Here is a 57671-nt window from a genome sequence, read left to right as displayed (position 1 = left end):
ATCGGTATTCATGCCAGAAAAATTGCATTTGCTCAGTTTTATTTTTCAATCCAGTTTCATAAAGCCAGCGCACATCACCACCGGCACAAAATGCTTTTTCTAATTCAGACTGAATAACAATGGCTTTAATTGAATCATTTTTCTCCCACAACAGCAATTGCTGTTGCATAGCTTTAATCATAGGTAAATTAATAGCATTTAAGGCCTGTGGGCGAGTTAAAGTAATAATACCAAGCTGATGCTTACTATCAAAACGAACGTCATTCATAGCTTAAACTCCTTTAAATGACGCAGCTCGTTTATTTAAAAATGCATCAACTCCTTCAGCTTTATCCTCACTTGCACATACTTTAGCAAAATGAATTGCTTCAAGATGTAACGCATCATTTAAAGATAAATTATAACCGTGATCAATAACTTCCATAATACTTGCTGCAGCTAAAGGCGCTAAAGTAATAATACTTTTTAAAATACGATTAGCTTGCTCTAATAAAGCAGTAGGTTCAACAACTTCGCTAATCAAGCCCCAAGCTAATGCAGTTTGCGCGTCAATAAAACGGCCAGTCAAGCATAAATCAAGGGCTCGTCCCTTACCAATAAGTCGAGCTAAGCGTTGCGTACCACCATAACCTGGAATAACTCCTAACTTAATTTCAGGCTGACCAAATTGAGCATTAGTTGATGCTATCCGTAAGGTTGCAGCAATAGCAAGCTCACATCCACCACCAAAAGCAAAACCATTGATAGCAGCTAAAGAGGGTTTACCTAACGTTTCTAATTGGCGAAATACCTCTTGCCCATAGCAAGCAAATTGATAACCAGTTTGTGCATCACATTCAGCTAAACGATTGATATCAGCACCGGCACAAAAGGCCTTACCATTTCCAGTGATTAAAAGAGCTTTAACTTCAGCATTATATTTAGCATATTCAATTATCTCTTGTAGCGTATGCAATACTTCTTCATTAAGTGCATTTAACTTTTCAGGACGGTTAAAAGTAATAGTTAAAATTCCATCGCTAGCTAAACTTCGTTCAACAATACTCATGTAAAAATACTCCTTTTAATCAATAAAAAATTCTTCATCTAAGGTAGATTTAGCAATAATTTCACGCATAATTTCATTAGTCCCTTCAAGAATTTGATGGACTCTTAAATCGCGAAATAAACGCTCAATTTGATAATCATGTAAGTAACCATAACCACCATGTAGCTGCATTGCTTTATCACTAATACGAAAAGCAACATCCGTTGCTAAGCGTTTTGCCATAGCGCAATACATAGGAGCGCTTTTATCATGTTTATCTAATGCATCAGCAGCTCTATAAACCATTAAGCGTGCTGCTTCAAAATCTGTAATCATGTCTGCAAAATAAAAACGTAATGCCTGCATTTGAGTGAGTAATTTACCAAACTGTTTACGTTCTTTTAAATAAGCTTGGGTTAAACGCAGACAAGCTGCAGCACCACCAAGCGAACAAGAAGCAATATTGACTCGGCCCCCATTTAAGGCATTAAGCGCAATTTTAAACCCCATACCCTCATCACCTACACGATTGGTAATAGGAACACGACAATTTTCAAAATAAAGCATGCAAGTTGGCTGATTACGCCAGCCTAATTTTTTTTCTAATTTACCAAAACTTAAACCTGGTCTATCTTTTTCTACTAATAAACAAGAAATTCCTTGGTGTGATTCATCACCTGTGCGCACCATACAAAGATAAACATCACTAACGCTGCCACCTGAAATAAACGCTTTAGTACCATTTAATACATAATCTTGGCCATCTTTTACAGCACGAGTTTTTAAAGAGGCGGCATCTGAACCTGAATCTGGTTCAGTTAAACAATAACTAGCTAATGCCTCCATTGAAGTTAAACGTGGCCCCCAAAGCTTACGTAAGGATTCATCTGCATAGCGATCAATTAAGGAGGTTACCATATTATGAATAGATAAATAAGCACTAGTGGTAACACAGCCAGACGCTAATTGTTCAAAGATAAGCGCTGCATCTAAGCGTTTTAAATTAGACCCGCCAATATCTTCACCGGCGACCATACCTGCCATACCCAGTTGCGCTGCTTCACGCAAAATATCTATTGGAAAATAGCTTTGGTCATCCCAAAGAGCTGCATTAGGAGCAAGTTTGTTACGTGCAAACTCACCAGCCATCGCCCGAAACGCAGAATGCTCATCACTATAGTAGAAATCCATAAGCTTATCCTTAATATAAGTTAACTTCATCATATAGCATTACCCACTAGGCTTGGTACTGCATTGCAAGTTTATGGGGCTTCAATCATCTACTACTTATATCTGCCTTCACCTCACATATACCGTGCCTAAAACTTAGTGGCTTATGCTATACATTAGCTAATTAATAATGATGACCTAACTTGTTTTATTTAATTATAACCGTTAAGACCTAATACCTATTTATTTTATGTCTAAGCTACCTAATTTTTTTTGCCTATCTTATTTCATACTCGTCCGCTTAACTATTTTCTTTACAAAAATTTATACCTCTCACCTTTATAGATAAAAATGCTATTATTGCTAATTTCTGATGTACGATAAATAACAAAGAAAATTAGATGGAAATTTTGGCTAATCCTCAAACGACTTGCATTGATCCTGTCACTGTTTTAAAAAATTACTTTGGTTTTACTCAATTTAGAGGATTACAAGAGTCTATTATTAAAGACTTATTAGCTGGAAATGATTTATTAGTTTTAATGCCTACAGGCGGAGGCAAGTCATTATGCTATCAAATTCCAGCTCTAATTCGCAAAGGTTTAGCAATTATAGTATCTCCTTTAATTTCTTTGATGGAAGATCAAGTTGCAGCGTTAAAATTACAAGGGATTCGTGCTGCCTATTATAATTCCTCCCTAGATAGCGAAGAATCAAGGCAAGTTCTTGCCGAATTACATAATGGCCAGTTAGATTTACTATATGTTGCCCCAGAGCGTTTAGTGAGTGCTGCTTTTTTAGAACGTTTGGATGAATGCCAGCTTGCCTTATTTGCCATTGATGAGGCGCATTGCATTTCACAATGGGGACACGATTTTCGTCCTGAATATGCTCTTTTAGGTAAACTGAAACTGCACTTTCCAGATATTCCTATTATTGCGCTTACAGCAACCGCTGACCAACAAACTCGTTTAGATATTATTAATAAATTAAATTACAGCCCTAAAATTTATCTAGCTTCTTTTAACCGTCCTAATATTCATTACTCGGTTATGCTAAAAAATAACGCTTTTAAACAATTACAGCATTTTTTAGAAACTCAACGCTCACAAGCGGGGATTATTTACTGCGGTACACGAAGTACGGTAGACCGCTTAGTAGATAAATTAAGAGCTGCAGGTTTACAAGCACGCGGCTATCATGCTGGTCTTCCTTATGCTGAAAGACGCGAAGTACAAACTATGTTTCGCTACGATAGAATTGAGTTGGTCGTTGCAACGATTGCGTTTGGAATGGGCATTGATAAACCTAATGTACGATTCGTCATTCATTATGATTTACCTAAAACTATTGAAAGCTATTATCAAGAAACAGGTCGCGCGGGTCGAGATGGGCTAGCCGCAAGAGCGTTATTATTTTATGACCCAGCGGATAGTGCCCGCTTACGAAGTTGGGTGGCAACTATTGAAGATGATCATAAGCAACGGGTTGAAACTGCCAAATTAAATCATATGCTTGCTTTTGCCCAAGCCAATCATTGCCGTCGACAAATATTATTGCGTTATTTTGATGAGCAATATGAATCAGCCTGTAACTATTGTGACATTTGTGATAATCCACCTGTTTTACAAGATGCTACAGAAGACGCCCAAAAATTTTTATCGTGTGTTTATCGGCTTAGACAAAGTTACGGTATGGCTTATACTATCGATGTATTGCGTGGCAGTTTGGCTGACAAAATTAAACAAGCTGGGCATGATAAATTAAGCACTTATGGCATAGGAAAAAATAAACCAGCTTATTACTGGAAACAGCTAGCTTGGCAGCTAATTCATAAAGATTATTGTTATCAGGATATTAATCACTTTAATGTTTTACGCTTAAATAATAAAGCAGCAGCTGTATTAAAAGGTGAAGAAAAGATTAACCTTGCTTTAGTTAATATTGATGAGCCTCAACTGCCTAAAGTAAAAGAAAAAGCTAAAACGCTGCAACTAAAAAATAACCCACTTTTTGAAAAATTGCGCGCCCTAAGACGTCAAATTGCAGATGAAGAAAATAAACCACCTTTTATGATTTTTAGCGATAGCACGCTACACGAAATGGCCATAAAAAAACCACAAAGCTTAGAAGAATTATTAACAATTTCCGGTGTTGGTCAATACAAGCTCAACCATTATGGTAATGAATTTTTGAAAGTATTATTACAAGAAGAAATTGATATACCTATTTTATAAGCGATTACTGCATTCACCAAAATTTAAAACAACATGATGCTCTATGGGCCTTAGCATTCTAAACAAAGCCTGCAATTTTTTATAAATTGCTAGTTAAACTATAGTAGGAAGGTTTGTATTAAAAACTAAATTCGCAACAAAAATTAAAATAACTGCTACTGACTTGGCAATCCCGCAAATATTGCGGAACTGACAAAAGAACAAAAGCGAAGAAGCTAGTATTACAATCTTTTAGATACGGCCAGCAAGGCATCCTTAGATTGTGGCCATATAAAAATTATTTAATGTGTATGACAACCAATTTTTAAATGTACTTGATAATATTTATGCTTATTATCTTCAATAAAACCACGAGTCTGGATTATTTCATACCAATCTAGCTTGCCATATAAACTTGCAGCTTTAGCAATTCCATTATTAATTGCGTCTTCAATACCGTCTTCTGAAGTTCCTACAAGCTCTACAATCTGATAAACACGATCTGTCATCATTTTATTCCTTCTTATTTATTAGATAACCATTTAAGTTTAACGCAATTATATACCTATGCAACTTGATTTTTAAGTTAAGTAAACGTAAAAGCAATAATGAAAATCCCATACCTTCGGAGTAAATAAGTATATTTTTAATTTAAGCTTGCTGCGCTGCAAGTGCTTTTGCAATAGCTTTACGTAGTGCTCTAGCCTCTTCTGAATCAGGCGGTGCTAATTTCAATAATCGCTGCCAATAATCAACTGCTTTCGCATAATATTTATTATCATACGCATCGACAGCAAGCATAGCTAGAGCATCAGGTTGACTAGGATTTTGCTTAAGCAATTGATCAAACAAACTACGAATATCGTTGTTAAATTGTTGACCATTTAATCGCCACAAACTATAAGCATAATTAATTGTAATCCCTTCATCATTTAAATTTAATTGATGTGCCTTGGCAAAGGCATCTCGAGCTGGCTCCCACGCTCCTTGACTTACATAAAGTCGACCTAACAAATACCAACCACGTGCACTAGATGGCGTGTCATCTAAATGAGTTTTTAGTTTAGTAATGAGTTCTTCTGGCGATTTTATTTTTTCTAATAAGGCTTTTGCTCGCTGCTCGGCAAGCTCATTTTGCTTATATTGTTGCCAACTTAAAAATGAGCCCCATTGATAATAAGCCAATGCCATAACTAACAGTAAGCTTATTACAAACAGTGTAAAGCCCTTCTTTAACGTTTTTCCTAAGGGATAAATAATAATCAAAACCGCAAAGCAGGCAAGCGTTATTAAACAACTAATTAATCCCCAACTAATCATAATACTTTTCGCTTAATACAGGTACGCCAGAAAATAAAAAATCCTAATAGTAAAAATAAAATAGGCCCATACCACAATAAGACAGTTACGCCTTTAACTGGCGGATTAAATAAAATAAAATCACCATAGCGAGATGTTAAATAGTTAATAATTTCTGTATCACTCTTACCCTCATTTACCATGGTATAAACTTGATCTCGCAAGTCTTTAGCAAGACTTGCATTTGAATCTGCCAAGTCTTGATTTTGGCAAACCAAACAACGTAATTCTTTTAAAAGATGTTCAAATTGCGCGCTTTGTTTAGCAGTCGGTAATGGGTAGAGCGTACTTGCAAAACCCCCAGGCAACCATAAAATCAAACAACATAGAAAAATGAACTTTTTCATCCTTGACCTTTTAGTTGCAAAATTCGAGGTAGAAATTCTTCTGCCCAAACTTTTTCATCTAAAGCACCTGCATGGCGGTAACGAATAATACCCTTAGCATCAATTAAAAAAGTTTCCGGAGCCCCATATACTCCTAAATCAATAGCCACTTTTCCAGCTGTATCTGAACCCACTTTTTTATAGGGATTACCCCACTCAGCTAACCATTTTTTTGCATTATCATTATTATCTTTGTAATTTAAGCCAAAAATCGGAACACCAACATCAGCTAAACGCAATAAAAATACCTGCTCTTCGCTGCAAGCAGTACACCAACTAGCCCAAACATTTAAAATTGATACATCACCCTGTAAATCATTATTCGTTAATACTTTATTTTCAGCAGTAAGCAGCGGTAGTTTAAATTGGGGCAAGCTTTGACCTAATTGTGCCGAAGGTAATTTTTGCGGCTCTAAAAATAAGCCTCGCCCTAAAAAAATAGCCAATAGTGCAAATAGCACAAGAGGAGTTAAACGCAAAAGATACTTTTTCATATCAGACTTTCCCCTACTTTATTAGCAGCTATTTTTTTCTGCTTTACATAATAACGTCTATCTGTCATGGCTAGGATGCCACCTGCTAAAATCATAAAGCCTCCACCCCAGATAAAGCGAATAAGAGGTTTATAATATAAGCGAACTGTCCATGATTTATCATCAAGCGGTTCGCCAAGTGCAATATAAATATCGCGTATTGGACTGACATCAATTGCTGATTCCGTCATAGGCATTTTGCCAACGTCATAAATGCGTTTTTCTGGAAAAATAACGTTAAAGTTATGCCCGCGGCGAACCTCAAAACGAGCTTGATAACCATGGTAATTTGGACCTTTAATTTGGGTTTCTTTAAGAAAGGTAATAGTATAACCATTTAACTGAGCGCTGCTTCCAGGTGCCATTTTCACATCATCTTGGATACCGTAACCGGTAGAAACACTAACTCCAATAACACTAACTGCCAATCCACAATGAGCAATTACCATGCCCCAAAAAGATTGTCTTAAAGTATACCAAGCTTGTTGTTTGGCTCTTATGTAAACAAATTTCCCGGTACTAAGTAAAATCCATGTTGCAAACACTAATCCCAGCAAAGAATAATAATTGATAACTCCAGTTAATAATATTAGCGCAGCCCAGGGTAGAAGCAAGCTCACTAAACCAATATTACCTAACTTTTTTACAATTTTTGATAATTTATCTTGCTGCCAATTTAGATGAATTCCTAACCCCATAAGAATTAAAAGAGGAATCATTAAAGGCACAAATACAGCATTAAAGTAAGGTGCGCCTACGGATAATTTTCCAAGCCCTAAGCTATCTATTAATAAAGGATAAACAGTACCCATTAACACGGTAAGCATAATAACAACTAAAAAGACATTATTTAGTAATAACGCACTTTCTTTAGAAAAAACGCTGGGGCTAATTCGACTTTGCAAGGTTTGGGCACGAAAAGTAAAAAGACTTAAAGAGCCACCTATAACAACCAGTAGAAAACCTAAAATATAAATTCCTCGCTGTGGGTCAACAGCAAATGCATGCACAGAAGTTAACACGCCTGAGCGGACTAAAAATGTACCCACTAAACTAAGTGAAAAAGCACTAATTGCTAACAATAAAGTCCAAGCTAAAAATTGTTGGCGCTGTTCACTGACAGCTAGAGAATGCAATAGTGCGGTACCTACCAACCAAGGCATAAAAGAAGCATTTTCCACGGGATCCCAAAACCACCAGCCGCCCCAACCTAGCTCGCGATAGGCCCACCAACTACCTAAAGTGATCCCAGCAGTCAAACAACACCAGGCAGCCAGGGTCCAAGGTCTAGTCCATTTTGCCCACGCTGTTTCAAGCCTCCCTAACCAAAGTGCCGCAATTGCAAAGGCAAAAGCAACTGAAAAGCCTACATAGCCCATATATAACATAGGTGGATGAAATAAAAACCCTGGATCTTGCAACAGTGGATTTAAATCGCGACCTTCAGTATGCAAAAGTTGAAATTGTCTCGCAAAAGGGTTAGATGTCGTTAAAAGAAAGAGAATAAAACCTACACTAAGCCACCCTAAAATAATCAACACACGTACTTTAAATTCATTGGTAAGTGACTGGCTAAAAAGAGTAACCATCATCATCCACAAACTTAAGATACTAACCCAAAGGAGCATAGAACCTTCATGTCCGCCCCATACAGCACAAAATTTATAAAACCATGGCAGCAGCGTACTAGAATTAGCCAAAACATAAACAACGCTAAAATCATTAGTCAAAAAACAATAAGTTAAACAACAATACGCTAATGCAATAAAGAAACACTGACCACCTACATAGAAAGGAGCAGCTGCAACCCATTCTGGCTTATTTTTTCGCAAGCCAATTAACGGAATAATAGCAAGTGAAATAGCGCAAATTAAAGCCAATATTAATGAAAATAAACCAATTTCAGCAATCATCCTTTTACTCCATTTTGCTTTGGAGTCGATTTAGCTAATGCATTTTTTACTTCAGGTGGCATATAATTAGCATCATGCTTTGCCAGTACCTCAGTAGCTTTAAAGCTATTTTTATCAACTACAGTACCTAATGCCACAACACCTTGCCCCTCACGAAATAAATCAGGTAATATCCCATAATAATTTACAGAAACTATTTGTTTAAAATCTGTCAACTTAAATTGTACGGACAAGCCATCTGCTCCACGCACAATACTTTTTTCTACTACCATGCCACCAATACGGACCAATTTATTTTGTGGGACCTCACCTTGCGATACTTGGCTTGGCGTGTAAAAAAGACTAATATTTTGCCGTAAAGCATACATAATTAACGCTAACGAAACTGCAGTTACAATTAAAATAAATAATATTATGCGTAGCTTACGACGTCTTACAACATTCATTATGGCCTCTTAAACCAGCGCTGTAGCTTCTTTTTAGTTTGTAGACGCTGTACTTTAATCCCTAAAAGATTCATCACAAGCACAACACAAACTAAACCATAAGCAGGCCAAATATAGATTGAATAACCACTCATTGCTAACCAAGCTATTAGTTTATTCATATACTTTCCTTTTCAACTAAGTCCTTTACCCAATTTTGTCGACGTTCACGAAGTAATACCTCGTTTCTAGCTTTCTGTAAAACCACCCATAAACAATACAAAGAAAAACCTAAAATACTTAGTAATAAGGGGTAAAGCATAGGTAGAGCAATTTTAGGTTTAGCAAAAACAGATAAGGTTGTTCCTTGGTGTAGGGTATTCCACCAATAGACAGAATAATGGATAATAGGTAGATCAATTGCCCCCACCAAAGCCAGTATTGCAACAATTTTATCACTTTGTTCACGAGTACTAAACGCTTTACCAATAGCCAAGATTGCTACATAGAGCAATAATAAAATTAGTTCTGAGGTTAAACGTGCATCCCACACCCACCAAGCGCCCCACATAGGCTTACCCCAAATACTACCTGTGGCCAGTGCAAGAAAAGCCATGATAGCACCTGTTTGTGCCAATATAGTTAACATAAGGCCAGCTAATTTAATTTGCCATACTAATAATAACAAAGCACAGAAAGCCATAGCGGCATATAGTGTCATAGACATAAATGCCGTTGGAACATGAATATAAATAATACGAAAAGCATCGCCTTGTTGATAGTCTGGCGGAGCAAATATTAATCCCCAAAGTAGACCTATAAGCAAAGACAATAAAGCTAAAAAACCTATTTTAGGCAGCCAACGTCCCGTCAAATAATAAAAAGATTTAGGTGATGCTAATTGATATAAAAATTTCCACATCGAAAGTTTAGCTTTCAAAAAGGCCAATTTTATCATGTATTAGCTGCTATATACTATAGCCTTGCCCTATAAAATAAGGCTGGCAGTTAAGTGATTAAGCTGATTCTTACAATAGCTGCTATGGCAAAAGGCAGGAAGCAAATACAAAGAAGTGAAATCGCCAATAAAATAGCTATATTTCCGGTGACTTGTGAAAAGGTAATGGCTTCTAAACTACTACTTCCAAATATCATAATGGGCAAGGTTAATGGCAATAGAATTAACGCCATAAAAATACCCTTCTGTTGTAAGCCTACACTAAAGGCAGCTGCTAAGGAACATAGTGCTAAAATTGCCGGCGTACCTACAATTAAACTAACTATTAACGTCAGTAATTCTAACTTAGAAAACTGGAAAAATACGGCTAGAAATGGGCAAAAGAATAACAAAGGAAGCAAGGTTAATAACCAGTGGACTGACAGCTTAGCACTAATAATTATAGTTAAGGAGTATCCTGAAGTTAGCCATTGCTCAATGAGGCCTTCTTCATAGTCTTGTAAAAATAAGCGATCAGCGGCAAGTAACATCGCCAGTAAAACAGCAATCCAAATAATACCTGGTATTACCTGTTTTAATATATTTATATCAGGTGGAATCGTTAAGGGAAAAAACACCACAATCATGATAAAAAATAAAGCAGCATTTATTAACAAACGAGGTTCGCGCATATTTAATAATAAATCACGCTTAAACTGCCTGTTAAAACATTGCCAAGTTGTTAACATAATTGATATTCCTGACAATCTTTAAAATACGCAGGCAATGCTTGATGTGAGGTCATAATAATCAGTCCGCCCCAAGCGAGATGTTCATTAAAACAGGTTGATAATAATTCAATTGATTTATCATCTAGGGCATTTAAAGGTTCATCTAGTAACCAAAGTGAAACTTTTCGCATTAAAAGCCGCGCTAAAGCTACACGTCGTAGCTGTCCTGCAGATAGCTGCGAGCAAGGTTTATCTGCTAAGTCCTCTAGCGAAAGTCGGTGAAGTAATCTTGGCAGATAAACGCTAGGTCCCTGCCAATGAAAATCTAATAAACAATTTTCCGCAACTGTCAACTGACTGTTGATACCCAATTTATGACCAACATAGCATATCAATTGTTGGAAGGAGGCTAAATTATGATAAATTGAAGAGCCTTGCCAACAAATATCACCTTTTACAGGCCGCAACAAGCCTGCTAATAATTTTAATAAAGTTGTTTTTCCGACACCATTACCACCTTTTAAATGCAATAAGGTTCCAGCTTTAACTGAAAATTGTATATTTTTTAATAATGGCTTTTCTTCATAGTCGAAAGAAAGCGAATGAATCTCAAGCATAATGTGTAATGAGAAATAAGACTGAAAGACTATATAATGGCTTTTATTAAGCTTGCAATCATTAATTTATGTTTGTTCTTAAAAGATAATAACAAATAGGCTGTAAGATTTGCAAAATTCAAGGTTAAGGTCAAAGAGTTTTATATAAAGCTTAACTTTACTAAGTAAACTATTAATTAGCTAACTAAACATTTTTAGTAAAATGAACTTAACTTTTGCAAGCTTTTGTAATTTCAATAAGCGAAATACTTGCACCAAAGCGCTGTCACTGTGATAATCATTTTCTTCTTTTTTCATCAAGGGAAATCATGGATTTTCTTGCACAATATGGGTTATTTGCTTTAAAAGCTTTAACAATAGTTATAGCAATCCTATTACTTTTTGCTGGATTGTTAGCAATAGGCAAAAAAACTAAACCCAAACTGCAGATTACACCTCTTAATAAGCAATATGATGACCTTAAACATCATATGCATCATGAGATAAAGGGTAAAAAATTAGATAAAAATAAAAAAAGTAAGAAGGATAAAAAACACTTAAAAGATAAGCCTTCCCTATATGTTATAGATTTTATGGGTGATATCCGAGCATCGCAAGTAGAACCATTACGGGAGGTTATTACGGCTATTCTTTCGATTGCGCAAAAAAATGATGAAGTAGTTCTACGTCTAGAAAGCCCTGGTGGCTCTGTAAATGGTTATGGGCTTGCTGCCTCTCAATTACAACGTATTCGTGACCGGCAAATACCGCTTACTGTCTGTATTGACAAAGTGGCAGCCAGCGGAGGCTATTTAATGTCTTGCGTAGCTAATCGTATTGTAGCAGCACCCTTTGCAATAATAGGCTCCATTGGCGTTGTTGCGCAATTACCTAATTTTCATCGCTGGCTTAAAAAAAATAATATTGATATAGAATTAATTACCGCAGGCGAGTATAAACGTACCTTGACTATGTTAGGCGAAAATACAGAGAAAGGACGTAAAAAATTCCAAGAAGAGATTGAAAAAATTCATCAAACTTTTCGTGATTATGTTTTTGTTCATCGTCAACAACTCGATATTGACAAAGTATCAACAGGAGAACATTGGTTAGCTACAGACGCTTATAATTTAAAATTAGTTGATTACCTAAAAACGAGTGATGATTATATTATTGATAAGATGAATGATTTTAATATTTTTAAAGTTTCTAAACCGACTAAACCTTCCTTTATGGAGAAATTACTTAAACCTGCTTTAAATTTACTACAACCTTGGTAGAGCTTAAGGCGCCAAGGGCGCCTTATTAAACAATTACCATTGTTTATCTTTGTTAGAATCTTTATTCCAGCCTTGAGCTTGTTTGTTTTGACCTTGGCCTTGTTGACCTGGTTTTTGTCCTTGCTGACCTTGTTTTTGTCCTGATTGTCCTGATTGGCCAGATTGACCTGATTGATGACCTGATTGGCCAGGTTTTTGTCCTTGACCCATATTATTTTGACCCATATTATTATTTTTTCTATCCATTGTTATATCTCCTTTTTTAAGTGGTGTTTTAACCATAGTTTAAGATTATAAAAATCGCAAATTGCAAGTTAACTAATTTTTTAAAATATAGTTAAATAACTAAAGCTTAGTAGGTAAATAAATTTAGTATTAAAATTTTTTTAAATACATACTGGTGATAAATACTACATAAGCTATCTTAAATTTTGTAAAAATCTGCAATTAAGTGCAATTTGGCTAAAAAGCGCACTAAGCGGACAGGTAGTAATGTATTTAAAGCCTTTTTATCTAAGAAAGGCCTGCGTTAGCGGTTTCTAGAGAGGAATATTGAAATATTTTTCTGATAGTTATATATACTTTAAGAATAAGAAATTATCACGGAGTGAATATTATGAGCGATTTTAAATCTAAGCTACCTAGCTTACAGGAGCTTACTCACATAGCAAGCAAACTATTTAAAGATGTTAAAAATAGTGTTTCTGAAATTATTGATGAGTATAAGCAAAAACGCGCTGCAGAGGAAGCAGCCAAACCTAATGATAACGAGTCAACGGTAACTTCTTCTGATGATGTGACTACAAATAATACTACAACTACCGGTTCAGCTAGTAACCTACATACTAGTAGCTCAACTGTTAATCCCTCTACTGCAACTGTCCGCGGCTCAGGCTCAACTGCACCAATCACTCCCGCAACTGAGGCGCAAACCGTGCAGCCACTTGATGAGGTTACTCCTACTGATGTGGGGGGTAAAGAGAAACCTTCTAGTACTAAAAAATCAACAAAATCAACTAAACAGAAACAAAAAACACTATCCGGAGATGATGATTCTAACAAGCACACTAGCGCTGAAATTAAAACAACTGAGGTTAATATAGAACATCATGTTGATGAACAAAAACCCTTAAAAGATGATGTTTTATAACTACACACTCGCCTAAGTTAAAGCAATTAAGCTTTTTCTGGGCGAGTTAAACCATATTTACGCATTTTCTCTACTAAAGTTGTACGACGCATGTGCAAATAATTAGCAGCATGCGCTACAACCCAATCTGATTCTTCTAAAGCTTGACTAATTAACGCTACTTCAGTTTTAACTAAATGCTCTTTTAAATTAATTCTATCCATAGATAATTCTTGAGTAGTTTTGTGAAGTAATGTTTCTCGCTCACTACTCAGTACTCCTGTATCAATTAAGCTTAAGTCACCCACTTTAAAACGTCGTGGTAGATCATCTACATCAACAATTCCATTAGGATATAAAATGGCTAACCGCTCGACTAAATTAGCTAACTCACGAACATTACCGGGCCAATTATATTGAGCTAAGGCATTTAGTGCGGCTGGTAATAATCTAACTCCTGAACGATGTTCACCCTCAATTTTTGCCACTAAATCATTAAAAAGTAAGTGTAAATCCTCTTTACGAGCACGTAATGGCGGTACTTCAATAGGAAAAACATTTAAACGGTAAAAAAGATCTTCGCGAAATTTACCTTCTTTAATCGCTTGCTCAAGATTACGATGCGTTGCAGCTATAATACGTACATCAACTGCAATACTTTTATTACTTCCCACCCGTTCAAAACATCTTTCTTGTAATACCCGCAATAATTTAACTTGCATAGCTAACGGCATATCACCAATTTCATCAAGAAATAAAGTACCACCATGAGCTAGTTCGAAACGACCTTGTCTAGAGGTGATTGCCCCGGTAAAGGCGCCTTTTTCATGACCAAATAACTCACTTTCTAATAACTCAGCGGGAATTGCCCCACAATTAATTGGGATAAAAGGCTTAGTAGCTCTTGATGATAAAGCATGAATATTTCTGGCAATAACTTCTTTACCAGTACCAGATTCTCCTAAAACTAAAACACTAGCTTCAGTATTAGCGACCTGACCGATTAATTTTCGTACTTGCCGAATGGCCTCGCTACTGCCGACTAAACTACGAAAGAGTGGCGTACGAACTTCATAAGCTATTAAGTAGTTATTGTTTTCTAAGGCAATTTGACACTTATGCAGTGCTTCTATAATTTGAGCATAGGTAAAAGGGAAATCAAGTAGTGCAATAACATTAGAAAATTCAGTTGGTACGCTAGATACAGGATCAACAAGAATAATAGGTAATTTTGGCATAAAATTTTTTAATTCTTGCAAAATGTTAACTGTGCCTGTTGACGAAATGGGGGCACCAACTAGTAAGATTTTTGTATTTTTAGTGCAAAACTCAAAAGAATTACTGCTATCTGTCCATGAATTAGGTTTTCCTAAGAAATCCATAATTGTAATAAGTTTATCGCGACGCTCTTTATTTTCATCAATGATCAAAATTTCCTCATTGATACGCATAGACTTATCCTTGAGCAAATGCAGTGATATTACTCTTGAGTATTAGTTAATGAACAGTACCTGTCAAATAAATGACACAAACGTAGTAATACTGTCTTAAACCAGGTCCTTACCGAAAACAGGTAATTTGTTCGAATGCATGACAGCATTCCTTACCAAAGCAAAGCTTCTGATTTCCTATTGCTTTTGTAGCAGCAACATGCTTTTGAATAGAATAGCTACTGACTCGTAAATAACCCATACGGCGACAAAAGGAATAAGCAGCTCGACGTCCACAACCTGATTGACCATTGTAACACCAAGCAACTCGATACCTATTATAATGGGGATAAACAAAACGACGATAGCGATAATGATAGGCCTTAGGTGGTTGATGTAACATATAACCTACGCAGCGTATTGTTTTAAACCCATTACATTGCCATCCTTTACATTGTTTAGGGCAAGAAATGTAATTAGTTAAACCAACATTATGGGCAATAATTTGCTGATCAGCACGCGCATACCCCATCATTTGACAATAACGATTTGCAACCGGTAGGCCACAATTTCCTCCATTTACCATGCAATAATCTAGACGTTGCCCATGATAATACGGCTGCCAGAAACTGCGATGAAATAATTGCGAACGCTGTACTGCCTGCGCATTTTGCATTAACAATACTAATATTATAAATAATAGATTTTTGTAATAATTATTTTCTTTCACAATTTAAACATCCTTATATATCTAGCAGCCCATCACTAGTAAAGAAAAAATCTTTCATTAAATTAATTTTGCAAGATTTAATTTAACTACCATCCTAGCCGATGACAACAAACAAAAAAAGAATTATCAAATAAAAATTGTATTTAAACTACGACTTACTCCGTCACAACCCATCAATAATGCAAAACAATGTTTTGCGCCCCTAAAATATCTTTTAATGCGTTAATTAATTCGTCACTTGGCATTACCCACCATTGTTGTGGCAAACTAAGTAAGCCTTGTGCTTTTTCATTACTATATTTTATCTGTACTGCACATTTGCCCTGATTGGCAGATAAAATAGTCTTTATTTTGCTAACTTTTATGTCATCGTTATCTGCTAAGGAAAGCATTAATGATTTTGCAAAACGAGTACGGGCTTCAGTAATTGTAAGGAGTTGGCTTGCTGCCATTCTCGCATTGCCACTAAATTCATCATGGGCAATTTCTCCTTCTGCAATAAGCATCTGGCCTAAATGTAGTGGGATTTCTAAGGCTTCATAAATTTCTGAGAAAATAACTACATCCATTTTACCGGTTGCATCTTCTAATGTAGCAATAATTAATTTTTTACCCCGCTTGGTTATAATTCTTTTTAAACCAACAATTAAGCCACATAAACAGGCTTTTTTAACTAAAGATGTGTTTAACCGAACAACCGGTGTAGTGTAGGCTTTAAATTCTTCCATATAATGTGTGGCAGGATGGCCTGTTAAATAAAACCCTAATGTTTCTTTTTCGCCCTCGAGCCTTTGTATAGCAGGCCAAGGTTTACATGTACAATAATCCTCTTCGCTCACTGATTCTTCATTAAATAATGAAAATAAATCCCCCTGCCCTGTTGTTTGATTTTGTTGTACTTTATCAGCCAGTTTTAAGGCTTTTTCTAATGATTCGAAAAGCACTGATCGCTCTACTTTCCAATCATCCATTGCCCCACTTTTAATTAATGCTTCTAGAACACGTCGATTAACCTTGCGTAAATCAAGCCTGCGGCAAAAATCAAATAAATTTTCGTACGGTCCCTGTTGCTCGCGTTCATTGACAATACAATTAATAGCAGACTCACCAACTCCCTTAATTGCCCCTAAACCATATAAAATAGTCTGTTCTTTGCTTACTGTAAAAGTAAGAGTCGATAAGTTAACTGAAGGTGGTAAAACTTTTAAATTCATCTGCTTACTTTCATTAATAAAATTAACCACTTTATCAGTATTATCCATATCTGAAGATAAGACTGCCGCCATAAAAGCAGCGGGATAATGCGCTTTTAACCAAGCTGTTTGGTAAGCGACTAGTGCATAAGCTGCTGAATGAGATTTGTTAAAGCCGTAACCGGCGAATTTTTCCATTAAATCAAAAATATAAGTTGCTGTTTCCTCTGCAACTCCTCTAGCAACAGCACCCTCTGTAAAAATAGTTCGCTGCTTGGCCATTTCTTCTGGCTTTTTCTTACCCATAGCTCTTCTAAGCAAATCTGCAGCGCCTAAAGTATAATTTGCTAAAACTTGGGCGATTTGCATGACCTGCTCTTGATATAAAATTACGCCATAAGTAGGTTTTAAAATTGATTCAAGATCAGGATGTGGGTATTCTACTTTGGCCCTTCCATGTTTGCGGTCGATAAAATCATCAACCATACCAGATTGTAAGGGGCCTGGGCGAAATAGCGCTACTAACGCGATAATATCTTCAAAACAGTCAGGCTGGAGGCGATTAATAAGTTCTTTCATTCCTCTTGATTCTAACTGGAATACTGCGGTAGTTTGACAAGCTTTAAGGAGATTAAAGGTTGCAACATCGTCGGTAGGAATTAGAGCAATATCTATTTCTTCCTTTTGCTCATCACGCTTTTGTTGATTGATAATTTTAAGCGCCCAATCAATAATTGTGAGCGTTCGCAACCCTAGAAAATCAAATTTTACTAAACCTACTGCTTCAACGTCATCTTTATCAAACTGGCTAACAATTTGTTGTGAACCTTCTTCACAATAAATAGCAGTAAAGTCTGTAAGTTTTGACGGCGCAATTACTACACCGCCTGCATGTTTACCTGCATTACGCGTGACACCCTCTAATTTTAATGCTAGATCAATAAGTTCCTTAACTTCTTCCTCTTCTTGATAACGTAAACGTAGTTCTTCTTCATCTTGCAATGCTTTTTCAAGCGTAATCCCAATCTCAAAAGGAATTAATTTAGCAATTTTATCTACAAAGCCATACGGATGTCCTAAAACACGTCCCACATCACGCACAACAGCCTTAGCTGTCATGGTACCAAACGTTATAATTTGAGATACACTGTGTCTGCCATACTTTTCAGCAACATAATCAATAACGCGGTCACGTCCTTCCATGCAAAAATCAATATCAAAATCAGGCATTGAAACACGTTCAGGATTTAAAAATCGCTCAAAAAGTAATTCATAAATTAATGGGTCAAGATCCGTTATATTAAGCGCATAAGCAACTAATGAACCTGCACCGGAGCCCCGTCCTGGCCCAACAGGTACGCCGTTGTTTTTAGCCCATTGAATAAAATCAGCAACAATCAAAAAATACCCTGGAAAGCCCATATTATTAATAACATCAAGCTCTAATTGCAGACGCTTATCATAAGGGACGCGTTTTATTTCTACTTCTGCAAGTGGTTGATTACGAAAAATGATTGCTAGCCGCTCTTCTAAACCTTTTTTGGCTAATTGCGACAAATAACTTTCAACAGTAAACTTTTCCGGAATAGGAAAAGTAGGTAGAAAATTATTTCCTAGATCCAATTTTACTGTACAGCGTTGACTAATTTGTACAGTATTTTCAATAGCCTGCGGTAAATCATTAAATAACGCGATCATTTCCTCAGCTGAACGAAGATATTGTTGCGGGCTATATTCAGGTATTCGCCTTGGATCAGCTAAGGTACATCCTTGATGAATACATACACGTGCTTCATGAGCATCAAAATCATCTTTTTCAAGAAAAAGCACTGCATTTGTAGCAACTATAGGTAAATTTAATTCCTCAGCAATTTTGATTACTTGTTCATTATACAGAGCCTCTTCGGGTTTACCGGTGCGCTGGATTTCAAGATAGAATCGATTAGGAAATAATTGCGAAAAATAGCGGGCTAATTCATAAGCTTGTGTTAAATCATCAGCTAATAGAGCCTTACCAATAACACCTTTGCAACCACCTGATAAAACAATTAAACCTTCGGAAAAATCAGCCAACCATTCATATTGAACACGAGGTTGCCCTTGATATTGGCCTTCTAAATAGGCTTTCGAAATTAAACACGTTAAATTGCGATAACCTATATTATCTTGACATAAAACTAGTAGGGATGAACTAACATTTGGTGGTTGATCTTGAAAATAACAAGGTAGATCACTACCAATAATAGGTTTTACGCCAGTATCAACCGCGGCTTTAAATACTTTTACTGCCGCAAATAAATTACAAAAATCAGTCACAGCAATAGTATTCATACCACGCTTAATCACGGTCTTCATTAGTGGCTTAATACCTACTAATCCATCAACTAAGGAGAATTCTGTATGTAGACGTAGATGAACAAATTGCGATCGCATGAAGTAGTCCTAGCTATACTAAATATATAAATAAAGCAACGTCAACGCAGATAAACAATTCTAGTATTTAAGATATAAAGACTTAATCTAAATACACTAACCATTGATTATTACGATTGAATTTGTATAGCATCACCCATCAAGCTTTATATAACGTTACCAACTCATTTAGCTTAAGTATGTACTGCTGAGGTACACTATCTCGCCTCACGCACTTTTGTCTTGTCTAAAATTTAGGGGATGATGCTATAGAGGATTATTGTAATTAATACTTTCGGTTATGGGTACCCTTTATAAATTTAAAATTTTTAATTAAGTAAGAACCTGCAAATTTACTAATCAATAAATTCCTTTTTTATATTTTTAAGCACCTCTCTTATAAATTTATTATAATCAAAGAATTCAAAGTTATATTTTAAGAGCTTAGTATGATTATAAAAATTATTATAGCTTCGCTTATTATTATTCTTGGAGCGTTATTAATTAAAAAATTTACTTCTATAACTAAGCGTCATATCCGCTTAAGAAAAAAAGATATTGATGGTAATTATTCTGCCAATTTCGCTCCCCATTTTCCTTACCAAAACACTGCTATTTTAGATTTGCATGCTAAGGGAGAACGATACTTATTTATTGGCGGCAATAATCAAGCTGATAAACTATTTCTGCTTAAAGATGAACAACTAATTGATGTTTCCGAACAAGTAGGGCTCGGAAATTTTCATAATAATTCATATTGTGCGATAGCTGTAGATGTCAATGGAAACGGTTTACCCGATTTATTTGTAGCACGAAGGGATGGAATTTATCTTTATGAAAATCTGCAGGGAATATTTAATATCAAAAAACTTAATATTAATCTTGCTGACAACCATATACCTATTTTTATGGCTATTACCGATTTGCAAAAAACCGGTGCAGTAGATTTGTTTTTAACAACTTATTGCAAGTCTAATAAAAAGAAGCAACAAACTAATAATTGGCAAAGTTTTGTTTTCAAAAACAATGGTGATAATAGTTTTACTGAGTTACCGCAAATAACTTAAAATTTCCTTCTAAACTGTTGCCCTTATTTATTCTCCTGTTCTACTACTTAGAGAAGTAAATTAGTATATTTATATCTATTTGTTAATTAAAACCCAATTGGTACTTAAATAAAATATCTAAAATTTAATTGTGCTTTATATAAAATAAATTTATAATTTTGATCCACTTTGTTTTATTTTTTTAATAACGGGTAAGTTTTGTTGCAATTATTTAGATTACTACCACTTTATTTATGTATCTTCCTACTATGTGCTATTAATAGTAATGTGAATGCTGAATTAACGGACTTAGCTCGCCTTAAAAAAGCTTATCCAGACCAAATACATGCCGTTTCCGAAAATTATATCGTTTGGACAGACGGTACACGCATGGCTCATCAAGAAAAAAAATTTAATAAAACCGAACAAGAAAAATTAGATCACCCTTCACTAAGCAATCAAATTGTCAATATTTGTTATAAACCTGGCATACCAGCTAATCCTAAAAATTACCGTCCTAAAGATGATCCAGGCCGCATACGTTATGAGCCCTTTTTTCGTAAAATGTATGGCAATACTGAAGATGAGGTGAAAAAGCATTTAATCACTATATATTGGATGCCTAAAGTATTTGGTCATAGCTATCCTTTACGTGTTACCACGGTTAATCAAGTAGATCAAAAATTAAAAAATATTTCTAAAGAATTAGAGGTACTCGTACAAAAACACCCTAATTACATCCCCTTCCTAGATAATCCAAGTGGAACATTTACCTGGCGTTTGATTGCTAATACGCATCGACTTAGTAACCATAGTTTTGGAATGACTATAGATATTAACGCCGATAAATCTGATTATTGGCAGTGGGACCTTAAAAAGGCTAACAAACCTATTATAGAGGCTGCCCCCCTACCCTATTACAATAGTGTTCCATGGGAAATTGTTCCAATTTTTGAAAAATATGGCTTCATTTGGGGCGGTAAATGGTATCACTATGACAGCATGCACTTTGAATATAGACCTGAATTACTTCTTTCTTGCTAATCTTTATTAAATTAACTTCTACTTTTTCTTTAAGAAGTCACTTATCCATTTTAAACCAACTTTTAAGGTAATGTGCTAAAAAATATAATTAACTATAGGTTACATTAGCAATCCGAATTTATTTAAATTTTAAACGAAATGCTAAATATGTTGATAGAGCAAAAAAAATAGCGTTAGCAATATGCACCGAGATGGGCATAAGGTATTTACCAATGGAAGGCAAAATCATATAAACGATAAAAATTAAAGTTAAAAGCACTATAGGATTAAAAATTATCATCCAAATTGGATAATTAGTAGCGCCTTGCCAAACTAGATAAATAAAAAAAACAGAATAAACTTGTAAAATAAAGCGCATAATTCCTAACAAGGTTTTATCATAAAATTGATAGCCTTGCATTAATGAAGTTAGGTGCTTAGGTCCTAGTTGCGTTTTTACTATTAAACTAATTATAGTTCTTAAACTAACCCAGGCTAGCTGAATAATAAAACTATATCCTGCTAAAAAAACTATCGTTAATGGCAATATCCCAGCTCCAGGCTCTAGCATCTTATATAGATGCCAGAATCCTAATACATAGAAAGGGGCTGTTAGTACAAAAATAAAATAACCTCTCTTTAAGTATTTTGGCGAGCTTGCTAAGCTAAAAGACGGGAAAGACCTATTATCATTAGCGATACCAGGAACTAATAGAAATTCTCCTAGCCCTAGTAAAATAGCAGAAAAACAGCTAATTAAACCCGTAATAATAGTAGCGTCCATGCTTATTAAGCTTCCCATAAGTCTTTATACGGGTTTAATGCCAATCTCTTCTTTGCTGATTATTACGAAATGGTGCACGAAATAGACGAACAATAATAAATATTAATCCAGCTATAATAAACCATGAAAATAGAGCGCTACCAAAACCATGCCCAAAAAAGAGACTAGCTAATAAGCCACCAAGCACAAAACCTGCTAGACCACTTTTCCAGCGGCTACCTACATTGCGATTAACTGAAGAGGATTGTTTTGGGGCCGCTTTACTATAAGAAGTAGCACGAGGAAAACCTATAGCGCGCCCGCCTCCAAATCGCTTTGCAGCTGCTTCATTAACCACTAAACCAAAAGAAAGTAAGGTAATCATAAATAATGAAAAAATTATACGCATAAGGCACCTGATTTAAATTCGGTTGCCCTATACTATCATGAAATTAAGCTAATTAAGTGATTTATTTAATTAAATCTTTCTCTTCTGACTCTATAGGGGTCAAAGGCTTCCCTTATAGCATCTGCAAATAAATTAATGACCAGCACTAATATAAACATAAACAAAAAAGCTGCCATCATTGGCCACCATACTGTAGGTTCGCGTGCTAACTCAAGGCGTGCACTATTAATCATATTTCCCCAGCTAATAGTCATTGGCGATACCCCAACACCAACATAGGACAAAACAGCTTCTGCTAAAACTAAAAAACTAAAATCAAGCACTACGTTAATTACCACAATAGGCATCACATTAGGTAATAGATGCTTATAAAGAATCCTCCAAGAACTACTACCTAAAGCCTTTGCTGCTAAAACAAAATCAATTTCACGTAATTTTAATGCTTCAGCACGTAAAATTCGGCATAAACTAGTCCAGCTAGTAACCCCTAAAATTAAACAGAATGCTAACAAGCGTGCATCAGCACTTTCTTGTAGGGTTGAAAATTGCTCAGGGTGATTAGCAATATAAGTTTGCATAGATAAAACGGAAGCGGTAATCAGCAAAACACCTGGAATAGAGCTTAAGGTGGTATATACATACTGAATAATATCATCTATTAATCCACCAAAATAACCAGCTGCAATGCCACAGACAATAGCTAAAGGTAGCATAAATAAAGTAGTTAGAGTACCGATTATTAATCCTGTTCTAATACTTTTAACGGTGTAATAAAAGATGTCTTGACCAATTTTGCCTGTACCAAAAAGATGAAAGTAGCGTGATAACCAATAACTAAAGAATAGAAAAAATAAACACAGAAACAGCGTAATTAAGCCAGCAATAAAGCTAGCGGGCAGCGTGTTTTTTTTAATTAACTTAAAAGTCCAACAGATAAATCCAGCTAATATTATGAAGATTGTAAACGCTAATACACTCTGTATTAACGATTTCTTAAAAAGCGACATAATAAATTGGTGTTTTTGAGCAGGTGTTTTAATATCGGCAGGTGGATATTGTAACTTTGGATAAATTTGTTTAGCTTTGCCATTAACAATTTCTGTTTCAATACTATAGAGCTTTAAAGCTAACGGGGCTGAATAAGTTTTTTCATACATCTGTCCCACGGGCGCCATTAATTTATCTAAGAGAGAAACTAAATCATTCTTGCCCTCCTTTTCAGAAGTACGAAAATGAATTGAGTCTAAGACGCTAATAAGCAAAAAAAAGATTAAAATAATACCTGCGCTTAAAGCAATAGGATTATAAATTAGATAAAGACAAGATTGTCTAAACGGCTTCTTGCGCAAATTAAATGCAATGGTAATTAGACTAATTCCAATTAAGATTAAATACCATTGATCAGTCCATAATAAATCCATTAAGTTAACCTTACACGTGGATCAGCCCAAAGGTAGGAGAGATCGGTTAATACTAAGCCTACTATGTATAATACCGAGCCTAAGAAAACCATCGCTCTTACAATTGCAAAATCTTGTTGACCGATAGCATCAATAATATAACTACCTAAGCCAGGAACACCAAAAAAGGATTCTAAAATTAAACTACCCATAAACAAAGAAGGGATAATAACTACAATACCCGTTAAGATGGGTAACATGGCATTCTTTAAAACATGTTTAAGTAATACTTTCGTTTCAGATAAGCCTTTAGCACGTGCCGTTTTTACATATTCTTTATTCATTTCCTCTAAAAATAAGGTTCGATACCATCGTGACTCTGCACCAATATCACTTATTATCGCAACCAAAATTGGTAATATTACAAATTTAATACTACTTAAACCATTGTCATAACCTGAAATAGGTACCCAACGTAGTACTTTACCAAAAATATATTGGCCTCCAATAATATAAAATAAACTTGAGATAGACATTAAGATAATACAAAGCACTACACCACTTAAATCTAAATAAGTAGAGCGAAAAAAAGCCATACACATAGCCAAAAAAATATTAACGCCTATCCCTACAATTAAAATAGGAATAGCAATAGTTAAGCTTGGCCACATACGATGAGAAATATCAAAGCTAATATCACGCCCTGCATCTGACATGCCGAAATCAAAAATAAATAATTTTAATGATTTTTGAAAAAATAAGGTCTGCGTGAATTGCTCTAAGCCTTGCTTAGCTTCATTATAAAATAGTGGTAAATTATAACCATGTTGCACCTTCCACTGCACTATAGCAGCCTGTTTAATGTGTTTCTGGCCAAGTTGCATGCGTGCCATATCGTCAGGAGAATTAACCATAAAAAATAAGGCAAAAGTTATTATATTAATACCGATTAATATAGGAATTGCATAAAGTACACGCCTAATAAAATAATAGATCATAGTTTAATACGCCTAGCCTGTTGTTTTTCTGTTCGCCTATGGACAATAAAAATGGGCAATATTAATAAAATAAATAAGCCAAATAAAATAATAAAAAAAGGCCATAAAATTGGTTTATTCCATAAGAGCCTTAACTGATTACGTAATGAACTATCAACGGTTAAATATTTTAATGAATTTAAACTAATCATATTAGGCTTTGTTAATGACAACCACTGTTGCGTGAGGTCGAAGGTTTCAGTATTAACCCCCCATACCCAAGGTGCATCATGCCTTACTATTTCGACCATACGGTCGATAATTGCCTGGCGTTTAGCACCATTAGGCAGATTTTTCATTAAATCAAATAATTGGTTATATTCTTGATTATTATAATTGGATGCATTCTCACCACCGTGTAAAACTTTGCCGTTAGGTCCATAGAGCATAACCAAAAAATTTTCTGGATCAGGATAGTCAGCAAGCCAACCCCAACTAAAAAGTTGGGTATTACCACTGCTCATTTTTTCTTGGAAGCGATTGTATTGTGTTGCCTGAACATTTAAATCAATACCAATTTTATCTAATTGTTTACGCATCCATTCTAATTGTGACTTTTCATCTGGCCCAGTTGTTATAGATACATCGTAATGTAAGATCAATGCTCTTTGGGTCTTTGGATCATAACCATTAGGGTAACCTGCTTGGCGCATGAGTTCTTTTGCAACTTCAATACCATGTCTTTCTCCTTTTTTCCCATTCCAAAAATATACATAAGGATTAAGTCCTGCTTTGCCTTCTTTATAACCAAAAATACCAGGTGGAATTGGTCCTTGCGCCGCAAGGCCACGACCATTTAAAAAAATGGTAATGCTTTCTTCATAATTAATGGCAATGGAAATTGCAAGTCTAAGCTTTCGCGCTCGTTCACTATTACCGCCGACGATTGGATCTAACATATTAAAACCAATATAATAAATACTTTGATCAACGGTCGTTGTTAAATGAATTTTTTTAGCCTTCATTTCAGGGCTTAAAACGGGTTTTCCTAACGTATTAATTTGAATAGCTTGCGCATAACTGTCCGCACTAATTCCAGATAAATCATAATAACCTTGTAGAAATTTATTCCACCGCGGGATAGCCTCTTTTTCAAGTGTATAAATAGCTTGGTCAATAAGCGGCAATCGTTGCCCTAAACTGTGCGCATATCCTAAGTTTAAATCGTCTTTACTTGCGTTAGTTGGAAAATATTCTTCATGAAAATTAGGATTTCTATCCAGAGTCATTTGTCTATTAGGATTATTCTCGCTCAGCATAAATGGACCTGTTCCAATAGGATACCAATCCAGCGTTAAATTTTTATCCTTCATACCAGCTTGACTATAAAACTGATCAGCCTCCCAAGGAATAGGTGAAAAAAATGGCATTGCAAGCCAGAAAATAAATTGAGGGTACTGCCCTTTAAGCGTAATTTCATAAGTATAATTATCTATTTTCTGTACTCCGCTTAAGTTATATTTCCTCAGATCAATAAAATCCTGATTAACCGGTAACTTTGCAGCAAACTCACGAAAACCAACTATTTTCTCACTCATTAATCCATAAATTGGGGAACTTGTAGCCGGATTCGCTAATCGCTTAATTTGATAAATATAATCATCAGCTATTAATTCACGCGTACCTGTATGAGGAAAGTCAGATAATTCTGAAATATCATGCTCTTCCAAATAATCAGGAGTTAAATTTAAGTACAGGTAATGCAAATCTTTATCTTTTGCTAAAGCGGGATGAGGTTGATATAAAATGCCAGGTTTAATATGAATAGTATAAACACTATAAGCAATATCGTTGGCATCTGGCATAACCATTTTCAATTGAGTATTTAAGTACTGAATAGAAGGCATGGCAGTAGCGATTAAAGGTATCAATTGATAAGGTCTAAGAAAATAGTCATACTGCAAAATAGGCTCATAAATTTGGGCAATAAATTGATATTCATTACTCGAATAGGCACGAGCTGGATCAAGCGTTTTAGGTTGCTCTTCAAATGAAGAATAATAAATTTTTTTATTTAATTGGTCATGGGGATAAGGATTATTAAGGACCCAGTTTATGGCATAACTTTTTAGCCCATTTAACAGTAAAACTAAAATAAAGATCCTTTTTATACCTTGCCTTACCAAAATTTAATCCTACAAAATGATTAGTAATCAATTATAATCTTAAAGTTAACAGGAATGCTTTGCTACTGCTAGCTTTAAGCATCGGATAAAATAGAAATCAATCAATTCAGCTTCTTTCTTTAAGCCACCAGCTGTGGCATGTCTTAAAGCCTAATGATAGTTATTTAGACTACCCTACTACGAGCTTAATATGGAATAATTGTTATGTTTAAGTTTTCAGTTAAAGAGAGATACCAATTGCCTTCTTTTAAGTTTTTTTCGAATAATTTGCCAAGTGTTCATATTCTAATGCCCGTCTTTAATGCAGCGCCTTTTATTACAAAAGCACTTTCTTCTATTGATGCACAAACTTATCCTAATATTACACTCATCATTTTTGACGACGGGTCCACCGATGAATCTATTGAGCAGGTTAATACTTTTCTTAAACAACATGAAGACTGGAAGATAAAAATATATATTGAGCAAACAGCAAAAAATCAAGGTATTTCCGCTGCTCGACAATTTTTGTTTAATTATTCGAGAACATTAAATCCGCAAGCATACATTTTTTGGCTAGACTCAGATGATTGTTTTAAGCGTTCTGATGCCATCTCCACTGTTATGCAACAAATGCGCTCAACAAAGGCAGATATTTGTCTTTTTAATTTTTCTGTTAGCTTTGAAGATGAAACACAAAAGTCTAATGCAGCAGGACTCTTAGCTGATAAGGCGAAAACAGAACAAATGCTTCAGGCTGTTCAAGAAACTGAATCCAAGATAGTATCGGCTTTAAATTTTGATGTCATGCAATTTTCTTCTTTGGGTTGGATTAAATGTTATGCTCCAACTATTTCTCTTCCTAAACCTGAAAAATATCCTTTTGAAGATTTTGTTTATATGAGTGCTTTACTTAAAGCAAATCGTATTACCGCCTTGCCACCACAAATAGAAATTATCAACTATTTAAGACGCTCAACATCAACTTGTGGAAAAAGAACGCCTGAAAATTTTCTTATACATATACCAGCGCAACTTAAGTGTCTGATGGAGAGTATTTTTGAAGATAAAAATAATGATGAAAATACAATCAAAATAGCTAAAATGGCTACTGAGTTTATTGCAAGAAAAATAAATCAATACCGTAATACCTTAGAAAATTTAATTAAAGCTAAAACAGATCCTGCATTTGATTTCGAATTATTAAAAAAGTTTGATCTTATATCGGCAAATCTTCTTCTAGAAATACAAAATCAAATTGAAGAACATTTTCCGCAAAAAAATTATTCAGTGTAGCCTGAGTGAAATGAAGTGAAACCCGGGTTTCGGCCACAAGGCCTACACCCAGGTTAAGCTAACTTAATATAGCAATTAAAGTTTATTTATATACTTAGCTTCATTATGCTACGCTAGCTAAGTTTAACGAGAAATATTAGAAATGTAGCCTGGGTGAAACAAAGTGAAACCCAGGTTTCAGCCAGAAGGCCTTTATCCTCTACTTATTGCTAAGAAAAGTTACTTAGGGACAATAACAAAAGATAAATCCAATGATATTAAGAATAAGAAATTTCTTTAGTACAGCAGCTATAAAAGAAAAAATACTTACCGGAACTTTATCGGAAAGCCAACTCTTTATCTATTTTTATCTCATATTTATGTATGACGCGTTAGGACTAACGCAACAGTGTCTAGCTATGATTGGAAGACAAGCGACCCTTTTAGATTTAGTTAATATATGGGGATATTTACTCATTACAGGCGTTGGTCTTTTAATTTTATTTATAGCAAATGGTGCTGCAAAAGGTAGGAATTTCGTAAGTAAATTTTTTGCATTTTCTTTTACGGTTGGCTATAAGTATGGCCTAGCTTTAATTCTATTAGATACATTATCAATTGTCGGCTCTTCTACAGCCAATCAAATCTTTAAAATAACGATATACTTAGTTATTAATTTATTAATGGTTGCAAACATTGCTTTTCGCATATACCAAACTAGATAGAGCAATGCCAATAGTCATTTTTAATACTACTAACTAATAACATTATTAAATTGGACTTTTATTTTCTAAAGGGTGGCTTTCCAAATTTATCATATACAGTTTTTGCTTAATATTTTAATTTCTTTAAAAGGAAAAACTCTAATGATTCGATTGCTTTATTGCTTTGTTGTCGTTTGAGTAAAGAGACATGGATATCATTTAAAGCTGGTAAAAAATTTAAATCAAGGCGCTCTAAATAGTTCGGTATCATGGTTCGTTGAATAGCTGTAATGCCGAGTCCTGCACTGACAGCTGCCATTTTACCCGCATAACTTGGACTACTATAAACAAGACGCCAATTAATTTTAGCTTTTGTTAACGCTTCAATAACATTACCTCGATAGACACAAGGTTTAGGAGAGAGTACTAAAGGAATGACTTCTTTTTTGTCTAGAGAAGGTAAAAGTTCTTTTTTTCCTATCCATTCGACAGGCTCACTCCATACTTTAACACCTTCTGTCATTTCATGACGATGTGTCGATTTAATTAGAATTAAGTCAAATTTTCCTTGGTTAAAATTTTCAATTAAATTTAACGTTAAATCACATTCTACATTTAGAATGACGCGAGGGTGAAGACGAGAAAATTCAACTAAAACATCGGATAAAATCATGCTAGCAAAATCTTCTGGTAAGCCAAATTTTATTTCCCCTTGCAACTCAGGCTCTTTAAAACGATCTAATGACTCTCTATGTAGCTCATAAATACGCTTAGCATAACTTAGAAACACTTCACCATCTGTAGTTAAAGAAAGTTCACGACCCCGATTAATCAATGACTTTTCAACAATAGCTTCTAATTTAGCAATTTGCTGGCTAACAGCAGATTGCGTACGACCGATCCGCTCTGCGGCTTTAGTAAAACTTTTTGTATCCGCAACCGCTAAAAAACATTGTAAGGTAACTGTATCAAGTGACATAAGGATTTTAATAGAAATATAAAAATTACTTACTTTTCCTATATTAACATTGCTAATACATTTGTTCAATTGAAAAAGGATTGCTAATGTAATTAATCTTATGTAATACATTGTTAAACTAATTATATTAGTTTGCCGATATGCATATTTTTAATACAGAGTATAAACTTTAAGATAGTTAATTTTATATAGTCAAAGTAGGTTGATAAATAACAATACCCATTTGATTAGGCTACCTGTACCATAATGCTGTTAGCGCATTCCAACAAGTTAATTAGTGTTAGTAAATAATATAAGAGTAAACTAATGGCTTATCACAATAAAAAAATTTTGTTAGCATCCAAACATCAAAAGGAACAAGCTATAGCGCCGGCCTTTGCAGAACACTTGGCATGTGAACTGGCCGTGGCTAACTTAGATACAGACCAGTTTGGTACTTTTACGGGAGAAACAGAGCGACTATTAAGTCCTTATGAAACTTGTGTACTAAAAGCAAAAACAGCAATGAATCAAGAAAATTATTATCTAGCTATTGCTAGTGAAGGAAGTTTTGGTCCACATCCTGCCCTCCCTTTTGTAAACTGTGGGCATGAAATTATGGTTTTTGTTGACTTACATCACGACTGGATTATTGCTGAGCAACTATTAACGGTTAATACTAATTATCATACGCTTACAATCAAACAGCACGATAATATTGACTCTTTTTTACACAAGGTTAAATTTCCTAGTCACGCGCTTACATTACAGACTAGCGATAAAAAAGTATTAGCAAAAGGAATTACAGATTATAAGACCCTAATGTCTCTTATTAAACAAGGTTTTTGCCAAGATGACTCACTGCTGCTTGCTGCCGATATGCGGGCAATGATGAACCCAACACGCATGAATAGCTTAGGCGAGCTTGCCAATAAATTAGTTAAGCGTATTAAAGTTCATTGCCCTAGTTGCCAAGCACCAGGCTTTGGTTTTAAAACTACACAAGATTATTTGCCTTGCAGTTTATGTCATCAAAAAACATCGCTTTATCGTTTCGAGGTTTGGGGATGTATTCAGTGCCCTTACGAAGAAGCTAAGTCGCGACAGGATAAATTAATTTTTGCCGATCCAACCCACTGCGACTACTGTAACCCTTAATAAAGGTGTGTGCCTACTTTTTTTATAAATGTTTCTCCCTGTATTAAAACCCATTTTCCTGATTTAGTAAGCTGATAGGGCTGTTCGGTCATCGGATCTATCGTTAACAAGTGTACCCATTCGTTGAAAAATAAGGTTCTTAAAATCTGGTGTTTTTCAATAACCTTTGAAACTAACTCGCGAGGTGCATAAACTACAGTAAGTAGGCGCTGTGGCTCATGATAGATTTTATCATCACCACTCATAACTGATTGAAGCGGAAGCCCATGCATCAAATCACTGCCGTTGCCTTGCATAATACCTATTTTACCAACCACATTGTGTGTTATTTTACTGCCACTTCCAAAAGTAACATTATCAAGAGTAGAAAACAGGTATTGAGTATTAATCCATTCAGCAACCACCATGGGTGCTGTTAAGATAGTTTCCAGCAAGCTACCCTCTAAGTCCTCTTCAAAGCGATAAGAATGTAAAAAGCAGCGCCCGTCTAGATGAATATTTTTTGTAATTGTTCGAGGTGCGACAATGAATGCTGCATTTCTTGCCAGTCCCCACTCCGGTCTTGTTTCAGACCAATCACAGCTTCGCCGGATAATATCTTTTATTGAGTTAGTACTCTCTAACTTAGCGCCCCGCTCTTCATTAGTTTTAATCCCAGCTTTTCTTAAATCAGCTTGCAATTGCTTTAGAAGACTTAAGTAAATGGGTTTGGGCGTATCTTCTGTATAGATTTCAACTGTGTCAACCGTGGTATTATGAAGTGCACCATAAACGATGGTATCAAGTGGTATATGAATGCCGCGGTCCTCTAATCCTCGCCTAACTTGCGGTTTATTGAGAATACTTGCTAATAATTGTGCATTTATACCACCGTGATTACCGCCGCAAGCGCCACAATCAAGTGCTGATGCATAGGGATTATTTTCTGTGGTGCTCCCATGACCGCAAAGGAGAATTAATTTAGCAAACCCTGAGGTAAGTCCCATTAGGCGCAGTACTGTTTCAGCATAGTTAATTTGCTCCTGTAGCGATATACCTTGATCTAACTTAGTTTGAGTCAACTCATAATCCCACTTAGTTGAAAAATTAGGTGCAACAGTATTTTTAATTGTATTTACGAGTTTTCTACTTAAATTAGGCGCTAACGATTTTAATAACATACTTGCACCGCACCAAAGGCCTAAGGATTCTGCCAACGCAAACGGGGTTGAAAAGTTATGCTTAAGTTGCTTATAGAGGTTTTTTGCACTGGTAATGAATTTTTTTCCCTGATGATAACGCTTAAGGATATTTTTATTTGTTGCAATGAGTTTTTCTTCAATGGCAAAGCGTGGCTTTAATAAAACTGGACAACACGCTTTAGCCTTAGCTGATTTAAACTCATTCACTTGCACAGCAAGGCCAAAAAAACCTGCGAAACCAAATGTTTCATAATTTCCTAATGATTCTATTGCACGTCGAAAAGGCTCTGAGCGAACATCAATACAAAAAACCAATTGAGCCGTTTTTCTTGCAGTTTTAGTTTCTGTTTTTTTGACCTCTGGTAAAATAAGCTTCAGTAATTGTTGTCGGTAAGCATCCTCTTTAATTTTTAATTTTGCCACCATTTTTTTAACCAAAGAGCCATCTGCGAGACTTTTTTTTTCTTGCGTAGCATTAGGCCAAAGTAAGCAAGTTAGAACTAAGCGAACCGCAAGAAAATCAACAAGTGTAACCGGTTGGCTTTCTTGCTGATTTAAACGTTGCCAATCGGTCTTATATTTTACAAAGCCTGCCCAGCCCGGCAAGTAAAGCAATGTTTGTGAAAGAAATGCTTCTTCGGCTCCTGGAGAAACATTAAGCTTAAGTAGGCAAACTTTAATGGCTTTTTCAGCAGATTCAGGCAACTGGCTTAAAAATTCTTTGGCCTCTTTTTTATTATGATGCAATTGCTTATCAAAGTAAGCCAATTTTAAAAAGCCAAAATAAAATCCTTTATCTCGATGTGGCATATCAATACTGCCTTGTCCTGCATCGAAAAAACCGCCGCACCATTTAATCATTTGTAAATTGACATCTTCTAGTTGCAGATTACGTGTAGCTCTTTGTCGTCTAAATCCTCCTTTAGCAAGTGCCTCTTCAAAATTTTGAGCTTCAAAACCTTGTAAAGGATTGCAAGCAATAAACGTTTCAAGCGGCCACACTGGTGCAATACATTTAGCAGCCTTTTGTACCAAGGCCTGTATTTCAAGATCATTACCTTGCGCTTTTTGATAAACATTTGCTCGCTTATCCTCAGTTTTTATAGTGTCTTTTTCAATTATTTTGTGTGCAATAGACATAGAGATTCCTTAAGTACGTTTAGTATTTATAATCGCTTCGCACCGTGGTAATGGTCTTAGCAGAAGGCTGACTTGCATTAAATAAATTCATATAAAGCCAGCAACCAAATTTTGATTGCCAAAAGCTTTTATACTGGCGGAGGTTAAATCCTATCCAAAGGCCACCGAATAACATCATGACTGTCCAATGCAGGAACGATAATTGAAATTCAGGTACAATCGATGCCGAGGGGAGCAATAACTCAATGAGATGAATGCTCGTACCATACATGAGGCCTGTAAAGGCGGCGAGTATTAATCCAGTAATTAGACTGCCTATCGTTTTATGGCTGCAAATCCAAGTTAACAGGAGTTGGGCGCCTGCGATAAAAGCAAAAAATAAAATGAAGGTCGTAGGCGCAAGTATTGAATAGGGCTTGTGTGTGATAAAAGCAAACGTACTCATAGCCATCAATCCGCCTAGAAGAGATATTATTAAAAGAGTTGGTGTAATCTTAGAAGAATTAATCACCGCTGGATGTTGTGTTGCGGCAGATCCTGCACTTAAAAATAAGTAAGCCTTAAAGAGACCATGCCAACAAAGATGCGCAATGGCCGCGGCAAAGAGTCCAACTCCACACTGCATCATCATAAAGCCCATTTGAGCTAATGTTGAGCACGCTAACATTTTTTTAATGTCATGCTGCATGAGCTTCCATACCGTACCTAAAAAGGCTGAAAGCGCGCCCAGTAAGAATAAAACATTGAGTAAAATTGGCTGTAAGATCATGAGAGGCGCAAACTTAACAATAAGAATACCTCCGCCATTGATAAGCCCTGCATGCATAAGAGCAGAAGCTGGGGTAGGTGAATTTAAAGAGCTAATAAGCCAGCGATGAAAGGGAAATAACGCCGATTGAGTTAATGCGGCTATTAGAATAAGACTCATAGAAAGGAATAATAAGGATACATCCGTAAAATTAGGTTGGTTAATTATTGCCTCAATAGAGTTTGTGGTGCAGCAACGACTTAAAAGAATAAAGGCTACCAGTAAACAGATGCATCCTAATCCTAAGTTATAAAGGGCTAAAACACCTGAATTTTTTGCAGCTTGCCATTGGCTTTTATGAATCATTAAGCGTACTAAAAGCACGTTTGAAATGGACCAAGCGCCCCAAAATAAAAATAAATTATCGGCGAGCATTAAAAAAAGCACACTTAATGTCAACGCTGATAATAAAGTAAAAAAATGCTTGTAAAACCTATCACCAAGCATATAACGCAATGAAAATTGATGAACAATAAAGCTAATAAACAAGATTAAGCTACTTAACAATAAATTAAGTGTATTGAGCTTAATTGACCATCCTAATGCAGTTTTTTGAAATATAAAGAAATAGCAAAGTAAGCTTATTGCGGTCAAAAAACTTATACCTATAAGCTTTCCTGCTAGCTGTGCTGCTAACCGGGGTTGAGATACCAAAAAGCAGTTTAAAAAAAGTGCTATAATCGGGCATATCAACATAAACCCCAGAACAAATAGGATCATTGTATTCACCTAACCTCCCATTAGAATTTTTTTTACTTGAGTTAAAATATATTAGAAATTCTGATATAAGTGAAATTAAAAATTTTTATCTTCTGGATTAGAAAATCTAATAACATGACTATTAGAATGCTGTCATTCAAAGTTATTACTAATAATTTATTGGAGTTGAACAAAGATTGTTTATAGATTTAAGTAGGAGATTAGCCTCTTTTATTATCGCAGCAAATTAAGAGTATCTTTATTAGGGGTAAGTAATTTTTATAGGCCTTTTTGAGCGATCTACCTTTGCAAAAGCGGTTAAAGAATGCACGTGAGCAGATGTGCAATTTAAAATGTCGAAAACGGTAATACCACGAACTATTTCTGCATCTGCAATAAGTGAGCGATGACATCGCCAAGGTAGCGCCTTGGTACACATAATAGCAACTCGCCTTCTAACGCCCGTAATAATGCCTCTAATTCTTTTTCATTCTTGCTTATCGATGATTTAGACTTATGTTAAATTGTTGATACATAATTAATATTTACTAATAGGTATAGCCTATCTATGCAAATAATAACTCTTTTATACAGTAACTAATTTATTTAGCAGTACTTTTTAATTTTTTATCTTATAAAAGCTACATGCCTTTAAACATGGTAGAAATATGAATTTATTAGAAAAAATTGTCAGATTAGAAAAAGAAGCAGCTCAATTTGGCTTTCGATGGGAAACTGCCAAACAAATTATGGAGCAAATTAAAAGTGAATATCATGAAGTCGATGAGCATTTGCCTAAACTTGCTGAGCAACCATTAAATAAAGCTTTACAAGAAGAGATTGGTGATTTATTACATGTAGTCTTCTCGTTATGCATTTTTTGCCAATTTGATCCTAAAGAAACATTAAATTTGACCCTACTTAAATTTGAGCGACGTCTTAAAGTAGTTAAACAATTAGCGGTCAACCGAGGTGAAGCCAATTTAGAAAATTATTCATTTACACAATTAATGGAAATCTGGGAGCAAGCTAAAAAGCTATTAGACAAATAATGATTTAATTTTACAGTTGATTGCAAAAATTAATTATCATTACCTAATATCAAAGGGACAACTAATTAGTTCATGCTATTCTTAATTAAGATTAATTTATTAATTCGCGGAGAGAATAGTGCTTAAATATTTACATACGATGGTTAGAGTAACCAATCTAGAAGATTCACTTGATTTCTATTGCAATAAACTAGGATTAGTCGAAGTCAGACGTATAGAAAACTAACAAGGACAATTTACGATAGTATTTTTAGCAGCTCCAAGTGTTCTCCAGAAAATATTTCAATTGAATTATTACAAAAAGGAGATGCTCTACCTCAATAAGAATCCTGGAAGTCTGCTCCTAATATCGGCCATTGGTAATTAATAAAAATCCTATTCGTAGCCTTGATGCAACGACGAAGCATAATCAAGGTTTTTTCTAATTTAAAAATCATATTCAAAAATATTTGTTCTAAATTTTTATTGTTAAATTTATAAAAAAATGATCAAATTAGCCTTAGTCAATTTGACGTAAATTATAGGAAATTTAATGAAATTGTTTTTAGATATTATCAAAGAATATGAAACTAATTATTTTAGCTTTTTTCCAGAGCTAGCATTAATTGAACATAGACCAGATGCGCGCCTTGATTGCTTTTCTGACTTTTCACTTAAAGGAATTAGCCAGTGGGAACAAGAAGAAGATCGTTTCATGCAAGCTCTTAACAAAATAAATATTGCTGACTTAACTACTCAAGAAAAGATTACCTACCAATTGTTAAAAACACATTTAGAAGCAAAGGCAGCAAGCCGTATTTGCAAAACTTACCTTTGGGATGTCAATCCGCTAGACGGATGGCATGTGCTTTTGACAAATACTGCCGAACTACAACCTGTTGAAAGTCATGAGCAACAAACTTACGCATTAACACGCTGGAATAACTTTCCCGAAGTAGTAGAGACACAAATAAACAATTTAAGAGAAGGTTATAAACAAGGATTTACAGCACCTAAACCAGTTGTTGAAAGAGTAATAGAACAATTTAAACTTATGATGACTGAAAACATCGAAGATTCGCCTTTCTACTCGATGGCAAATCGCAGTAATAATAAAGTATTCAATGAAAAGATAACGACAATTATTAAAAGTGTAATCAATCCTGCATTACAAAAATTTAATAATTTTCTGCAACAAGAATATTTACCCATTGCAAGAACAGATATCGGTGTTTCTGACCTTCCTCCTGGTAAAGAAGCCTATCAAGTAAAAATAAAACAGGAATCAACATTAAACATAAGTCCGCAAGAAATCCATGAATTAGGACTTAAATATATAGAAAAGTTAAAAAAAGAAGCCGAAGATATTGGTGCAAAAATTAATATAAAGGGCAATATGTCGGAAATTTTCCAAACAATAATGAATAATCCGGCAAATAGATTTTCTACTGAACAAGAGATTTTAGATTATAACTTATCAGCACTTAAGAGGGTAAAGGAGAAAGTAGGTGAATGGTTTGATATTATGCCAAAATCTGAAGGCATTATCCGACCCTATCCTCTTTATCGTGCCAAAACTGGCTCCCCCGGTGAATATCAATCGCCGAGCAAAGATGGTAAAGAACCAGGAATTTTTTTTATAAATACGTATGAGCCTGAAAAAATAAATCGAATTGATCAAGAATCTACTTTATTTCATGAGTTAATTCCTGGCCATCATTTTCAAATTGCGCTAGAAGTTGAAAATGAAAAAGCTATCTCCTTAAATCAATATTTATGGAATAGTGGCTATGGTGAAGGTTGGGCACTTTATGCTGAACGATTGGCAGATGAAATGGGATTATTTATTGATGATATTTCTCGCTTAGGATTATTGTCTAACGAAGCATTGCGTGCAGCACGCTTAGTTGTCGATACAGGTATTCATGCGATGAATTGGAGTCGAGAAAAAGCCATTGCCTATATCAAAGAACATACAGCACTTTCTGATGATCTGATTGCAGCAGAAGTAGACAGGTATATTATCCTGCCCGGGCAAGCAACTTCTTACATGCTTGGCAAACTTGAAATTGAAAGATTACGAGATCTTGCTAAAGACACGTTAAAAGAACATTTTGATATTCGTAAGTTTCATAATCAAATTTTAATCAATGGCGCTGTTACACTCCCTATGTTAACAACAAATATTGAACGCTGGTTAGGTGAGGAAAAGAAAAATCTTCTTAAGCCCTTAGAATCTAAAACCTCTTTAGGAAATCGCTATGCTTTTCTAAATACGAAAAAAGATATAGAAAATCCTTCTGAAGAAAAGTCAATGACAACCTCTTTAGCGAATATTTAAAAAGGTAATTAATCCAGATAATAATTTATCTTTTACATGCTGCGACTTTCACAGCACATAAGTTTTGTTGCAACCGTGACAACCTCTTTAGCGAATATTTAAAAAGGTAATTAATCCAGATAATAATTTATCTTTTACATGCTGCGACTTTCACAGCACATAAGTTTTGTTGCAACCGTTCAGGTAATGGCGTCAATTTAAGAGAATTTTTATGTAGGTTAGACCAAGGCCTAATGGCGCTTCCTTAAGGCTCTAGTCTACGTCCCATGGCTTGTCCACGGGCTCCAGAGCTCTAGTTCTTATACGAGATTCCTGGATCCCTCGGACAAGCCGAGGGATGTAGAGTGAGTTAAAAAGATTTAATGCAGTGCTATTAGGCCAAGGCCTAACCAACAGTAGGCTTAAGTTGACAGCCTTAGCTCAGCGGTATATTCAAATCTTGGTGAGCGGATTAATTTGAGTGCAGGTTGTGCGAAAATTATGGTGAAAAAACGTAGCATACATCTGTATGTGAGGCTTTTGAACCATGATTTTCGCACAAGATGCGCCAAATTTAGCCGTTCGTCAATGAGGGTAAACTCTTACCTTTAGTTTAGGTACTGTAATAGATCCTCTTCATTTAATACTGGCACGCCCAACTGGTTAGCCTTCTCTAATTTAGAACCTGCCTCACTTCCAGCAATAACATAATGTGTTTTAGCTGAAACGCTACCCGTTACTTTAGCACCTGCTGCCTCTAATTTCGCTTTCGCTTCATCACGACCCATACTAGCAAGCGTTCCAGTCAAAACTACCGTTTTACCATATAAAGGGTGTTCTTTATTAAATTCCTGTTTAGGCGTAATTGGCCATTGCACGCCGTAAGCTATTAATTTATCAATGACCTCGCCATTATGGGTTTGTGCAAAAAAGTCGACGATGTGTTGTGCGCCAACTGGGCCTATATCTTTAAGCATCATCAATTCATCTATAGTTGCTTTTTTTAATGAAGCAATGTCTTCATAATGAGAAGCTAAAACACCGGCTCCTACTTCACCAACTTCGCGAATACCTAATGCATATAAGAAACGTTTAAAGGTAGTTTTTTTGCTTTTTGCAATCGCCTGCAGAAGGTTTTCGGCGGATTTTTTACCCATTCTTGGTAATTCAATTAAATCTTCTAATTTTAGTTGATAAAGATCAGCCACATCTTTAACTAACCTTGTATCGACTAATAGATCAATAATGGCTTGCCCTAAACCGTCAATAGCCATAGCTTTGCGCGAAGAAAAATGCCAGATAGAGCGTTTGAGTTGCATGCCACAAAACAAACCACCCATACAGCGAGCCACAGCCTCCCCTTCTTCACGTATTACATCAGCACCACAAACAGGACATGTTGCAGGTAAGGTAATAGACATTGTTTGTGATGGTCGCTTATCTTTAACAACAGAAACCACTTCTGGGATCACATCACCAGCTCGACGAATAATAACTGTATCACCAATTAAGATATCTTTACGTACAATTTCATCCATGTTATGCAGTGTGGCATTACTCACGGTAACACCCGCAACACTAACAGGTTTTAAACGAGCAACAGGTGTTAAAGCACCAGTTCGCCCTACTTGAAAATCGACCGCAATAATTTGGGTCATCTCCTCAAGCGCAGGATATTTATGTGCACAAGCAAAACGAGGCGCGCGTGCTACATAACCTAGTTCTTGCTGTTGGCTTATACTATCTAGCTTGTAAACCACACCATCAATTTCATAAGGCAAGGTAAGGCGCTTTCTTGCCATCGCTTCGTAATACGCTAAGCAACCTTTTTCGCCACATGCTTTCTTATTTTCTGGCGAGATACGAAATCCCATCTGCTGCAAAAATTGTAATTGCTCAAAATGGCTATCTGGTAAAGGGGGACCTTCATAAGCGCCAATTCCATAATAATAAATAGCAAGCGGCCTCATTGCGGTAATTTGTGGATTTAATTGTCGTAAGCTACCAGCTGCTGCATTACGAGGATTAGCAAATGTTTTTTCACCCATTTCGCGCGCGCGCTCATTAAAAGCTTCAAATCCTGCTTTAGGCATATAAACTTCCCCTCTAACTTCTATAAAATCAGGTGGGTTTTCTACCATGAGCTTAAGTGGGACTGCCGCGATTGTTTTTATATTGGTAGTGATATTTTCACCAACTGCCCCATCACCTCGGGTGGCTGCATAAACTAAAAAGCCTTTCTCATAAGTTAAATTAACTGCTAAGCCATCGAGCTTTGGTTCACAAGTAAAAAGCAAATCATCTTCTTGAGAGTCTAGACGGTCAGCAACACGCTTAACAAAAGCATGCAATTCCTCTGAGGTAAATACATTGCCTAAAGAAAGCATAGGTTGCCTATGTGCAACAGGTTCAAAAGCTGTCACGGGGTGCACGCCTACTCGCTGGGTAGGTGAATCCTCGGAAATAAATTCGGGAAATTGTTTTTCTAAAGCTTGTAACTCGCGAAAGCACCGGTCATATTCGATATCAGGAACTAAGGGCTCATCTAATACATAATAATGATAATCATATAAACGAATCTGTTGACGTAATCCCTCTATCCTCTCTAAATTTTTATCCAAACTCATGTCGCGTCGACCTAAATCAAAGTAATCTTAAAACGCTTAAGTATGAACAGTTCAGCTGCGAGCTTCAATACAATATTTTAGTTTTAGTAAAAATAAAACTAACTTAATTACCGAAATATTTTTCCTAGGTAGATACTTTAAAAATTGTAAATTTCTATTTGGCTATTGCTGAGTTAAGGGAAATTATGATATAGAATGACTACAGCGAAAAACCGGCTTAAATATATGGACCTGCCACGTTTTGTTTTTGCTTGCTTTGTCATTTTTACATCTCTATATAGTTTATCTATTTATAGTCAATCGCTTGATAATAGTCCTCTTTCCAAACTTGCTGGCAACAAGTCTCCTGATTTTGGTATTGCTTTTATTCATGGCAATAATGATCATCGTAGTGATGCAGAGGGAATTTATTGGAAAAAAGAATTTATTAATACCCTAACTTCGGTACTACCCAAACCAGAAAACTATTTTGTTGTTGCTTGTGACTATAGTCACTATATGTGGCATGAAGATGCTGCTGGATGTACAGCCACTCAATTACTTTCTTTTATTAAGAACAACCACATTAGTAAATTAAAAATCTATACTCACTCTGAGGGCGCTAATGTTATTCGCTGGATTTTATCTAATCCAACTTATGACCCACGTTATTTACAACTGTCAAAAAGAGTAGCGGAAGTTATTGCTTTATCTCCATCTAGTGGAGGTACACCACTTGCCGAAGAAGTAGTAGAAGGAAACTTATTTGAAGCTTCGGTTAGTTGGTTAATTGGCTATCTTAATGATGGCGTGCGCCAACAACGTGTGCTTGATATGGCTATTTATAATAATGAACTATTATTTGGGAGCTTAGGACGTCCTTCTTTGTCGGTTCCTTTTCGAGTCATCATTGGTACCGACGTCACAGCCTCTCCTTTAAATGGAGCAAGCTATTGCAATGGTTATCGATATAATGCTGGCCTTAAGGTAACTAAACTCTATTTAGATAAGTGTGCTGATGGTTTTATAGAATGTATCTCTCAACGTAGTGTAGGCACAGTCTGGTTTTATGATATCCAAAAGACAGAACATAATAATGCACTAAGCCATAATCAAAGCCGTCATAACTGTTTTGGACTTGATATGATATTAAGTCAGGATTTAGCTAACGGAGTAGCCTAATGTATCTGCTATTATTGTTTCTTTTTATAAACTTTATAAATCCCAGCTATGCTATTACCTTACCTAGTCAGTCATTAAAAGCTTACGATTGTACCCATTGTGACACCCTCTCGCATATACCTTTAAGTACCTCTTGGCCCATTCATAATAAACTTTTTAAACCACAGAGTAATAAGCAAATAAGTAAAAAATATCATTTTGAAGTAACTGCTGCTCAACTATTTAAAGGCATACCTATTTATACAACAGCGCCAAAAGCGATTATTCGTATTGTGCCCATGAATAAAAAGATAATTTTAAAAGATAGCCAATTTCGCCTTGCTAAAGGGTCGAAAATAAACCTTCCCTTATCTGAAGTCTCAACCTTATCGCCGTATCATTCAGAGGACTTACCTGCAATAAACCTCGCTAAGATCATTGAATTAAAGCCTGAACTAGGTAGCGGACAATTTACTTTGTCATTATTAGACTTTAACTACTTAGCTACTGAGCGTTTTCAAATTCGTATATTTGATAAAGCCTCGACTGCAGGCCTTCTTGTAGAGACAAATCAAGCTTATTACCAATATGGTGATGAACTTACCACCACAATTTTTTTAAAAAAAGCTGCAAAGCGGTATTCAGCTAATAATGTTAAAGCTAATCTGTTAAGTCCTGATGGACAATCTGTACCTATTCCACTTACCGAAGTTGAGCCAGGACTATACCGAGGTAAAATAATACTAGATAATGAAAAGAATTTTCCTGGTCAGAATTGGTATATAGAAACCGATACTAGCGCTAAAGTTGATAATCAAATAATTAATCGCCATGCTCATACTGCTTTTTCTTATGCCATACCTTCTGCCCTCATTAGCGAAATCACTCGTCTAAATTCTAATAAATTAACTTTTAATGCAGCTATTAATGTGGCTACAGGTAGCCGCTATATGCTTCAAGCTGTTCTTTTTAAAGCTGATGTTCAAGGAAAAAAACATGCTATCGAAATAGCTCAGGCAGCAGATTGGCTTGCGCCTGGAAATGCCAATTTAACGTTTTCCTTTAAACACAAGATTGATAAATTAGAACAATCACCGTATTATTTGGGGTCGATTCAACTTATCGATTATGGTCAGCTTAAACCAGTTTTTGAACATAATTTGCCTATCGATATTGCTAATTTAGGTTAAAATGATTGGATGGCCTCAGTTTACACTGACACAAGGACTAATTGCCGCGCTGGTCTTTCAATGCTGTTTTATTTTTTTTATTTATAAACGTCTAGTTGCTTTTTTTAAACAAACAGATTATCAAAAAATACAACAATTTATTCTTGAAGAGTTACATCAACTGCAATTGGATTTACAAGATTATAATCAAGTTAATTTACAACGTATCTTAGAACAAATTACTCAAGGGCAAATCAATAATCAGCAATTAATTAATCAAACCATTCAACAATCTATGATTGATGTACGTGAACAAATTAATCACAGCTTTATGCAACATGCTCACTCGCTAACCTCTCACCTACAAAGCTTAACAGAGGAAATACGTAGTCATTTAAATAATCTTACCCAGCAAGTTAATCACAAATTAGCAGAAGGCTTTGAAAAAACCTCAACTACTTTTACAGATATTGTAAGAAGACTTACCATTATTGATGAAGCACAAAAAAAGATAACTGAGTTATCCTCACATGTGGTGAGCTTACAAGATATCTTAGTAGATAAGCGAGCTCGAGGTGCCTTTGGTGAGGTTCAACTAGCTACGTTAATTAGCAACATGATTCCAAGTACACATTATCGTATGCAACATACTCTCAGTAACCAAAAGCGTGCTGACTGTATCTTATTTTTACCTGAACCAACAGGACATGTGGTTATTGATGCTAAATTTCCTTTAGAAACATATCAGAAATTAATGAGTACTGATGTTAATTCAGTAGAAAGAAAACATCTACATCAACAATTTCGCCAGGATATTCAAAAACATATTAAAGATATTGCAGAAAAATACATTATTCCTAATGAAACAACCGATGGCGCTGTTATGTTTATTCCGGCGGAAGCCATATTTGCTGAAATTCATGCCGGTTACCCAGAAATCATTGCTTTATCACAACGACTAAAGGTCTGGCTAGTCTCTCCTAGTACCCTAATGGCTGTACTCACTACTGCACGTGCCGTGTTAAAAGATGATGCGACTCGTAAACAAGTACATATTATTCAGCAACATTTACAAGCGCTAGCACAGGATTTTCAGCGCTTCGAAAAGCGGATGGATAAGCTATCAAAGCATATTGATTTAGCACAGCAGGACGTGGGTGAAGTCACTATTTCAGCTAAAAAAATAACCCAACAATTTCAAAAAATTGAATCGGTCGATTTATTAGTACACGAAGAGTAGGAGGCTTAATGGCAGTGGAAATGTATTTTGCCTCTTTGTGAGTCTTAACGTAATGCTAAACCATTTAAATCTAATAGTTATGAAATACTTTTAATAAACACTTGGAGAAAATTTTAATTATTCTAAAGTAATTAACTATCACTTATTTTTTTATAGCTATATCTTGTTATCCTTTTCTACGTCCTGCGACTTGTTCGCAGAATCCATAAATTACATTTCTTAACTGGATCCTGCGGACAAGCCGCAGGACGTAGAGTTGATATTAAATCAGAGTTTTTATTCTTTAATTCATTTACCGCTTTTAAGCAGAAATCGTCTGCAAAAGTAGAGGTCGAAAAAATAAAGCTACTTAAAAATACTATAAAGTAAGAATAAAGTTGATTCATATAAATTACCTGGAAATAATTATGTTTTTAAGTGCAGCACTATAAGTTTTAGCTTGTGTTATAACTTAAAGATAATTTTATATTTAGAATAAATTTAGATTATTTTCTAATGGTTAGCGCCTTTTTATATAAAATTGCTAGTTCTTAAGTTAAGTAAGACATACTTTAATCATTTATTTCTTTTCGATAATTACCTATAATAGATTTCTTCGGAAAGGACCATTGCCGGCCAGTCTCAAACAAAAAAATGCTTCAAAATGCTCATTTACTCCCTGTAAAGTGTGCTTTTTTAGTATTTTTTTGCTTGATCTTGTTTTAGCACTAGCACTTTCCAAAGAAGTCTAATATTCTCAAAAATAAAAAGTGCAGGAATAATCATGCAATTTATCGCTCGAGTGTTTGCCGTTTGGGTATTTGCTATTTGCTTTACGCTAGCTTTCGCAAGCCGCTGTAGTGATTGTAAAGGTGATGATTGTCCCAAGCACTGTCTTGGCCAATGCTGCGAAAAAATGGGCGGAGTCAGTTATTGCGATTCATCTGCTGGCCGTTTAGTATGTAAAAATGGTTATTATTCTTCTTGCTATTGTACACGGCATGCCATTATGGACTTACAAAACGTTCAAGGATGTTGTTTATGGCAAGGTGGCGTGTTGACTGTTGATGAAAAAGGATTGGTAATTTGTAATAATGGCGGTATCTCAGAACTTTGCTCAGCTCAAGCCAACGTTAGACATGATAATTGTAATAAATATAATTAGTTATAGATCATCTAAAGTGTCAATTTAAGAACAACCTGTTATTCTTGCACAGGTGGGAAGCTATTTTAATTAAGCTTAGTGTGAGTATTAAGATAGACGTCAACATACAGAGCTATTAGAATTCTTAAATTCAAGCTATTAGGTTATCCAGTACTTAAATTAAATCTATTTAATTTCTTACAATTTTGGCTAAATAAACCTTAAATTCGGCAAATTTAGTTAAGCCCCCTGGAAAATAAACCAGTATTGATGATTGTTACTAGACAATTTACTTAGCAACAATCATAATTATGCTTTTGTTTTGAACTTATCATGACGGTACCGCTAATTGAAATTTGCCATGTTTACAAATCTTATGGCAGTGCCTTAATTCTTAATAATATTTCATTATCTGTTTTTGATGGTGAATTTTTAACTTTATTAGGTCCCTCTGGTTGTGGTAAAACTACTTTACTGCGTCTTATCTCTGGTTTTGAACAGCCAAGCCAGGGAGAAATCTTTATTAATGGACAATGCGTTAATGCCTTGCCACCGCAAAAGCGCGACGTTCATACGGTTTTTCAAAGCTACGCCCTTTTTCCTCATTTATCAGTATTTGATAATGTAGCGTTTGCATTGCAATGTAAAAAGATTAATCGTCGTGAAATAGCCAAGCGCGTTAAAGAAGCGTTACAGCTTGTGCAACTAGAAGCATTAGCTGATCGCAATATTAAGCATTTAAGTGGCGGACAACAGCAACGAGTAGCTATCGCACGAGCTATTGTTAATCGACCCCAAGTATTATTATTAGATGAGCCTTTAAGTTCTCTAGATTACCGCCTGCGCAAAGAAATGCAGTCTGAATTAAAGCAATTACAAAAAAAACTCAATATGACCTTTATTTTTGTAACTCATGATCAAGAAGAAGCATTATCCATGTCAGATAGAATTGTAGTCTTTAATCATGGCCATATTGAACAGATTGGTACCCCTAGAGCGGTATATGAAAATCCAGCGAACTTACATGTCGCTAAATTTATTGGCGAAGCCAATATTTTTGATATTGAAGTTAAAACAAGCGATGAAAATCAATTAACTACGATGGTTGAGCAAATAGAATTAGTTTGTAAAAATACTGGCCATTATCAAGCTGGTACACAACTACATCTTATTGTTCGTCCAGAAGATATTCGCGTATGGAGTTTATCTGAAGTGGAAGATACCAGTAATATGCTACCAGGAAAGATTGTAGAAATTGTATATAAAGGTTCTACCGTCGATCTTAAAGTTGCATTAGATTCAGGAAAACTTATTAATGCTTCTGAATTTTTTGATGAAGATGATGATAAATTAGAATACTCGCCTAATGAATCGGTATGGGTTGAATGGTTACCTGGATGGGAGGTGCTACTGCCTTATGAAGGTTAAATCAACTTCGCTTTATATACTTTATGCATGGCTAATTGTTTTTAGCTTTGTTCCCTTATTACTTGTTCTAATAGCAAGTTTTTTATCTAAGGATACTGCTAATTTAGTAGCCTTACCCTTTACATTTGATAATTACAGCGCTTTATTATCGCCGGTTTTTGCGAAAATTTTTTTTCGTTCTTTATTGATTGCGATAATTGCGACTGCTTGTTGTTTACTATTAGCTTATCCTTTTAGCTACTTATTAATTAAGTCTAAGCACCAATCTGTTTTATTATTGTTAATTATTATACCTTTCTGGACTAGCTCATTAATTAGAACTTATTCACTTATTGCCATCCTTAAATATAAAGGCGTACTTAATGCCTTATTACTTAAATTTCACCTTATTAATGAACCTTTGAACTTACTTTATTCAAACTTTGCTGTTATCACAGGATTAGTTTATAACTTATTTCCCTTCATGGTATTACCTATTTTTACTAATATGGAACGCTTTGATTTTCGCTTAGTTGAGGCAGCAAAGGATTTAGGCGCAGGAAGGTGGGCTATTTTTACACGAGTATTCTTACCTAATACAGCTCCGGGCATTTTGTCAGGTTGCGTTTTAGTGCTTTTACCTGCTATGACATTATTTTATATTCCTAATATTTTAGGTGGTGCTCGTTCTATTTTATTAGGTAATTTAATTCAGAATCAATTTTTAGTCATTGAGAATTGGCCTGAAGGCGCTGCCACAAGTGTCATTTTAACCCTTTTACTCCTACTATTATTAGCTTTTTATCGTCAAGATAGTAGTGAGGTCATTCAATGAAAGGATTATTGCAGAAAACTTTTTTATTTTTTGTTTTTGCTTTTCTCTACTGCCCTATTTTAATTTTGATACTTTATTCAGTTAATGATGCTAAATTTTCATTACAATGGCAGGGCTTTACCTGGTTTTGGTATCAAGAGCTTTTTCAAGACAGAGGTTTATGGTCTGCTTTTTTTAACTCTATTCTTTTAGGTTTCTGTGCCTCCTTTTTTGCTACGTTATTAGGTTTACTTGCTAGTGTAAATCTATTTTTATTTCGTGCAAAAAAACAAAAAACCTTTTATCTTCTTCTTTTATTATTAATAATTATTCCTGATTTAGTACTGGGCGTTGCCTTGCTTATTTTCTTTAATGTTACGCAGATACCACTTGGCTTTTTTAGCTTGTTAATTGCCCACATTACATTTTGCCTTCCCTTTGTTATTTTAACTATTAAAGCTCGAATCAACACCTTAGATCCTAATATCTATTTTAGTGCATTAGATTTAGGAGCAAGCCGCTACATCGCTTTAACAAAGATTTTACTTCCTTTATTATGGCCTGGTGTATTAAGCGCCTTACTATTGAGTTTTACCCTCTCCTTTGATGACGTTATGATTAGTTATTTTGTGGCAGGTCCTGACTTTAATATTTTACCATTGGCAATTTACTCACTAGTACGTACAGGCATTACCCCAGAACTTAATGCTTTATGTACTATTACTTTTCTTCTTTCCATGATCTTGGTTAGTTTATCGTATCGACTTTCAGGCAAGGCATTATGAAACGATTTGGCTTATTTCTCCTTTGTCTTTTTTCAGCTGTTGTTCATGCTACTAGCCCTGTGGTTAATGTTTACGTGTGGGGAGGCGAAATTCCTAAGGAAGTAGTGCAGCGATTTGAAAAAGAAACTGGAATTAGAGTTAATTTTTCTACTTATGACAGCAATGAAACGATGTATGCTAAATTAAAAGCTAGCAGGCAAGCTGTTTATGATGTCATTTTACCATCAGCTTATTTTGTAGAGCGCATGCGTAATCAGAATATGCTAACTAAAATTGATCATAGAATGTTACCTGATATTATTAATTTAGATCAAAAATTTACCCGCAATGATTATGATAAAGGGAATAATTACAGCATCCCTTTTACATGGGGAACAACTGGCATATTTTTTAATAGCCAAAATGTGGTTAATCCACCTACGACTTGGCAACTCTTATGGGATAAGCGCTGGCTTAACCAATTAATGATGCTTGATGATTCTCGCGAAGTATTTGCTATTGCTTTACTTAGCCTTGGTCTTGACCCCAATACAAAAGATCCTATCTTGATTAAAAAAGCCTATGAGCAATTAGTAAAATTAGTACCTAATATTAAAATATTTGCTAGTGATAGTATTCAAGCCATTATGATTGATGAAGATGCATCAATTGGCGCTGCCTGGAATGCTGATGCTTATAAAGCTGCTAAAGAAAATAATAATGTGCGTTTTATTTATCCTAAAGACGGTTTTATTATTTGGGTTGACTGTTTAGCCATTCCTAAAAATGCACCTCATCTTAAAGAAGCACTAACCTTTATTAATTTTTTGCTTAAACCTAACGTCGCCTCTCAAGTTGCTTTAATAACCGGTCAAGCTATTACTAACGCCGAAGGACGTGCGTTACTGCCAGCCGCTGTTCGCGATAACCTTATTGTTTATCCTACAGCAAACATACTAGAGAAAGGCATTTTCCAACGCGATGTTGGCGAAGAAACGCTTGCTTTGTATAACCAATATTGGCAAGAATTAAAGTTGGTTTTTTAAGTCTTTAAAAAGATATAATGCTCTTTATTATGAAATCAAATAGCAGTCTTTGCTTATATAAAATCTAACCGTTCATGAAATATGCTTGCATTGGTGTAAACGCTTATAATAAATTGTTTATTTCTATTTCTTCTCTGAGGACTCTTGGTCTTGGTCGTCTTTTAAAGCCTTATCAAATGTAGGCTTAGTAAGTCCTACATCAGATTTGTCTTTAATTGATTGGTCCTTAAGGGAAGCTTCTTCGTCTTCTTTTAATGCTCTATCTAATGCTGCTTGAAAAGCTTCTGGGTCAAACGTATCTTGATTCTGATGTTTAATTGACTCTTCGCCAACCAAAAGCGCTTCATCTTCTTTCGCAGCCTTATCTAACGCTGCTTGAAGTGCTTCTGGGTCAAATATATCTTGCTCCTGCTGCTTAATTGTCTTTTCTTCTAGCAAAGATTCTTGTTCCTCTTTTAAAGCTTTATCTAATACTGCTTGGAAAGCTTCTGGGTCAAACGTATCGTGTGGCTTGACTGTTTCTGTTTCCAGCGAAGATTCCTGGTCTTCTTTTGCAGTTTTATCTAACGCTGCTTGAAAAGCTTCTGAGTCAAACTCATTTTGCTCCTGGTTCTTAATTGCTTCTTCTTCAAGCGAAGTATTTTGTGGAACCAATTCGTCTTGCTCAATAATTTCTTCAGCAATTTCCTCTTGTTGGGCTTGTCTTTTCTCTTCTTTATTAAGTTCAGCTGGACTAGTTAAATTTTCTTCTATTGGCGGCTGAACTTCAAGCTGACCAGCTTCAGCTGTAGCTTGAGCTTGTTGCTGACTAGAAGGTAAATCTGGAACGGGTTCTACATCTTGTCTAGCGGGAGATAAGGAAACACTGTGTCTGACATCAGGATAAAGCTGTTTAATGCCACGGTAAAAAGTACCTTGAGCATTGAAAACAGCTAATAAGAAGCCTGCTACACCGTCCATAAAACCACGTTGCAAATAAAAACAGCGGAAAAACATCCAACCTGTACTAAAAATTATTTTCATAATACCCGGTGGCTCACCCTTTTGTGAACGAATTTTCGCGCTGTAAGACGTGTAGCGATTAATTTTATATAATGCATGGCTTACATCACGAAATGAATGATGCATGATAGGTAACGTTATTTTTCCAATTTGCGTATCTTCAGGTAAAATGATTTTTTCATGGACAATATCTTCACTGTAGCGTGCCTTTTCTCGCTTAAATAAGCGGATATGCCGCTTAGGACTCGACGAATAGCGTAAAGGTTTTCCATAAAAATTCATACAAATAGGAATACGATAAGCATCTGCTTCACCAGATGCAATTGCATCTTCAATAGCTGTTCTTAAATGCTCTGATACTGACTCATCAGCATCTAGATTTAAAACCCAATCACCGGTGGCTAAATTAAGTACACGCTGCTTTTGTATACCATAGCCATGCCAATCTTCACTTCTATAAACATTTTCTGTATATTTTTGTGCAATAGCAGTTGTATTATCAGTACTACCTGAATCTAGTACTACAATTTCATCTGCCCAGCTTACAGATTCTAGACAGCGTTTAATATTAGCTTCTTCATTTTTACAGATAATAATTACGCTTAGCATAAACTAACCTAAACTAATTCGTTAGACTTCTATTTAAACTAACCGTGGCAACTTAAGCATAAGTGAGTACTAAAATTACCATCAAGCAGTTTATTTATTTTATATAGGATTTTGTAATTGTAGCTGGGAGTATTAACGCAAGCAAATGCATAATGACAAAATAACTAAGAAATTAAGTAACTTAGCAAATTTTAGACTGCATAGATTAACTTTAAAAAACTCCCCACTTTAGTTAAGTGGGGTAGATTAAATGGTCAGCAACTAAGACTTATTTGATAGAAGGGTTAGATAACCCCTTCACAGTGATCATGGCTATCGAAATGTAGTTTGCCATCTTTTACTCTAATAACTACATGTCCGCCTTTCATTAATTTTCCAAATAGTAGTTCGTCTGCTAGTGGTTTTTTGATTTGTTCTTGAATTAAACGAGCCATTGGTCGAGCACCCATAGTTCTATCATAGCCATGCTCAATTAACCAATCTCTCGCTGCTTTATCCACTTTAAATGTAACACCTTTATTACTTAATTGCTCATCAAGCTCCATAATAAATTTATCTACAATAAGCCCTACTGTCTCGGTATCTAGAGAATCAAAATTAATTATTGCATCCAAACGATTTCTAAACTCTGGACTAAATTGTTTTTTAATGACTTCTAAACCATCATTGCTATTATCTTGTAGCGAGAAGCCTATTGAGTTACGCGTAATCTCAGTGGCGCCTGCATTACTTGTCATCACTAAAATAACGTGCCTAAAATCAGCCTGGCGGCCATTAGTATCTGTTAAAGTACCATGATCCATAATTTGCAAGAGCAAATTAAACACATCAGGATGGGCTTTCTCAATCTCATCAAGTAGCAATACGGAGTGAGGATTTTTAGTAACTGCCTCAGTTAACAAACCGCCTTGATCATAACCAACGTAACCGGGAGGCGCACCTATTAAACGAGATACAGTATGTTTTTCCATATACTCAGACATATCAAAGCGTAAAAGCTCAATACCCAATACATTAGCTAATTGCCGGGTGACCTCTGTTTTACCTACTCCGGTTGGGCCTGCAAATAAGAAACAGCCGACTGGTTTATGCGGATCACGTAAGCCGGAGCGAGCAAGCTTAATGGCTGATGCAAGCGCTGTAATAGCATTATCCTGACCATAAATCAGTAATTTTAAATCTCGTTCCAAATTACGTAAGGTATCTTTATCCCTTGCTGATACTTTCTTAAGTGGAATACGCGCTATTTTTGCCACTACATTTTCAATTTCAGTTACACTAATAATTTTTCTTCGTTTATTAGCCGTTAATAAGTTTTGGTAAGCACCTGCTTCATCCACTACATCAATAGCTTTATCAGGAAGGAATCTATCATTAATGTATTTAGCCGATAATTCAGCAGCAGCTTTTAAAGCAGAGATAGAGAATTTGACACCATGATGCTCTTCCAGTTTAGATCTTAATCCTTTAAGAATCTCAAATGTTTCTTCAATGGTTGGCTCACTAATATCAATTTTTTGGAAACGTCTAGCAAGTGCCCTATCCTTTTCAAAAATACCGCGATATTCTTGATAAGTAGTAGAACCTATACATTTTAATTCACCATTAGCAAGTAAAGGTTTAATTAAATTTGACGCATCCATAACACCACCGGAAGCCGCCCCTGCACCAATAATGGTATGAATCTCGTCAATAAACAATACAGCTCCATCTTGCTGACCTAATTGTTTTAAAACAGCCTTTAGACGTTTTTCAAAGTCACCTCTGTATTTTGTACCAGCTAATAATGCCCCTAAATCAAGGGCATAAACTACACAATTATTAATAGCCTCTGGTACCTCGCCATCAACTATACGCTTAGCAAGACCTTCAGCAATAGCCGTTTTACCAACACCCGCCTCACCAACAAGCAAGGGATTATTTTTACGGCGACGACAAAGAACTTGAATGGTACGCTGAATTTCTTCATGACGACCTATGAGCGGATCAATTTTTCCTAAGCGAGCTCGTCTATTAAGATTCAAGCAGTAACTTTCTAAAGGTGATTCACTACCTTCACCAGCCATAGCTTCTTCATCCATAGCAGAATTAAGATGATCATTGGCTTCGTTATTATGATATTTAGAAACACCATGGGAAATATAATTAATAACATCTAGTCGTGTAATATTTTCACGGCGAAGAAAATACACAGCTTGACTTTCTTGCTCACTAAAAATAGCAGCCAAGACATTTGCGCCTGTTACTTCGGTTTTACCAGCTGACTGCACATGAAAAACAGCTCGCTGCAAAACACGTTGAAAACCTAAAGTAGGTTGAGTTTCCCTATCATGCTCCCCTTCAGGAATTCTGGGCGTAGTTTCATCAATAAATTCAATTAAATCTCGTCTTAATGCTTCAATATTGGCATCACAAGCTTGAAGAACATTGCCTGCAGCAGGATTATCAAGTAAAGATAATAGTAGATGTTCAACCGTCATAAACTCATGACGTTTTTCTTTCGCTTCCTTAAAAGCAAGATTCAAGGTGAATTCAAGTTCTTTATTTAACATTGGCATTGCTCCTCTTCACCCACCTGCATTATTCCGACTCCATCGTACATAGCAAAGGGTGCTCATGATTTCTGGCATATTCATTTACCTGAGCAACTTTCGTCTCTGCTATATCCCTGGTATAAATACCACATACCCCTTTTCCCAAGATATGAATCTGTAACATAATTTGGGTTGCCAGCTCTTCATTTAGTCGAAAAAAACGCTTTAGTACATCTACTACGAAATCCATTGGTGTATAATCATCATTCAATAAAATCACTTTATATTTCTTCGGAACTTTGACTGCAGGGAGAACCTCTGCCTCTGCGTTTTTATGTTCAGTAAATTCTTCTAAGTACCGGCCACTCATCTTCATACCCTTTATTAATTTTATAGACTTTCAATGAGCATTTGGCCAGTAAAAAATGATTTTTATTATGATAAAAAAATTAAACTCTGCGACAATGTATATCATGATGAGTAGATAGCACTCATACTGACATTTTCTAATAGGACTTATATTAATTTAGACTAAGCTTTAATTCTATTTAGCAATGTCATCAAAACTCTTTTTTACCTAATTTAAATTCAACAACAACTATTTGGCATAATCTAATGACCATCCCAAATAAGCAAAATCTATAGCAGCTTGAATTTAATTCATTTGACCTAAATGCTGAAGTTACTCTCAGGGCTTACGTAAAACTTCAATTTCTTTATTAAAATGCCTTAATTTAAGATATAAACTCCCTCACTTGGCATTGAGATTTACGTAAGTCCTGACTTTATTTAAGGTTTGTTAATTACTCCAAAGAAACCAGTTTAGTTACGCTCCGATTTCCCTACTTCCTATTGTTAACATGGCTTAAATTAATTATAGCTGCTTTTTAATTAGGTGTGTCATTAATTGACTTTTTGCAGCAAAATAGCACTAATTTTAACTTAAGTAAGGCGAATGGTTAACCCTATTTAATGAGCTTAAGTTAATATTGGCACAAATTCGCGCTATTTGCAGCCGAAAACATTAATCAATGACACTTTCCCATATTAGACTTTTAGTATACTTTATATTAATTAAATTAATGTTAAGCAGCTTACATATTTTCAATCATTGCTTTAGCAAAGCCTGAACAGCTAACACAATTTGCATCGTCCATCATGCGGGCAAAATCGTAAGTTACCGTTTTAGACTCAATTGTATCGGCCATAGATTGAATAATTAAATCGGCAGCTTCAATCCACCCTAGATGACGTAACATCATTTCTGCTGATAAAATTAATGAGCCCGGATTTACTTTATCAAGTCCAGCATAACGAGGAGCTGTTCCATGAGTAGCTTCAAATACCGCAACCTCATCACTTAAATTCGCCCCAGGCGCAATACCAATACCTCCTACTTGAGCCGCTAGCGCATCAGAAATATAGTCACCATTTAAATTAAGGGTAGCAATAACGCTATATTCTTCAGGACGCAATAAGATTTGTTGTAAGAAAGCGTCTGCTATTACATCTTTTATAATGATTGGCTTACCTGTTTTAGGATTAGTCAATTTCATCCAAGGCCCGCCTTCATATAATTCAGCCCCAAAATTATCTCGAGCAACCTGATAACCCCATTCTTTGAATGCACCTTCAGTAAACTTCATAATATTACCTTTATGCACTAAGGTTACAGAGTCTCTATCATTATCAATAGCATACTGAATAGCTGCTTTTACTAAACGAGATGTACCTTGTTGCGATACAGGTTTAACACCAATACCACAGTTTTCTGGAAAACGAATTTTAGTAACACCCATCTCATGTGTTAAAAAATTAATAACTTTATTAGCACTTTCAGTACCTGCTTGCCATTCGATACCAGCATAAATATCTTCCGAATTTTCGCGAAAAATAACCATATCGGTTTTCCAAGGCTCTTTCAGTGGGCTAGGCGTACCAGCAAAATACTTAATAGGACGCAGACAGATATATAAATCCAGCTCTTGACGGATAGCAACATTTAAAGAACGGATTCCACCACCAACAGGTGTTGTTAAAGGCCCTTTAATAGCGATGACGAATTGTCTAATAGCCTCTAGGGTTTCTGCTGGCAACCATTGATCGCCGCCATAAACTTGAGTGGCTTTTTCACCTGCATAAATTTCCATCCAGGAGATTTTGCGCGTATCTCCATAACACTTAGCTACCGCAGCATCAACAACATTACGCATTGCAGGCGTTACATCAACCCCGATTCCATCACCTTCAATAAAGGGAATAATTGGAAAATCTGGCACATTTAATCGCCCATTAGTACACGTGATCGGTTGCCCTTGCTCTGGTATATGAATTTTTTCAAATGTCATTGATATCCCCTACTTTTAAAGAGAAACATCATAACATGCGAAAACACTTGCCCCAAGACAGAATAACGTCATAATTATAATTTTATTCGATGTCATTGACCGTGCCTACTATATTACTTTTCAACAAACCGTTTGGTGTTCTTAGTCAATTTACGGGCACCCCGGATGAGAGAACGCTAGCTGACTTTATTAAACTGCCTAATTTTTATGCTGCCGGACGATTGGATAAAAATAGCGAAGGTCTACTTATTTTAACTGATGACGGTAAGTTGCAGCATCAATTAAGCCATCCTAACTATAATAAACGTAAATACTATTGGGTTCAGGTAGAAGGCCAACCTACTGAAGCTGACCTACAACCTCTAAGAATGGGCCTAAAAATTAAAGAGACTATTTTTTTGCCAGCTAAAGTACATATTATAGAGGAGCCTAAACTTTGGGAGCGAATGCCTCCCATTCGCTTTCGAAAATCAATTCCTACCAGTTGGCTAGAAATAATCCTTGCGGAAGGAAAAAATCATCAAATTCGCAAAATGACGGCCGCTATTGGATTTCCGACCTTAAGACTTGTTCGCCATAAAATAGCTAGCTGGTCATTAAATGGCTTAGAGCCTGGCGCATATCGTTTAATTCAATTAAGCTAAGTTACGATATATTTTAATTTTGCTACGTAAAGTGTCATCAGCGATGAGACGTAACCAGGGCCAGAGCAAAATACTGAGGATTGTATTAATTATCACAGGTACAAAATTGATGTGAAAACCTAAGAATGCATCTAATGTAATCATAATAAGTTGATAGAGAAAACAGAAAAACCCCACTAAAGTCATTTGCTGACCGATAGAAAAAAAGTAGAATCGCCGGGCCTTGCTACTAGCAATCCAGGTAATTAAAGATAGGGCAAGTGTATGCTCACCTATTACAGTCGATAATAAAGCATCTAAGACAAGTCCAAGTAAAATTAAGATAAATAAATTAAAATGTTCTGGAAGGTAAAACTGCATATATAAAATGAGTAATAGTACCCATGGTGGTTTGATACCGATTAATAAGCTAGGCATAGGAATGATGGTTAGGCATAAAGCTACAATAAAAGCAATTGTTAAGCGCATAAAAGTAGAGTTCATTAAGAGGCCTCTACTATATTCATACGCTCATTAATTTGAGCAGTCAGTTGCTCTTGTTCTTTATCAGGCCATATTAATAGCACTAAACGATTTCTATTTAATAAAGCAATTGGACTTACATCAACTTTAATAAAAGCTTCTCCAGGAATACTTTTAACACTTTCTACTTTTCCTACAGGATAGCCTTCTGGATAAAG

Annotated in this window: 52 protein-coding genes and 1 pseudogene (2 of these 53 only partly in view); 20 read left to right on the top strand and 33 right to left on the bottom strand. The window is 35.5% G+C overall.

From position 1 onward, the window contains the following. The 3 genes in view from ACNVED_RS04985 to ACNVED_RS04975 are tightly spaced (at most 15 nt apart) and all read right to left on the bottom strand, a layout consistent with a single transcriptional unit that may run on beyond the window. Positions 1-268 carry the beginning of an enoyl-CoA hydratase/isomerase family protein gene (locus ACNVED_RS04985; RefSeq protein WP_419420657.1) on the bottom strand. Its footprint begins 785 nt before the window's first position, so only the first 268 of its 1053 coding nucleotides appear in the window; its start codon is at positions 266-268; its stop codon lies beyond the left edge, outside the window. A 3-nt stretch (positions 269-271) separates the two neighbouring features. Next, positions 272-1048, bottom strand: a complete 777-nt coding sequence (locus ACNVED_RS04980) for an enoyl-CoA hydratase/isomerase family protein (RefSeq protein WP_419420656.1) — start codon at positions 1046-1048, stop codon at positions 272-274. Between the two features lie 15 nt (positions 1049-1063). Beyond that, positions 1064-2218 carry an acyl-CoA dehydrogenase family protein gene (locus ACNVED_RS04975; protein ID WP_419420655.1) on the bottom strand — a complete coding sequence of 385 codons (1155 nt, stop codon included), beginning with the start codon at positions 2216-2218 and terminating at the stop codon, positions 1064-1066. Positions 2219-2598: 380 nt separating this feature from the next. Here ACNVED_RS04975 and recQ point away from each other — a divergent pair, with 380 nt between their 5' ends. Then, a complete protein-coding gene (gene recQ / locus ACNVED_RS04970; RefSeq protein WP_419420654.1) occupies positions 2599-4434 on the top strand; it encodes a DNA helicase RecQ in 1836 nt (611 codons plus the stop codon). A gap of 281 nt (positions 4435-4715) precedes the next feature. Here recQ and ACNVED_RS04965 read toward each other — a convergent pair whose 3' ends face one another. The 10 genes from ACNVED_RS04965 to ccmA all read right to left on the bottom strand — a co-directional run bounded on the left by ACNVED_RS04965 (position 4716) and on the right by ccmA (position 11314). Further along, positions 4716-4925 carry a dodecin gene (locus tag ACNVED_RS04965; protein ID WP_419420653.1) on the bottom strand — a complete coding sequence of 70 codons (210 nt, stop codon included), beginning with the start codon at positions 4923-4925 and terminating at the stop codon, positions 4716-4718. Positions 4926-5064: 139 nt separating this feature from the next. Then, positions 5065-5733, bottom strand: a complete 669-nt coding sequence (locus ACNVED_RS04960) for a tetratricopeptide repeat protein (RefSeq protein ID WP_419420652.1) — start codon at positions 5731-5733, stop codon at positions 5065-5067. After that, positions 5730-6119, bottom strand: coding sequence for a cytochrome c-type biogenesis protein (locus ACNVED_RS04955; RefSeq protein ID WP_419420651.1), 390 nt, complete (start codon positions 6117-6119; stop codon positions 5730-5732). Before ACNVED_RS04955 ends, ACNVED_RS04960 begins: the two co-directional genes overlap by 4 nt. Further along, the gene (locus tag ACNVED_RS04950) at positions 6116-6652 is read right to left on the bottom strand and encodes a DsbE family thiol:disulfide interchange protein (RefSeq protein WP_419420650.1); all 537 of its coding nucleotides are present in this window, start codon (positions 6650-6652) and stop codon (positions 6116-6118) included. The genes ACNVED_RS04955 and ACNVED_RS04950 overlap by 4 nt, the downstream gene beginning before the upstream one ends. Beyond that, the gene (locus tag ACNVED_RS04945; RefSeq protein ID WP_419420649.1) at positions 6649-8604 is read right to left on the bottom strand and encodes a heme lyase CcmF/NrfE family subunit; all 1956 of its coding nucleotides are present in this window, start codon (positions 8602-8604) and stop codon (positions 6649-6651) included. Before ACNVED_RS04945 ends, ACNVED_RS04950 begins: the two co-directional genes overlap by 4 nt. Next, the gene (gene ccmE / locus ACNVED_RS04940) at positions 8601-9050 is read right to left on the bottom strand and encodes a cytochrome c maturation protein CcmE (protein ID WP_419420648.1); all 450 of its coding nucleotides are present in this window, start codon (positions 9048-9050) and stop codon (positions 8601-8603) included. The genes ACNVED_RS04945 and ccmE overlap by 4 nt, the downstream gene beginning before the upstream one ends. Continuing rightward, on the bottom strand, positions 9050-9211 hold the full coding sequence (gene ccmD / locus ACNVED_RS04935) for a heme exporter protein CcmD (protein WP_419420647.1): 162 nt from the start codon (positions 9209-9211) through the stop codon (positions 9050-9052). Before ccmD ends, ccmE begins: the two co-directional genes overlap by 1 nt. After that, the gene (gene ccmC / locus ACNVED_RS04930; RefSeq protein WP_419420646.1) at positions 9208-9987 is read right to left on the bottom strand and encodes a heme ABC transporter permease CcmC; all 780 of its coding nucleotides are present in this window, start codon (positions 9985-9987) and stop codon (positions 9208-9210) included. Before ccmC ends, ccmD begins: the two co-directional genes overlap by 4 nt. Before the next feature lie 50 nt (positions 9988-10037). Next, complete coding sequence (gene ccmB, locus ACNVED_RS04925) at positions 10038-10715, bottom strand: heme exporter protein CcmB (protein ID WP_419420645.1); 678 nt, start codon at positions 10713-10715, stop codon at positions 10038-10040. Beyond that, complete coding sequence (gene ccmA / locus ACNVED_RS04920; protein WP_419420644.1) at positions 10709-11314, bottom strand: cytochrome c biogenesis heme-transporting ATPase CcmA; 606 nt, start codon at positions 11312-11314, stop codon at positions 10709-10711. The genes ccmB and ccmA overlap by 7 nt, the downstream gene beginning before the upstream one ends. 308 nt (positions 11315-11622) lie before the next feature. On the opposite strand from ccmA, the gene sohB reads away from it, so the two are divergent. Beyond that, positions 11623-12573 (top strand): protease SohB, encoded by a 951-nt coding sequence (sohB, locus tag ACNVED_RS04915; RefSeq protein WP_419420643.1) that lies wholly within the window; start codon positions 11623-11625, stop codon positions 12571-12573. A 33-nt stretch (positions 12574-12606) separates the two neighbouring features. On the opposite strand, the gene ACNVED_RS04910 is transcribed toward sohB, so the two are convergent. Beyond that, the gene (locus tag ACNVED_RS04910) at positions 12607-12819 is read right to left on the bottom strand and encodes a hypothetical protein (RefSeq protein WP_419420642.1); all 213 of its coding nucleotides are present in this window, start codon (positions 12817-12819) and stop codon (positions 12607-12609) included. A 370-nt stretch (positions 12820-13189) separates the two neighbouring features. Between ACNVED_RS04910 and ACNVED_RS04905 the strand changes: the two genes are divergently transcribed. Further along, positions 13190-13723, top strand: coding sequence for a hypothetical protein (locus ACNVED_RS04905; RefSeq protein ID WP_419420641.1), 534 nt, complete (start codon positions 13190-13192; stop codon positions 13721-13723). A 26-nt stretch (positions 13724-13749) separates the two neighbouring features. Here ACNVED_RS04905 and ACNVED_RS04900 read toward each other — a convergent pair whose 3' ends face one another. The 3 genes from ACNVED_RS04900 to dnaE all read right to left on the bottom strand — a co-directional run bounded on the left by ACNVED_RS04900 (position 13750) and on the right by dnaE (position 19488). Then, a complete protein-coding gene (locus ACNVED_RS04900; protein WP_419420640.1) occupies positions 13750-15153 on the bottom strand; it encodes a sigma-54 dependent transcriptional regulator in 1404 nt (467 codons plus the stop codon). A 109-nt stretch (positions 15154-15262) separates the two neighbouring features. Next, entirely contained in the window at positions 15263-15862 is a 600-nt protein-coding gene (locus tag ACNVED_RS04895; RefSeq protein WP_419420639.1) for a hypothetical protein, read from the bottom strand. 173 nt (positions 15863-16035) lie between these two features. Further along, positions 16036-19488: a DNA polymerase III subunit alpha gene (gene dnaE, locus ACNVED_RS04890; RefSeq protein WP_419420638.1), complete on the bottom strand. Its 3453-nt coding sequence runs from the start codon at positions 19486-19488 to the stop codon at positions 16036-16038. Positions 19489-19916: 428 nt separating this feature from the next. Between dnaE and ACNVED_RS04885 the strand changes: the two genes are divergently transcribed. Beyond that, on the top strand, positions 19917-20534 hold the full coding sequence (locus ACNVED_RS04885; protein ID WP_419420637.1) for an FG-GAP repeat domain-containing protein: 618 nt from the start codon (positions 19917-19919) through the stop codon (positions 20532-20534). A gap of 267 nt (positions 20535-20801) precedes the next feature. Then, the gene (locus ACNVED_RS04880; RefSeq protein WP_419420636.1) at positions 20802-21557 is read left to right on the top strand and encodes a M15 family metallopeptidase; all 756 of its coding nucleotides are present in this window, start codon (positions 20802-20804) and stop codon (positions 21555-21557) included. 118 nt (positions 21558-21675) lie between these two features. Here the strand turns inward: ACNVED_RS04880 and ACNVED_RS04875 are convergent, their stop codons facing one another. From ACNVED_RS04875 to ACNVED_RS04855, 5 genes are all read right to left on the bottom strand, one after another. Beyond that, positions 21676-22320: a DUF6796 family protein gene (locus ACNVED_RS04875; RefSeq protein WP_419420635.1), complete on the bottom strand. Its 645-nt coding sequence runs from the start codon at positions 22318-22320 to the stop codon at positions 21676-21678. Positions 22321-22354: 34 nt separating this feature from the next. Beyond that, positions 22355-22708 carry a hypothetical protein gene (locus ACNVED_RS04870; protein ID WP_419420634.1) on the bottom strand — a complete coding sequence of 118 codons (354 nt, stop codon included), beginning with the start codon at positions 22706-22708 and terminating at the stop codon, positions 22355-22357. 65 nt (positions 22709-22773) lie between these two features. After that, a complete protein-coding gene (locus ACNVED_RS04865; RefSeq protein WP_419420633.1) occupies positions 22774-24129 on the bottom strand; it encodes an ABC transporter permease in 1356 nt (451 codons plus the stop codon). Next, the gene (locus ACNVED_RS04860) at positions 24129-25106 is read right to left on the bottom strand and encodes an ABC transporter permease (protein ID WP_419420632.1); all 978 of its coding nucleotides are present in this window, start codon (positions 25104-25106) and stop codon (positions 24129-24131) included. The genes ACNVED_RS04865 and ACNVED_RS04860 overlap by 1 nt, the downstream gene beginning before the upstream one ends. After that, positions 25103-27271, bottom strand: a complete 2169-nt coding sequence (locus ACNVED_RS04855; RefSeq protein ID WP_419420631.1) for an ABC transporter substrate-binding protein — start codon at positions 27269-27271, stop codon at positions 25103-25105. Before ACNVED_RS04855 ends, ACNVED_RS04860 begins: the two co-directional genes overlap by 4 nt. Before the next feature lie 204 nt (positions 27272-27475). On the opposite strand from ACNVED_RS04855, the gene ACNVED_RS04850 reads away from it, so the two are divergent. Together ACNVED_RS04850 and ACNVED_RS04845 are read left to right on the top strand one after the other, a co-directional pair. After that, positions 27476-28546: a glycosyltransferase family 2 protein gene (locus tag ACNVED_RS04850; protein WP_419420630.1), complete on the top strand. Its 1071-nt coding sequence runs from the start codon at positions 27476-27478 to the stop codon at positions 28544-28546. 251 nt (positions 28547-28797) lie between these two features. Next, positions 28798-29250, top strand: coding sequence for a hypothetical protein (locus ACNVED_RS04845; RefSeq protein WP_419420629.1), 453 nt, complete (start codon positions 28798-28800; stop codon positions 29248-29250). A 106-nt stretch (positions 29251-29356) separates the two neighbouring features. Here the strand turns inward: ACNVED_RS04845 and ACNVED_RS04840 are convergent, their stop codons facing one another. Continuing rightward, positions 29357-30208, bottom strand: a complete 852-nt coding sequence (locus ACNVED_RS04840) for a LysR substrate-binding domain-containing protein (protein WP_419420628.1) — start codon at positions 30206-30208, stop codon at positions 29357-29359. A gap of 306 nt (positions 30209-30514) precedes the next feature. Here ACNVED_RS04840 and ACNVED_RS04835 point away from each other — a divergent pair, with 306 nt between their 5' ends. After that, positions 30515-31345, top strand: coding sequence for a DUF6671 family protein (locus tag ACNVED_RS04835; RefSeq protein ID WP_419420627.1), 831 nt, complete (start codon positions 30515-30517; stop codon positions 31343-31345). Here the strand turns inward: ACNVED_RS04835 and ACNVED_RS04830 are convergent. The 3 genes from ACNVED_RS04830 to ACNVED_RS04820 form a co-directional block, all read right to left on the bottom strand. After that, a complete protein-coding gene (locus tag ACNVED_RS04830; RefSeq protein WP_419420626.1) occupies positions 31342-33666 on the bottom strand; it encodes a DUF2309 domain-containing protein in 2325 nt (774 codons plus the stop codon). The two genes, ACNVED_RS04835 and ACNVED_RS04830, sit on opposite strands and share 4 nt — an antisense overlap. Before the next feature lie 19 nt (positions 33667-33685). Beyond that, a complete protein-coding gene (locus tag ACNVED_RS04825) occupies positions 33686-35194 on the bottom strand; it encodes a proton-conducting transporter membrane subunit (RefSeq protein WP_419421147.1) in 1509 nt (502 codons plus the stop codon). 241 nt (positions 35195-35435) lie between these two features. Next, the gene (locus ACNVED_RS04820) at positions 35436-35642 is read right to left on the bottom strand and encodes a hypothetical protein (RefSeq protein ID WP_419421146.1); all 207 of its coding nucleotides are present in this window, start codon (positions 35640-35642) and stop codon (positions 35436-35438) included. A 199-nt stretch (positions 35643-35841) separates the two neighbouring features. On the opposite strand from ACNVED_RS04820, the gene ACNVED_RS04815 reads away from it, so the two are divergent. From ACNVED_RS04815 to ACNVED_RS04805, 3 genes are all read left to right on the top strand, one after another. Continuing rightward, complete coding sequence (locus ACNVED_RS04815; protein ID WP_419420625.1) at positions 35842-36225, top strand: MazG nucleotide pyrophosphohydrolase domain-containing protein; 384 nt, start codon at positions 35842-35844, stop codon at positions 36223-36225. Between the two features lie 139 nt (positions 36226-36364). Then, positions 36365-36451 carry a VOC family protein gene (locus tag ACNVED_RS04810; protein WP_419421145.1) on the top strand — a complete coding sequence of 29 codons (87 nt, stop codon included), beginning with the start codon at positions 36365-36367 and terminating at the stop codon, positions 36449-36451. 306 nt (positions 36452-36757) lie between these two features. Further along, positions 36758-38545 (top strand): DUF885 domain-containing protein, encoded by a 1788-nt coding sequence (locus ACNVED_RS04805; RefSeq protein WP_419420624.1) that lies wholly within the window; start codon positions 36758-36760, stop codon positions 38543-38545. A gap of 587 nt (positions 38546-39132) precedes the next feature. Here the strand turns inward: ACNVED_RS04805 and ligA are convergent. Beyond that, the gene (gene ligA / locus ACNVED_RS04800; protein WP_419420623.1) at positions 39133-41151 is read right to left on the bottom strand and encodes an NAD-dependent DNA ligase LigA; all 2019 of its coding nucleotides are present in this window, start codon (positions 41149-41151) and stop codon (positions 39133-39135) included. 225 nt (positions 41152-41376) lie between these two features. Between ligA and ACNVED_RS04795 the strand changes: the two genes are divergently transcribed. From ACNVED_RS04795 to ACNVED_RS04760, 8 genes are all read left to right on the top strand, one after another. Continuing rightward, positions 41377-42312: a hypothetical protein gene (locus tag ACNVED_RS04795; protein ID WP_419421144.1), complete on the top strand. Its 936-nt coding sequence runs from the start codon at positions 41377-41379 to the stop codon at positions 42310-42312. Beyond that, complete coding sequence (locus ACNVED_RS04790; RefSeq protein ID WP_419420622.1) at positions 42312-43481, top strand: DUF4785 domain-containing protein; 1170 nt, start codon at positions 42312-42314, stop codon at positions 43479-43481. The genes ACNVED_RS04795 and ACNVED_RS04790 overlap by 1 nt, the downstream gene beginning before the upstream one ends. Before the next feature lies 1 nt (position 43482). Then, on the top strand, positions 43483-44700 hold the full coding sequence (locus tag ACNVED_RS04785) for a DNA recombination protein RmuC (RefSeq protein ID WP_419420621.1): 1218 nt from the start codon (positions 43483-43485) through the stop codon (positions 44698-44700). A 763-nt stretch (positions 44701-45463) separates the two neighbouring features. Then, positions 45464-45844 (top strand): neurogenic locus notch, encoded by a 381-nt coding sequence (locus tag ACNVED_RS04780; RefSeq protein WP_419420620.1) that lies wholly within the window; start codon positions 45464-45466, stop codon positions 45842-45844. A 312-nt stretch (positions 45845-46156) separates the two neighbouring features. Further along, positions 46157-47251, top strand: coding sequence for a spermidine/putrescine ABC transporter ATP-binding protein PotA (potA, locus tag ACNVED_RS04775; protein ID WP_419420619.1), 1095 nt, complete (start codon positions 46157-46159; stop codon positions 47249-47251). After that, complete coding sequence (locus ACNVED_RS04770; RefSeq protein ID WP_419420618.1) at positions 47241-48065, top strand: ABC transporter permease; 825 nt, start codon at positions 47241-47243, stop codon at positions 48063-48065. The genes potA and ACNVED_RS04770 overlap by 11 nt, the downstream gene beginning before the upstream one ends. Then, a complete protein-coding gene (locus tag ACNVED_RS04765; protein WP_419420617.1) occupies positions 48062-48829 on the top strand; it encodes an ABC transporter permease subunit in 768 nt (255 codons plus the stop codon). The genes ACNVED_RS04770 and ACNVED_RS04765 overlap by 4 nt, the downstream gene beginning before the upstream one ends. Continuing rightward, on the top strand, positions 48826-49854 hold the full coding sequence (locus ACNVED_RS04760) for an ABC transporter substrate-binding protein (RefSeq protein ID WP_419420616.1): 1029 nt from the start codon (positions 48826-48828) through the stop codon (positions 49852-49854). Before ACNVED_RS04765 ends, ACNVED_RS04760 begins: the two co-directional genes overlap by 4 nt. An 876-nt stretch (positions 49855-50730) precedes the next feature. On the opposite strand, the pseudogene ACNVED_RS04755 reads toward ACNVED_RS04760, so the two are convergent. The 4 genes and pseudogenes from ACNVED_RS04755 to icd all read right to left on the bottom strand — a co-directional run. Continuing rightward, a pseudogene (locus ACNVED_RS04755) lies at positions 50731-51465 on the bottom strand (glycosyltransferase family 2 protein); the annotation flags it as partial. Between the two features lie 284 nt (positions 51466-51749). Next, a complete protein-coding gene (gene clpA, locus ACNVED_RS04750) occupies positions 51750-54017 on the bottom strand; it encodes an ATP-dependent Clp protease ATP-binding subunit ClpA (RefSeq protein ID WP_419420615.1) in 2268 nt (755 codons plus the stop codon). A 28-nt stretch (positions 54018-54045) separates the two neighbouring features. Beyond that, positions 54046-54369, bottom strand: a complete 324-nt coding sequence (gene clpS / locus ACNVED_RS04745) for an ATP-dependent Clp protease adapter ClpS (RefSeq protein WP_419420614.1) — start codon at positions 54367-54369, stop codon at positions 54046-54048. A gap of 724 nt (positions 54370-55093) precedes the next feature. Then, on the bottom strand, positions 55094-56347 hold the full coding sequence (gene icd, locus ACNVED_RS04740) for an NADP-dependent isocitrate dehydrogenase (protein WP_419420613.1): 1254 nt from the start codon (positions 56345-56347) through the stop codon (positions 55094-55096). 101 nt (positions 56348-56448) lie between these two features. Here icd and ACNVED_RS04735 point away from each other — a divergent pair, with 101 nt between their 5' ends. Continuing rightward, a complete protein-coding gene (locus tag ACNVED_RS04735) occupies positions 56449-56991 on the top strand; it encodes a pseudouridine synthase (protein ID WP_419420612.1) in 543 nt (180 codons plus the stop codon). On the opposite strand, the gene mreD is transcribed toward ACNVED_RS04735, so the two are convergent. Continuing rightward, on the bottom strand, positions 56983-57474 hold the full coding sequence (gene mreD, locus ACNVED_RS04730) for a rod shape-determining protein MreD (RefSeq protein ID WP_419420611.1): 492 nt from the start codon (positions 57472-57474) through the stop codon (positions 56983-56985). The two genes, ACNVED_RS04735 and mreD, sit on opposite strands and share 9 nt — an antisense overlap. After that, positions 57474-57671, bottom strand: the end of a protein-coding gene (gene mreC, locus ACNVED_RS04725) for a rod shape-determining protein MreC (RefSeq protein ID WP_419421143.1). Its footprint extends 708 nt past the window's final position; the window shows 198 of its 906 coding nt (coding positions 709-906); the start codon falls outside the window, past its right edge — the gene reads right to left on this strand; the stop codon is at positions 57474-57476. The genes mreD and mreC overlap by 1 nt, the downstream gene beginning before the upstream one ends.

Source organism: Legionella sp. D16C41 (assembly GCF_048541585.1).
Lineage (GTDB): Bacteria > Pseudomonadota > Gammaproteobacteria > Legionellales > Legionellaceae > Legionella_C.
This window is presented reverse-complemented; position numbering and strand designations above follow the sequence as displayed.

What these genes read in the sequence shown, in the direction of transcription:
- ACNVED_RS04980 (WP_419420656.1), bottom strand. Translation starts at nt 1,048, where the DNA reads ATGAGTATTGTTGAACGAAGTTTAGCTAGCGATGGAATTTTAACTATT.
- ACNVED_RS04975 (WP_419420655.1), bottom strand. Translation starts at nt 2,218, where the DNA reads ATGGATTTCTACTATAGTGATGAGCATTCTGCGTTTCGGGCGATGGCT.
- recQ (WP_419420654.1), top strand. Translation starts at nt 2,599, where the DNA reads ATGGAAATTTTGGCTAATCCTCAAACGACTTGCATTGATCCTGTCACT.
- ACNVED_RS04965 (WP_419420653.1), bottom strand. Translation starts at nt 4,925, where the DNA reads ATGATGACAGATCGTGTTTATCAGATTGTAGAGCTTGTAGGAACTTCA.
- ACNVED_RS04960 (WP_419420652.1), bottom strand. Translation starts at nt 5,733, where the DNA reads ATGATTAGTTGGGGATTAATTAGTTGTTTAATAACGCTTGCCTGCTTT.
- ACNVED_RS04955 (WP_419420651.1), bottom strand. Translation starts at nt 6,119, where the DNA reads ATGAAAAAGTTCATTTTTCTATGTTGTTTGATTTTATGGTTGCCTGGG.
- ACNVED_RS04950 (WP_419420650.1), bottom strand. Translation starts at nt 6,652, where the DNA reads ATGAAAAAGTATCTTTTGCGTTTAACTCCTCTTGTGCTATTTGCACTA.
- ACNVED_RS04945 (WP_419420649.1), bottom strand. Translation starts at nt 8,604, where the DNA reads ATGATTGCTGAAATTGGTTTATTTTCATTAATATTGGCTTTAATTTGC.
- ccmE (WP_419420648.1), bottom strand. Translation starts at nt 9,050, where the DNA reads ATGAATGTTGTAAGACGTCGTAAGCTACGCATAATATTATTTATTTTA.
- ccmD (WP_419420647.1), bottom strand. Translation starts at nt 9,211, where the DNA reads ATGAATAAACTAATAGCTTGGTTAGCAATGAGTGGTTATTCAATCTAT.
- ccmC (WP_419420646.1), bottom strand. Translation starts at nt 9,987, where the DNA reads ATGATAAAATTGGCCTTTTTGAAAGCTAAACTTTCGATGTGGAAATTT.
- ccmB (WP_419420645.1), bottom strand. Translation starts at nt 10,715, where the DNA reads ATGTTAACAACTTGGCAATGTTTTAACAGGCAGTTTAAGCGTGATTTA.
- ccmA (WP_419420644.1), bottom strand. Translation starts at nt 11,314, where the DNA reads ATGCTTGAGATTCATTCGCTTTCTTTCGACTATGAAGAAAAGCCATTA.
- sohB (WP_419420643.1), top strand. Translation starts at nt 11,623, where the DNA reads ATGGATTTTCTTGCACAATATGGGTTATTTGCTTTAAAAGCTTTAACA.
- ACNVED_RS04910 (WP_419420642.1), bottom strand. Translation starts at nt 12,819, where the DNA reads ATGGATAGAAAAAATAATAATATGGGTCAAAATAATATGGGTCAAGGA.
- ACNVED_RS04905 (WP_419420641.1), top strand. Translation starts at nt 13,190, where the DNA reads ATGAGCGATTTTAAATCTAAGCTACCTAGCTTACAGGAGCTTACTCAC.
- ACNVED_RS04900 (WP_419420640.1), bottom strand. Translation starts at nt 15,153, where the DNA reads ATGCGTATCAATGAGGAAATTTTGATCATTGATGAAAATAAAGAGCGT.
- dnaE (WP_419420638.1), bottom strand. Translation starts at nt 19,488, where the DNA reads ATGCGATCGCAATTTGTTCATCTACGTCTACATACAGAATTCTCCTTA.
- ACNVED_RS04885 (WP_419420637.1), top strand. Translation starts at nt 19,917, where the DNA reads ATGATTATAAAAATTATTATAGCTTCGCTTATTATTATTCTTGGAGCG.
- ACNVED_RS04875 (WP_419420635.1), bottom strand. Translation starts at nt 22,320, where the DNA reads ATGGACGCTACTATTATTACGGGTTTAATTAGCTGTTTTTCTGCTATT.
- ACNVED_RS04870 (WP_419420634.1), bottom strand. Translation starts at nt 22,708, where the DNA reads ATGCGTATAATTTTTTCATTATTTATGATTACCTTACTTTCTTTTGGT.
- ACNVED_RS04865 (WP_419420633.1), bottom strand. Translation starts at nt 24,129, where the DNA reads ATGGATTTATTATGGACTGATCAATGGTATTTAATCTTAATTGGAATT.
- ACNVED_RS04860 (WP_419420632.1), bottom strand. Translation starts at nt 25,106, where the DNA reads ATGATCTATTATTTTATTAGGCGTGTACTTTATGCAATTCCTATATTA.
- ACNVED_RS04850 (WP_419420630.1), top strand. Translation starts at nt 27,476, where the DNA reads ATGTTTAAGTTTTCAGTTAAAGAGAGATACCAATTGCCTTCTTTTAAG.
- ACNVED_RS04845 (WP_419420629.1), top strand. Translation starts at nt 28,798, where the DNA reads ATGATATTAAGAATAAGAAATTTCTTTAGTACAGCAGCTATAAAAGAA.
- ACNVED_RS04840 (WP_419420628.1), bottom strand. Translation starts at nt 30,208, where the DNA reads ATGTCACTTGATACAGTTACCTTACAATGTTTTTTAGCGGTTGCGGAT.
- ACNVED_RS04835 (WP_419420627.1), top strand. Translation starts at nt 30,515, where the DNA reads ATGGCTTATCACAATAAAAAAATTTTGTTAGCATCCAAACATCAAAAG.
- ACNVED_RS04830 (WP_419420626.1), bottom strand. Translation starts at nt 33,666, where the DNA reads ATGTCTATTGCACACAAAATAATTGAAAAAGACACTATAAAAACTGAG.
- ACNVED_RS04825 (WP_419421147.1), bottom strand. Translation starts at nt 35,194, where the DNA reads ATGATCCTATTTGTTCTGGGGTTTATGTTGATATGCCCGATTATAGCA.
- ACNVED_RS04815 (WP_419420625.1), top strand. Translation starts at nt 35,842, where the DNA reads ATGAATTTATTAGAAAAAATTGTCAGATTAGAAAAAGAAGCAGCTCAA.
- ACNVED_RS04810 (WP_419421145.1), top strand. Translation starts at nt 36,365, where the DNA reads ATGGTTAGAGTAACCAATCTAGAAGATTCACTTGATTTCTATTGCAAT.
- ACNVED_RS04805 (WP_419420624.1), top strand. Translation starts at nt 36,758, where the DNA reads ATGAAATTGTTTTTAGATATTATCAAAGAATATGAAACTAATTATTTT.
- ligA (WP_419420623.1), bottom strand. Translation starts at nt 41,151, where the DNA reads ATGAGTTTGGATAAAAATTTAGAGAGGATAGAGGGATTACGTCAACAG.
- ACNVED_RS04795 (WP_419421144.1), top strand. Translation starts at nt 41,377, where the DNA reads ATGGACCTGCCACGTTTTGTTTTTGCTTGCTTTGTCATTTTTACATCT.
- ACNVED_RS04790 (WP_419420622.1), top strand. Translation starts at nt 42,312, where the DNA reads ATGTATCTGCTATTATTGTTTCTTTTTATAAACTTTATAAATCCCAGC.
- ACNVED_RS04785 (WP_419420621.1), top strand. Translation starts at nt 43,483, where the DNA reads ATGATTGGATGGCCTCAGTTTACACTGACACAAGGACTAATTGCCGCG.
- ACNVED_RS04780 (WP_419420620.1), top strand. Translation starts at nt 45,464, where the DNA reads ATGCAATTTATCGCTCGAGTGTTTGCCGTTTGGGTATTTGCTATTTGC.
- potA (WP_419420619.1), top strand. Translation starts at nt 46,157, where the DNA reads ATGACGGTACCGCTAATTGAAATTTGCCATGTTTACAAATCTTATGGC.
- ACNVED_RS04770 (WP_419420618.1), top strand. Translation starts at nt 47,241, where the DNA reads ATGAAGGTTAAATCAACTTCGCTTTATATACTTTATGCATGGCTAATT.
- ACNVED_RS04765 (WP_419420617.1), top strand. Translation starts at nt 48,062, where the DNA reads ATGAAAGGATTATTGCAGAAAACTTTTTTATTTTTTGTTTTTGCTTTT.
- ACNVED_RS04760 (WP_419420616.1), top strand. Translation starts at nt 48,826, where the DNA reads ATGAAACGATTTGGCTTATTTCTCCTTTGTCTTTTTTCAGCTGTTGTT.
- clpA (WP_419420615.1), bottom strand. Translation starts at nt 54,017, where the DNA reads ATGTTAAATAAAGAACTTGAATTCACCTTGAATCTTGCTTTTAAGGAA.
- clpS (WP_419420614.1), bottom strand. Translation starts at nt 54,369, where the DNA reads ATGAGTGGCCGGTACTTAGAAGAATTTACTGAACATAAAAACGCAGAG.
- icd (WP_419420613.1), bottom strand. Translation starts at nt 56,347, where the DNA reads ATGACATTTGAAAAAATTCATATACCAGAGCAAGGGCAACCGATCACG.
- mreD (WP_419420611.1), bottom strand. Translation starts at nt 57,474, where the DNA reads ATGAACTCTACTTTTATGCGCTTAACAATTGCTTTTATTGTAGCTTTA.